The organism is Leptolyngbya sp. UWPOB_LEPTO1 (assembly GCF_017302695.1).
Taxonomy (GTDB): domain Bacteria; phylum Cyanobacteriota; class Cyanobacteriia; order Leptolyngbyales; family Leptolyngbyaceae; genus Leptolyngbya; species Leptolyngbya boryana.
In genome coordinates this window covers 114093-171642 of the sequence record NZ_JAFLCJ010000015.1, presented here as the reverse complement: position 1 = coordinate 171642, position 57550 = coordinate 114093, and the positions used below count along the sequence as shown (strand labels likewise).

Here is a 57550-nt window from a genome sequence, read left to right as displayed (position 1 = left end):
AGATGCAACTTTGTTCATGGATTGGGTTGTTTCTAACTGAATATCTGCAGGAGCTAAGGTTAGAAGCGCGATTGTATGCCCTTTTGCATTGATGAATTCAATTTCAAAAGCTTGCCCGTCGCTATAACAATGCACAACAGCTCCACGATCGCCAGCTCTTAGACCATTTTCTTGAATATCGCGAGTCAGAATCACTGTGTCTAATTCTTGAATCATTTCAGCCTCTTGTATGTTCAAAGTGGATGTGCAGTTACAAAGCGTGGGGTTTCTTGTCCCATATCAATGATCCAAACGGTTCTTAGCGAAATCAAGTATCCATTGGGGGCTTCTATTTCTCCTTCGATGATGTATTTTGTGCCGTGTGGAGAAGTAACAACTTCCTTGACAGATTGCAATCGCGCAATCTCCAGAAGTCTTTGCTCTAGGATATCTACATTTTCTTCATTAAAGCCAGCACCACGAAGTAATTTTGCTTTTGAGCCTCCAACGGAGTGAGTTTCTGAGAGCAAGTATCCAAGCAACTTTTGGGGTTGAATAAATGCGGTTTCTCGGTTCGGTAAGTTCATACGGTGCGATCGCGAATCCTGTCATATCATCTCAAATTTTCTAGGTGCGATTGCTTTCTCCTATTATCCGCGATCGCACATTTTCCGCAGATTCGCGATCGTAGGATTTTACTCTAGACCTAGCGGCTGTTTTAGAGCGAGCTGCGATGAACTATTTACTGGTGAACTGTGATCTCATTACGACTCAGTTCCAGATAAGAGTGTTGTTCAAACAACTCAACAATTCGTGATAGATTTTGCGTAAATACTGTCTCAAGATCTGAGTTTTTGATATTGCCAGTTGTGACTAACAGCAATTTGTATGGTTGTTGAATGGTTAGAAAAGAATTGAGAAAGTCTGCGTCTTTTGTAATGACAATTCTTTGTTCTGCGATCGAGAGCGTATTGATGTCAGCATCGGAAGTTGCATTCTGTTGTGGAAGATCGCGCGTATGTAGCGTGTCGTATCCTGCTTCTGATAATAGTCGTGCAAGACGAGTGGGCAATTGAGCATCGACTAGAAATTTTATGAAGCAATTTTGTGAATACTTTTAATTTGGCTGAGACGAGCGGCAAATAAAAGCGCTGCGAGGATATCTTCGCGTTCTAAATCTTCATAGTCTGCCAAGATTTCTTCGATCGTCATGCCTGCACTCAGAAGTTCTAAAAGGAAATCCACCGGGTAACGTAAGCCACGAATGCAAGGTTTACCGTGACAAATGTTGATATCGTGGGTGATTCGTTGAAGTAGATTCGTTTCCATAATAAATGTGCGATCGCTTTCTCCTATTATCCGCGATTGCACATTTTCCGCAGATTCGCGATCGCATGTAACTTAGATGATGTCGTTGTCTGAATCTTCTTCTGCGGGGTTAATGGCATCAAGAACTTGTCTAACGATTTTAGGATGCAGAATTTTACCTGAATGGAAAGGTACAACTACTCGAATGCCATTCTTGAAATAGATTCGATGACTACCGTTTGTTCTGATGAGGGTAAAGTCAGCATCTAATAAAAGTTTTTCTGCTTCTTGAGCAGTTAGACGTGGCGCTTTAGGCAACTTGCACCTCTAATGTCATGGTCAAGATTTCCTGCTTTTGAAGAATGCTTTTCTCCTCATCTGAAAGAGTTTCAAGATATAGCTCGATCGCTTCTTTAATATTGGCTTGAACTTCTTCTAAGGTGTCTCCCTGAGTTTGACAGCCTTTGAGCGCTGGACAGTAAGCATAATAACCGTCTTCGTCTTTTTCAATTACGACATCAATTTTGTACGACATGATATCTGTCCTCGATCGCTTTCTCCTATTATCCGCGATCGCACATTTTCCGCAGATTCGCGATCGCAGGATTTTACTCTAGACCTAACTGCTGTTTTAGAGCGATCGGAACATTCCTTGCCGTCTCTAACCCTCTTACTCCTTCCCAATTTGTTTCTTCATTCCAAGTGATGTTGTAGAGGTTGGCGCTAGAGAGGTTGGCGCTAGAGAGATTGGCACTAGAGAGGTTGGCACTAGAGAGATTAACTCTGGAGAGGTTGGCTCTGGAGAGGTTGGCGCTGCCGAGGTAGGCACTGGAGAGGTTGGCACCGTAGAGGTAAGCACTGGAAAGGTTGGCTCTGTAGAGGTTGGCACTGTCAAGGTTAGCGCTGTCGAGGTTAGCATTATCAAGGTTGGCGCTGTCAAGGTTAGCACTATCAAGGTTGGTGCTGGAGAGATTGGTGCTGGAGAGGTAAGCGCTGAAGAGGGCAGCTCTGGAAAGATTGGCTCTGGAGAGGTTGGCTCTGTAGAGATTGGCGCTGTCAAGGTTAGCGCTGGAGAGGTAGGTGTTATAGAGATTAGCACTGTAGAGATTGGCATTGTAGAAGTAGGCACTGTAGAGGTTAGCACCGTCAAGGTTGACATAGCTTAGAAAAGCACCAACGATCGGACTAAATCCTACTAGTTCTACACAATCGCTGTAACTAATGATTTTTAGAAGACGAGATGTGTAGCGTTCTCCTTCCGCAAGCTGCCCGCTTGGATAAAACACAATCTTCTCTTTGAGTTCCTCCCTTTCCTGAGCAGCGCGATGTAATTCCAACAGCAAAATCATTACATTCAAGCCTGCATAAACATCTACTTGTCGAATTCCGAGCGGCTTTTCTTGCTCTGGCAGATGTTCTCGCAACAAGCGCATTTTCTTCTGCGGTAAGTTTTCATCCGGAAGCGCATCAATAAACGTTCCCTCACACCAAAGCTCATAAAACTCATTCAACCGCTCAAATAGTTCTACAGGCTTAAACTGATCGCTTCGGCTCAGCATCGCCATCAAATAGTTCACAATTTCAACAGTTAGCACAGGCGAACCGAGTAGATCGTAAATCTCTTGATTGAGTTGTTCCGTCCGCACGTAAAACTCATTGCGTCTCCCTCGCGATTCTGTCCAACTTTCAATGGCATCTTTCAGCCGCTCTGCACACAGAAACTCACCAAAGCTCTTATGTGTAAACTCAACCGAACCACCCTTATCTCCCGATGCAGGCTGAATATAAAATGCCGTTAAAAGACTATTGAGCGCTTTTGCTTCATCTGTTTGTGTTTCTTGCCTTGCCTTCTGAATCAATTTCGCGATCGGGTTATTCGTATCTCTCACACAACGCATTTCCAGCATCCGAATCGGCGCAAACTCGTTCCCCGCCTGCACCACACACAGCGCTGCCTCCGTCAAAAACCGCCGCAACTCATCAGACTCCAACCCCGTCAGCCTAAAATTCTCATTCTCACGCTGCTTATCAATCACCCAATTCACTGCCGCATCATAAATCCGCACCTTCGCCTCAATTTTCTTCTCTGTTCTTAGCATCTCTGCATCTAACCGCTTTTCTCGATGCAACCTAGCTAGTAAATACAGCAGTAACGGCTCTCGTGCTAGCTCATTGTTTACTTCCGTCGGACAGTCTGCTAAAAACTTACTAAAAGCATGAACTTCATCCGTGCCGAAATGCTGCGCCCACTGACTCAGCCAGCGCTCTCGAATTGCATCCTCCATTGGTAGAATAGCAACTCTTACTAGCTTCTTAGACTGAGTAATCACACGATCGATTCCCTGCAAAGAAAGCGGTCGTCCCGTAATCACAAATCGATGATGCGAACCGCGCTGAAAATCTTCAACCTGCGTCAAAAACTCCTTCAGCCCGCCACTTGAGCGCCCCTCCAAAAGCAACTCATCAAACCCATCTAGCAAAAACAAAAACCGCGTATTTCGATCCGTCAACCAACTCGAATCACTCGTGACAAAATCCAAATTCTGCAAATAGTTCTCCAACGTCTGCGTCAGATTATTCGCCAAACTTCTCAAATACCTCAGCCGAATCACAATCGGGCTAAACGGCAAAGTCCGTCGCACTCGATCGCTAAACATCCGACAAAAAACACTCTTTCCCCGACCCGCTTCCCCTTGGATAAAAATGACTTGCCCCGTCGCATCCAATAACTGTTGTTCCACCCAAGTTTCTAAATCGATCGGTGGCTGCTTGAGCGAATTTCCATCTTGATCCAGCAATTGCACTTTCAGCCGAACATACAAATCCTGATAGGTCAGACTCTCCTCATCAAAAACCTTCTCGCTTGGCTTCGGCGCAATCTCCCTTGCCAAATAATCATCCAAACTCTGCAACCGCTCCCAAACCGTCTGCCCATTCATCCGATAGAAATCAGCCAGAGGTTTAAGCTGATCCGCTGCCTTCGCAAGCTCCTGAATCAAAATCCGAGGAACCGCCCAACTCACACGATCGCAGAACAGAATCGCCTTATTCGTCGCCATCCCCGCATCTTCGAGCCGCACCTGCAACACCTGACTCAACTGATGCGCCAAATCCGAATCTGGAAAGCTAGTAATTGCTTTTTTAGCTTCTCGATCGCTAATCTCAACCTCAGCAAATTTCAAAACCTGCTCCGGTTTAGAAAACTGCTTTTCACCAATTTGAGCTAATAGCTTCTGATCCTCTGCAAGCTGACCCTTCACACTTTCCAAGTACGCCGCCTGAACTAATGCAACAATGCACTCTTCCAACGTCGGATCTTTCTTCGTCGCCTCACAAACCAAATTCAGCAATGTTACCGCGATCGAGGCAAACGGAACCACTTCTTTCACCATCAATCCCAACGGCGAATTCAGCACATCCAGCAACGAAGCCATCTGACCCACATAAGGCTGAACCGTCTTCAACAACTCCCCATCCAACGGCTTTTCCTTAATCGTCTTTGCCAAATCAAAGAAAGCTTTAATTGAATCTGTTGCCTGTTTAGTTAGTTCAACTGTTTGCTTACTTCCAAGTTTTGCCAGAAATGATCCAATCTTGGTTGCCATTGCCATTTGCTCGATCGTCATCGAACTTAAGGTAGCGCGAAAAAAAGCGATCGCCCAATCTCTTAAACATTTGCATGACAACGATTTGGCAATGATTTGGATACTAGCTTGCAAGTACTGAAAAAGATTCGAGATCCAGTGACCTCAAACGTCGAACTTTCATCGCTTTCGCTTCTTCTTTTTCGCCTTCGGATCTTCAACTGGAACAGGTTCTAAACGATCTAACTCCGGCAACTTCAGCGCAATCCCCGCAAAAAACCAGTAATACACCGCCACTGGATCAACATCTAACGGATAGTAATACGTGTTGTAACTAATCACCAACACAAACGTCCAAAGAACCGCTCCATATCCCCGAATATTCTTATCTTTGACCGATCGAAACGCTCGAAAACAAGCGATCGTCAAACTCGTCACCAACACCACAAACAACACGGTTCCAATCGGTCCAATCTCATACATCACCTTGGGATAGTACGTCTCAATCAACTGCGTATCCCCCATTGCCCGCGCCGAATTCGTTGCGCGTCCCAGCCCCTTCCCAAGGAGACTCGCCCCCCGCACTACCGTTTCAAATTGCTCTCGAATAAACGCATCAGGCGGTGATGCATTCCAGCGACCCACTGCACTATCCAGCCGTTCCTGTACCACCGCTGGATTCGATGCCATCGCCACCATAATCGCTCCCGCCAGTCCAATTCCGATCGGCACAAATCGCTTCAAATTTGCAATCTGCCCCGTCGTAAACAACTGAATCACAATCATCACAGGCACAAGCATCAGCGCAATTCGCTGCCCACAAATCACCGCCATAATGATCGTCATCAGCATTCCAATCCCACCGATGATCTTCCAGATCAAGTTGCGATCGAAAAACGTCACCGCAAACGTCGTAAACGCACTCGAAATCAAATACCATCCCCACTGCCACGGAGCTACAAACGTCCCCGGCAATCGAATCACCCCTTGCTCTGGCGTATACAGTAGCGCCCCTCCCACAAAACACCGTGCATCCAGCGACGCCTTAAACAATTCCGCCCCTGTCCCTTCAGTCCCCTTGCACCGTCCTGTCTTCAGCATCATGTACTGCACAAATGCCAACCCACAGCAAATGATCACGACCACCACTGTGATTCGCATAAAGTTATAGACATCCTGCTTCTTCTTCATCAAGTAATAAGCGCAGGGAATCAGTGGCACATAGCCTAGTAAAACTTTTAAGCCCAAGATGCCCATGAAAAAAGGTCGTTCAAGCGGCTTCTGAGTCGTCATTGCCACCTCAGCCGCAGACAACTGCTGCGAACCATTTACGAACAGAAGCACCAACATACAATAAACGAGCAGCAGCATCAGAGGCGTTTTCATCAACTTCGGGATCATCATCGACAAATCCCGCTGCTTACAGTACTGATAAATACTGATCAAAGCAGGAATATACATCCCATCTTTTGCCAACTGCATCAGCGGATTATTCCCCACCGTGGCATACGTAATCGTTCCGCCAAACGGCATGTAAATCATAAAGGCATGAAGCGCTTGCCAGGGAAATTTGAACGATAGCATCAGCGTCAGCACGCCTGCAAAACCGCCGCCTGCGCCTTTAATGCCTCCAACCGCAAATAATGCTAATCCCACCACGATCGAGATCATCGTGGACATAGAAATAAAATTAACAGCCGCTTTACGGGCTAACATCACCCGACGTTTTTCTGCCAAACGCTCTTTCAGGGACAATCCTGGCTCTGCTTCTGAGACCTTGCTTTTGCGCTTCTTAGCCATATCCGTGTCAAAATAAGCACCTGGATCATAGCCGAGAAAGTCAGAACGGGAAGACTACTTGTAGCCCCTAACCCATGAGAATTATGCTCAATCGCAATTTTCTCCTCTATTGCCGAAAAAGCTTAACGTTAGAAATTTTGCTCGGTTGCACGATCGCATTCGGAATTTTCCTCCGTATTCTCAATCTCGGTACGCGCGAATTCTGGTACGACGAAGTTCTCTCGCTGCTGCTTTCGACCGGACAACGATCTGCATATTCTCTTCCCGCTGATGGCACGATCGCACTTGCTCAACTCACCTCCCTGCTTGATCTGCCCCAAGAATCTTTTGCTAAAACGATACAGGGCTTACTGCGCGGACTCTATGCAGGCGAACCCCATCCGCCCCTGTTCTTCTTTGCACACCATTTCTGGCTGCGCCTGTTTGGCAATCGCGAAATTGCGATGCGCAGCTTGCCGATGCTGTGGAGTTTCGGCGCGATCTCTGCTGCTTATGGTTTGGGGCGCAAACTGCTAGATCATCGCAGCGGACTTTTATTTGCCGCATTGATTGCAACGAATCCCTTTTATCTCTTTCACTCGCTCAATGTCCGAATGTACACACCGCTTGTATTTTGGGCAATTTTGAGCGTTTGGGCATTGCTCGAAATCATGTCTCAGCCTCGCTGGACATGGCAAATTATATTCGTGATGTCGATCGTTGGCGGTCTGCTCACGTTCTATTTATTTGCATATTGGATTGTTGTCGTTTCGGTGCTGATTTTGGTGCTCGATCGGCGGCATTGGTTCCAGCATGGCATTCGGCTGATCATTGCAGGGCTGCTGACCTTGCCTTGGGCAATTTGGGGCACGTTGAAGCAATTGCGAAATGCCGACCTTGGGCGGTTTGGCAACCCAGAAGGCAACCCTGCCCTTTTACACCTTCAGGATCTCTTTCAAACGATCGGGATTCATCTGATTGTGGGAGACTGGACAACGAGTTTACCACCTGGAATCACCATCCTTGCTGGATTGTTGGCAACCTGCGGATTGGTTCTATCGATCATCTGCCTTAAGAGATCTGGTCAAAAAATAAGTTTGACAGTAGGGTTAGGAATGGTGATCCTACCTTTGTTGCTTGCACTCTGCGTCGATATTGTGACGCGAAAGTATACATTGGGATTTGGAGAAGGGCGCGCGCTGATCTTTGTCTTGCCCGGGTGTTTGTTGCTCATGACGATCGCAATTCGCCAAGTTAAAGCGTACCAAAGCATCATCGCTCTGACTCTGTTGCTGTTCTATCTCACGATCGATGTGGGTGATTTGACTTTAAGAACCCGTTCGGTGTTTCATCAAGTATCAGAGCTGATCCAACTCGATGCGGCTCCAACGCTGATCGCAATGGACACACAAGCGTGGGGACATGTGAATCGCTTAGCGTATTACATCCCGCCCCAGAGTCGAGTCGATCTGCTGGCTCAACCTGCGGCGAAATTAGGTACAGCTTTGAAGACGGTTTTAACCAATGCTCCATATCGACGGGTGCTCTGGCTAGAAAGCGCTGCACCCATTTGGTCGCCCGCTGCTACCGAGCAAGACCGCCAAAAAATTCAGCAAACATTAGCGGAACGTTTTACGATCGCCAAGACTCAATCTCTATCGGGAACTATGAGCTTAGACGAATTTCAAATCAAGCTGTATCAAGTGAGTCCGTAGTTTCGTCCTTGTTGTCCTACCTAACCGCAAATTCATGATTGTGCCTCCCTCTCTCGTCCCGCCACCTGCGGGTGAATTAAAAATCCCACACGCAAACCCGGCGATCGAGCGACAATCTCAGTCGATCTACTTTTCGCTGATCGTTCCCACCTACAACGAAGCGCGAAATGTAGAACAAATCGTTCGCGTCCTGACGGGATTGTTGGATCATGCATTGCCAAATGATTACGAGCTGATTATCGTCGATGATGACAGTCCCGATCGCACGTGGGAAATTGCTCAGCAGATGACGGTGGATTTCCCAAATCTGCGAGTGATGCGGCGGCAGGCGGAGCGCGGCTTATCGACTGCCGTGATTCGCGGTTGGCAAGCCGCACGAGGCGAAGTTTTAGGCGTAATCGATGGTGATTTGCAGCACCCGCCTGAAGTATTGTTGAAACTTCTGCAAGCGATTAAGAATGGCGCGGATCTGGCAGTTGCGAGTCGGCATATTGAAGGGGGCGGAACCAGCGATTGGGGCTTGATTCGGCGTGTACTATCGCGAGGCGCACAACTGCTCGGATTGGTGATCTTGCCAAGCGTGGTTGGACGCGTGTCTGATCCGATGAGCGGCTATTTTATGGTGCGACGTAGTGCGATCGCGGACTGTCTGCTGAGTCCACTCGGCTACAAAATTCTCTTAGAAGTAATTGGTCGGGGTCAGGTTGACCGAGTTACCGAGGTCGGCTATGTCTTCCAAGAGCGACAAGAAGGCGAGAGTAAAGTCACTTGGCGGCAGTATGTTGAATATCTCATGCACTTAGGCAAACTGCGATCGCGCGGCAGAATTAGCCGATTGCGGGAAAAATTCCAGTTGGGACGCTTTTTACGCTTTGGACTCGTCGGCTTCAGTGGCGTCTTTGTCGATATGGCAGCCTTTTATTTCCTGCGCACCTCGCTCGGCTTGAATTTGGCGCGCAGTACGATGCTCTCCGCAGAATTGGCGGTGATCAATAATTTTCTCTGGAATGACCTTTGGACATTTGGCGATATCGCGCGCGGTCAACCCGGCAAGCGGCAACGATTTAAGCGTTTTCTCAAGTTCAATACGATCTGTTTGATGGGGATCATTCTCCAAGCCTTAATCGTCAGTCTCTTTCATGATGTGTTTCACGTCAGCGAATTCATCGCCAAACCGATCGCGATTGTGCTGGTTACTTTCTGGAATTTCTGGATCAATCTGAAATTAAGCTGGCGGGTCACTGACGTGCGACGAAAATAGACCTCAGATGTCGAGCTTTGTGGATTTCAAGGAACTATAAAACAGGACTGAAGCCGCACCTCTCAGGCTCAGCACCCCTCAAACTCGTTCCTTGAAATCACAGGTAACCCATGAGCTTCCAGATCGATCGCGGGCTATTTCTCTCAGACTTTTCCGACTCTCACGCCATTTTAGGTGTCTCGATCGAAGCCGATGTCAAAGAGATCCGAAAAAACTATCTAAAAATCGCCCGCCGCTTACACCCCGATAGCTGCATTTCTGAAAGTGAGGGAGATAGACAACTTGCTGAACAACTCTTATCCAAGCTGGTAAATCCAGCCTGGGAAAAACTCTCCCAAGAAAAAGCCCGGACTGATCATTTGATTGTTTTGAAAATGAAAGGGCAGGGAGCCGCCCGCAATTTTCACACCATTGGGGTGCTTAACAGTCTAGCTCAGCAGCTTTTGAGCGCAAGCAATCCCGATCACTTTTACCGCACAGCGCTGCAAGATTTATCCAATCGGCAGTATGAGCAGCTCGATCAGGCTTGCGAACTGATTGCCCAAATCAGCGAACTGAATCTTGCCTATCTGATTCGTCGAGAAGCCGCCAGCGATTCTGTTGGAGTTCCGAAAAACAAGACTTTCATCCCCGCAACTAACAACGCTCAAGCCAAGCCTCAAGAGGTTCAAGCCAAAGCTGAATCGTTGAGTGATCAGTATTATCGTCGCGCAGAAGGATTTGCGGCAAAGGGAAATTTTGCCCAAGCAACGATAGAATTGCGAGATGCCTTAAAAATTGACCCAAACAGTAGCCGCTGTCACAGTTTAATGGGCATGGTTTATTTGCGGCAAAACCAACCGACGATGGCGAAGATTCATTTTACGAAAGCGCTGTCGATCGATCCGCAAGACGAGCGCGCCTTGATTGGCAAGCAGAGACTCGATCCCCCTGCGATCCCTTCGTCTTCAGAGAAGCCGAGTGCAAAATCGAATGCGACGAAGCAACCCTCATCTAAATCTGGCAGCGGTCTGTTTGGCGGTCTTTTCGGTAAGAAAAAGTAACGCTAAATTTCTCTCAAAATGGTTTACCAGCCTCCTGCAGGGGCACGCGACCTCCTGCCTCTCGATGTCGCCCAAAAACGTTGGATTGAAGATCGGCTTCAGCAAGTGTTTCATGCTTGGGGCTATCACCGGATTATTACCTCGACGCTCGAACGCTTAGACACGCTGATGGCAGGGGGCGCGATCGAGCGTTCTACGGTCATTCAACTGCATCAACTCGAAGAAGATCCGCTCGGATTACGTCCAGAACTGACGGCTTCGATCGCACGAACCGTGGCGACTCGATTAGCGAATAGTACATTTCCGCAGCGACTGTACTACAACGCCAACGTCTTCCGGCGCGCCCAAGAAGGCAGCCATACTCGCCAACAAGAGTTTTATCAGGCGGGGGTCGAATTACTCGGCGGAGACGGGGTGTGCTCAGATGCAGAAATTCTGTTGCTCGTCATGGATTGTCTGCACGCGGTGGAGTTGCCCGGACAGTTGATTTTAGGTGAAGCGGGATTAACGCGATCGCTCTTATCGGGATTTCCAGAAGCGATCCGCTCGAAAGTTCGACACGCAATTGCCACGCTCGATCGCTTAAGTTTAGAAGCTTTACCCCTCTCAGACGAATTAAAAGCACGTGCCTTACTGCTTCTAGATTTGCGCGGCAAGCCGAGTGATGTATTACAGCGCGTCAGCGCCTTGGATTTAGACGACTCAGAACGAGCGATCGTCAATAATCTCAAATCGTTAGTTGAACTCCTGCAAGCGAGTTTGACCGTGCCGATCGTGTTAGATCTCAGCTTGATCCAGACCTTCGACTATTACACCGGAATCGTGTTTGAAGTCGTAACCCAATCCGGGCAAGTCGTTTTAGGACAAGGCGGAAGATACGACCAACTTTTGGGGCAATTTCACTCGCAAGGACAATCAATCCCAGGGATCGGATTTTCACTCCACTTGGAAAATCTGCATCAAATCCTATTGGCAACCGGACAACTTCCTAAACAAACGCGATCGAGCGATTGGCTAGTCGTGTCAGACTCGCCTCAACTGGCATTTGCACAGGCGCAGAAATTGCGCGAATCGGGAGCCGTGGTCGAGGTGAATTTGACGGCTGGAACCCGTGAGCAGATTCAAACCTATGCCCGACAGCGACGAATTGCCCGAATTGCCTGGGTTCAAGAAGATGGGCAAATCCTTGTTGAAGATCCATTTGACACAGAACGCACCTCGTGAGGATAATGGGAGTTTGTTGAAAACTTTAGACTCCTGAAAACCCTTGGCTAACGTAGTTGTTATTGGCGCCCAGTGGGGCGATGAAGGTAAAGGCAAAATCACCGATTTATTAAGTAAATCGGCAGATGTCGTTGTGCGCTATCAAGGTGGTGTCAATGCAGGGCATACGGTCGTTGTCAAGGATCAGACCTTTAAGCTTCATTTGATTCCGTCTGGAATTTTGTACCCGGATACGGAGTGTATTATCGGCTGTGGAACGGTTATCGATCCCAAGGTGCTGATTCAAGAGTTGGATCAGCTTGAGGCGCTCGGCATTACGACTCAGAACTTACTGATTTCTGAGACGGCACATGTGACGATGCCTTATCACCGTTTGATCGATAAAGCCGCCGAAGAACAGCGCGGAAATCACAAAATTGGCACAACCGGACGCGGCATTGGACCGACCTATGCCGATAAATCTGAGCGCGTCGGCGTTCGGATCGTCGATTTGATGAATCCAGAAGGATTCCGTGAGCAGTTGGCTTGGACGATCGCCCAAAAGAACACCATTCTCGAAAAGCTCTATGATCTGCCCCCGCTGAGTGCAGACGAAGTGTTTGAAGAGTATATGGGCTATGCCGATCGCTTGCGTCCGCATGTTGTGGATAGCTCGCTAAAGATTTACGATGCGATTCGCCGCAAACGCAATGTCTTGTTTGAAGGCGCACAAGGCACGCTGCTCGATTTGGATCATGGAACCTATCCTTATGTCACGTCCTCGAATCCGGTATCCGGCGGGGCTTGTGTGGGGACAGGGATTGGGCCGACGGTGATCGATCGCGTCATTGGTGTCGCGAAAGCGTATACCACTCGGGTGGGCGAAGGTCCGTTCCCAACCGAGTTGCATGAAGAAATGGGCGCATTGTTGTGCGATCGTGGTGCTGAGTTTGGTACGACGACGGGGCGACAAAGACGCTGTGGCTGGTTTGATGCAGTGATTGGACGGTATGCCGTCCGCATCAATGGTCTGGACTGTCTAGCGATCACGAAGCTAGACGTTTTAGACGAAATGGATGAAATCAAAGTGTGTGTTGCCTACGAAATCGATGGGCAACGCTGCGAAGATTTTCCCAGTAATTCGCGCTTGTTTGCTCAATGCAAGCCGATTTACGAAACGATGCCAGGATGGAAACGATCGACCGAAGCATGTCGATCGCTCGATGATTTGCCGAAAGAAGCGCTGGATTATCTCAAGTTCCTGGCAGAATTAATGGATGTGCCGATCGCGATTGTTTCGTTAGGTGCAAAACGCGATCAAACGATCATTGTTGAAGATCCCATTCATGGACCGAAACGGGCGTTGTTGTATACCAACGGAACGCCCCAACCCGCAAACGTTTAGTAGATTTTAGGTTTGAATTATGCCGTTCTCGATCGAAGCTCAAAAACGTCCTGAAGGAACTAAGCCGAATGCGCTGCGTCGCGATGGCAAAATTCCTGCTACTTTGTATGGCCACAATGGTGCTGAGTCGATTCACTTAGTCGTCGATGCTAAGGCTGCGGGCTTCCTAGTTCGGGATGCTGCGCCGAATAAATCTGTTGTAGAAGTGAATATTCCAGAATTGTCCTGGAATGGCAAGACCGTGATGCGTGAAGTTCAAACCCATCCTTGGAAGGGTTCGTTGTATCACATCAGCTTTTTTGCTCAAAAGTAAGCCTTAGCTTACGGAGATTTGAAAAGCCAGGGATTTCTCCCTGGCTTTTTTAGTCAGATGTAACCAGAGTCAGTTCTCGCTTATATGCAGGCTGTAGTCCGAGCACAATGTCTTCGCGATCGATGCCTCCATCTGATAAAGCTTGCACCAAGTCTGTGTCAGTTGTATTCTGCTGAATCCACACTTTGCCATCTTTGATATCAAGATGGATCACAACGTGATAAATGCGTTGCGAGCCTTTCCAGCCTACCCGCATCCATTGATAATGATCTCGCTGTGTGTCGATCAATAGCTGGCTTTCCACTTCCGCTTTTGTTGGAAGTTCAGCAATATAGCGCGTCAGCAGGTCTTGAATAGACTGCCGATAGTGTTCTAGTTTCTCCATTCGAGAATCTCCTCCAGAACTGGCTCATAAATCAACAGATTCAACGGATAGCGCTCCAACACAATCTGAGCAAATCGAGTCTGAAAGAAGGTTTGATACGTATCTGCTGGAACAGCTAGATACAAGATTCGATCAGGCTCGTTTTCTTCTAGCATAATCTGATAGTCCAAACACTGTCCGAGTGCAGTATGAAACTCGCTAATCGCTGAATCTCCTGCAAAGCTTTTAATTTCTACTGCGATCTTTTCTCCATCCCGTTCTGCCCCAATCAGACGTTCTGCCGCCAAATCGATTTTGACTAAAATTTCCTCAATTTCTAGAATCAGCGGATCATCTGTGATTGACCAGCCTTGTTTCTGTAAGGCTCGTTTGACTGCAAAGTGAAACAGATCTCGATTAGACATCGATCGCATGAAAAAATGGACACTGAAATCATCATATCTAGATGCTTTGAAGATTCTGGGATTTATGACTGCTTGCTGACCGATCTAATGTATATAAAGCTAGGGAGAGATCCCTGGCTTTTTTCATGCCTCTTGAATTCCCGTCCTTCTGTGTAGATGTAATTTATGACGACTACGACTCTTCCTCCGATCGTTGAAGCGCTGCTCAATCCCGAAATTTATGATCATCCGGTTCAAGGCGAGATCGAGTTAATTCAGACTCACGTTTCCTATGTTTTTCTCACCGGAGACTATGTTTATAAGCTGAAAAAACCTGTGAATTTCGGTTTTTTGGACTATTCCACTTTGGAAAAACGCAAACATTTCTGTGAGGAAGAGTTGCGGCTGAACAAACGCGGTGCAGCAGAATTATATTTGGGCATTGTGCCGATTACGCAAGATGGTGACAAGTTTGTGCTGGATGGTTCAGGCGAAGTCGTGGATCATGTGGTGAAAATGCAGCAATTTCCTCAAGAGACATTGCTGAGTGCCATGTACGATCGTGGAGAACTCACCGAGCAGCATTTACTCGATTTAGCAAAGGTTTTAGCAGCATTCCACAAATCTGCACCGACGAATGATTACATTCTCAGCTTTGGGGAAGTGTCTCAGATTCGCCAAGCGATCGACGAAAACTACGATCAAACGGTTGGCTATATTGGAGTGGCTCAGACTCAAGAACAGTTTGATCAGACGAAAGCTTACACCGACAAGCTATTTGCTGAGAGTGCAGCCCTTTTCAAAAGCCGAGTCGAACATAAATTTATCCGAGAATGTCATGGCGATGTTCATTTGAGAAACATCTGCTTCTGGAACAATAAGATTCTTTTGTTCGATTGCATTGAGTTTAATGAGCCGTTCCGATTCGTCGATACGATGTTCGACGTTGCTTACATCATCATGGATTTTGATGCTCGGAATCGTCGGGATCTAAGCAATCTGTTTTTGAATGCTTATCTGGAACAATCGGGCGACTGGGAAGGCTTACAAGTTTTGCCACTTTACAATAGCCGTCAGTCTTATGTTCGAGCGAAAGTTACTTCATTCTTGCTGAGTGATCCGAGTGTTCCAGAATCCGTGAAGGCAGAATCGAAAGAAACTGCTAGCCGTTACTATCGTTTGTCTTGGGAGTATACGCAACCGAGACAAGGCAAGATTGTTCTGATGTCGGGACTCTCTGGATCTGGGAAAAGTACGATCGCATCTAAACTAGCCCGTGAAACTGGAGCCATTCAAATTCGCTCTGATGCAGTTCGTAAGCATTTAGGTGGCGTGGCGTTGGATGAGAAAGGCGATGCTTCACTTTACAGTCCTGAGATGACTCAGAAGACTTACGATCGCTTACTAGAACTCGGCACAACTTTAGCATCGCAAGGCTATACCGTGATTTTGGATGCGAAGTACGATCGTCAAGCTTTACGCACTCCCGTGATTGAGAAAGCACAAGCACAGGGAATTGAGATTGAGATTCTCTACTGTGATGTTCCGGCGGAAGTTTTACGCGATCGCGTTGCGCAGCGACAGGGGGACATTTCCGATGCTGATCTCGATGTTCTAGCAAACCAAACGTTTGAAACGTTTAGCGAGACGGAAAAGCCATTGGTTAAAACCCTCAGCTAGTACAAGTTAGAGGCAGACTTCCTTACCTCTGCCTCTCTATCCAGAATTTACAAGTGTTTGAACCGTCGAGCCGCGCGATCGCGATCATAAGTTGTCCTAAAAAGTCTGCATAATGAGGACATAAAGCGATCGACATCGTGCATTCGCCTGTATCCTCATAAAGAAACTTAGGAATCAACGATCGTGGCTGAGAAAGGAGAACCAGTATCTAAAGGCTTTGCCGTTGGGCTTCAGATTTGGCTGTTATTTCTAATTAGCCTCTATGCTCTGGGCTATCCAGCGCTGTTTAGTATTGCACTCGGCGCGATCGGGGGAACGGCAAGCGGATTTATTGTCGATTGGTGGCTGTCGAAAGATGAGAACATCGAACCGACTCGAAGACGAGTGCATGACGAGGGAGTGGAAAGTGTTGCGCGATCGCGGCAGCGTCGCCGAGGCACAACTGCTCTACAACATCGCAAACGCCGCAAAGAACAAGAGCCAGTCACGTTAAAGACGCTGACTAGAACGTTTTTTCAGCGCGAGCAACCCAATAATCAAACTAATAACGGTGAAGAATAGCGGTAGATCGGGCTTGAATTTGAACGCGAAGAGCTACTAGTTCACCACGTTAATTTTGGGGAGTGGGGGAATAGGGGAATGGGGAGAACCTAGATCTAGATTGCTCTCTATCTCCCCATCGCCCACTCCCCAAAATTAATTTATGAATGCGCTCATTTCAGATTTCTGCGCTAGAAAGAAATAGAGCCTTTCATCGAAAGTGTTATGCCTGAAGAACCCTCAAAACAAGCTCCTATTCCAGAATGGCTTGCGGGAATTCTCGTCAAAGTGCTGAAACCGGGTGGGATTGGCGTGGGCGGAGGGTATGGGCTGTGGCTCTTGCTGATCGAACATAAAGTGAGTGAAGCGATCGCTTCAACTTTGATTGGATTTTGTCTCTCTTATGCTGGGAAGTTGCTAGAGCCGATTCATAAAGGCAATCAACAGCGGTTAGAAAAAGCTGGAGAAGTCGTTAACAAAAAGCTAGATCAATTCGGAGAACAAGCGATCGCAAAATTGACTTCAGCCGAAGATCGATATTTTGAGGCGCAGGCAGCAGAATGCGAAACTTGTAGCACCGAAGGAATGGCGAAGATTAGCGGCATTTTTACACCGATGCTAGAGCAAGTCTTTGTGCCGTTAGAATTCGATGGACGGGTGGCATCTCCAGGATTTTCTCGATCGCTTGAAGATTTGGAACTGTTGCAATCTGCGGGTGTGAGTATTTGGGATTTGCTGGCGCGGGCAAAGCGGGATGCGATTTATAGCGAAATTGCGATCTTGGCTTGGGGTGGCTATGGCAAAACGACGTTACTACGGCACATTGCCTTTAGCTTAGGCAGAAATAAGCAGCCTAAAGAGGTCACTCGCTATATTCCAGTTTTGTTACTGCTGCGGAAGTATCGAGAGATTTTGAGTCAGGAGACTCCGCCGAGTTTGCCTGAGTTGATCATGCAGCATCACATTCCTAGCTTGCCGATCGCGGATCTGAAAATGCCGAGCAATTGGGCAAAGGAGATGCTAGAGCAGGGCAAAATGCTGGTGATGTTGGATGGATTTGATGAAGTTCCGAAGGCAAAACGTCCGCTGGTAGCACGTTGGTTGAATGCTCAGCGCAAAAAATATCGCAAATCGCTGTTTATTCTCACAGCGCGACCGAAAGCTTACAACGAGCAAACGAGTAGCGATCGCATCGATTTTAATTCGCTGCTGTATGTCCGAAACTTTAATGAACAGCAGCGCAAAGCTTTTGTGGAGAAATGGTACTGGTGTCAGGAATATTATCACCACGGTAAAGAAGATATTCCAGCCGTGAGAAAAGCGGCTCAAGATGCGGCGGATGATTTACTCAAACAAATTAACCAGCGGCAGGATTTAGCAGATCTGTCACAAAATCCGCTGCTGCTGAATATGATCGCCATGTTTCATCGACGCTATCCCAGTAGCAAGCTGCCAAAACGTCGCGTCGAACTGTATCAAGAAATCTGCGTGCTGCAATTGCGCGATCGTCCTGGTGCAAGAGATATTGAAACTTGGCTCACAGGGGACAATGATGAATATGCGACAGCGCAAGTCATCTTGCAAATGCTGGCACTGGAAATGATGCAGCAAAAAGAAGAACGAGTCGAGCAAGCGGTTTTGCTGAAGCGGCTGGAGGGATATCTAAAAGCTCAAGAGGAATCGATCGCGCCTGCGGACTTTTTGAGACAGATTGAGCAGATTAGTGAACTGTTGGTGCAGCGAGAACCGGAAGAGTTTGAGTTTCCGCATCTCAGTTTTCAAGAGTTTTTGGCAGCAAAGGAAGTGGTGCGCCGAGGTGAGGAGAGTTTGCTGTATGAACGGTTTGGCGAAGACTGGTGGAAGCCTGTGATTTTGCTGTATGCGGCACAGGTGAAGAAACCGAGTACTCTGATTCGCACAGCGTTGTCTCAAGGCTTTAAAGATCTTGCCTATGCTTGCTTTCAGGAGACGAGCAAGCGAATTGATGCCGACCTTCAGCCAGATTTGGCAGAACTGAATGCACTGCGGGAAGCGGCAACTGAGGTGAAGACCTCGCGCTATCAAAGGCTTGAGGAACTATTGAGCACTCAGCAATGGAAAGCGGCGGATAAAGAAACCTATCGGCTGATGATTACAACAGTGGGCAAGGAAGAAGGGCAATGGTTTAGCTCCGCTGATCTCGAAAACTTTCCTTGTGAAGATTTGCGGATACTAGACCAACTGTGGATAAAATACAGCAGTAACAAATGGGGCCTCAGCGTACAGAAACGAATCTGGCAGGAATGCGGTAGCCCGATGTCTTACAGTGATGACTGGGAACAATTTTGTGATCGCGTCGGTTGGCGCAATGATGGAAACTGGTTGAGTTCCGACGACCTCACATATGACCTAAACAGATCTCCACAAGGAAAGTTTCCTTGTTTTGATGGTTGGAGAGGGTTGGTTTTGGGGTTGTGTCTCTTCTCACGAGCAGAGACTTGTGAACTTTAACACGAGTTAGTCCTAGAAATTTTTGAAGGTTTGTCAACGACTGGCTATTCCATGATTTTCCACTTTTTCAGAAATAAGCTACCTGGAACCATATTTTACTTTTTGCACGGAAAAGACGTTGTTTGGAATTTCCCTCACTCAAACCTCAAACTGGCAATCTTGAGGTCATAGCAGTTTGCAACAAGTCGGGATTAGATTGCTCGATCGATTCCTAGTTCGCGATCCAAATTGTGTTGTATCTATTCCTGATTGATAAATTCCTGCACGGTCTCTACTGAAATTCCAGTATCTTCAGCGATCTCCTCAACAGTCCAGCCTTTCTGAAGAAGTTTTGGAACCATCCGAGTTAGATACTCCTTCTGCGCTTCTTCGCGTCCTTCTTGAAGCGCTTCTTGATATGCCCGTGTTTGCTTTAAATCGCCAAGCCCCAACATTTCACCGACCTCGCTAAAAGATAGTTTTGGAAATTTGTAAACGAAGACCGTCTCCACTAATTCTATAAAATTTCGCTGGACGGTCAAATCTGTGAGTTCTTGCCGAGTTCGGTCAATCAGAGATCGACCTTTTGCCGGAGCCTCTTTCGGTTTCGTTCCCAGCAGCTTTAACAAAGACAACCCGAGACTACGATCGCTTACATCCGACGGCAATTCATCCAAGTAAATGCGCTGCAACCTTGGATTATTGTCATACTCCGAATAGTGATGCGGCAAAGCTTGATCAAAACGTCGCTCTGTGAAAATCACCACTGCCTGCCAAGCATTTACAGGCTCGTAATCGTTGAGATAGAGATGAATTTGACTGAAGAAGCGATAGTAGAAGTTCCGCTTCTCTTTGTATGCTTGCGCTTCTACGAAATAGATGGGAAATTGGCGCAATCGAGTCGGAGGCATAAAGATGCCATCGAGCCGGAATGCTGTTTGCTTCACTTCTTGAGAGGTGAAGGCATAAGTCACAGTCCGTGGATCATCCTCGCCAATTAACTCGAAAAAGGCACTGGGAAAGAGTTGGAAAATTTTGTAAAAGATGGAATCGGTTTTCAAGGATTACACACTTTTGAGGAATTGAGCAGTGAGAGCGATTTTTATCTGAGGTCAGGCAAATCTATTCTGGATATTTTCTTGCCATGAAGCAATAGAACAAAAGATAAAAGCCTAAAACTGTTTCAGGATAAAGGATTCCGCTCTCAGATGTGAGAGCAGGAATTGACGCTGGATACAACTTGAAATTGGAAAAGCAAGCTTGATTCAATCCGGTGGATCGAAAATCACTTCATACACAGCTTGTCGATTTAATCGTTTCAATGCCTGCATCTGCGCTTGAGCATGATTGCGATTTCGGCAGCGACAGACAACGATGCGCTGCATTTTCGGCAATAAGCGAATGATGCACCAGGGAAAAAGAGAATCGCGATACGTCATCGTCCACCTCCACGCCAAAATGCAGAAGTGTCAACGCATGACAAAACTATTGGTATCATGTCTGTACCTCATTCGTAGGTGCGATCGCTTCAAGTTTTCCAGGCTAAGAGCGATCGCTTTGAATTATGTTGTTTCCCAGGTGTATCGAGATTTCGATTCTGGGTTATGACCATTAAAAATCGAAATCTCGATACTGTCAAGCTAGGGTAAAACGTGTTTAGGTTGCGAATTAAGGAGCTAGCTACCGAGCGAGGATGGACATTGAAAGAAGTTGCAGAACGTTCGGAACTTCCGTATAGCACAGTTGCAACCTATGCAAATTCTCCCGGCATGGTCATGGTGAATCTGCTTTCTGTTCGGAAAATCGCACGAGTGTTTGATGTCTCGATCGAAGAACTCGTCGAAGTTTTAGAAGAATAGCGTCTCTGCTTTTTATCGATCTCCCCTTCATCGAAATCATAGAAGAAGTCAATCACGCCTGAGCCAACCCTTTGCCCAGACGATACGATAGCAATAGAAAAAAAATTAAGTCATTTTATGTCTGACTCAGCCCGCTACCTCGTCAATGAACAAGGCGATCGCGTTGGTGTCATCCTCGACCTCGACCACTATCAACGCTTGGTCAATTCCCCCACAGCCGACCCAGACTATCTGATTGGCATCAGTCCCACAGAACTCCACGCCCTTGCCAATTGCAAACTCGCTCCAGCCGATCAAGTTCGACTCGACGATTTACTCGCAAAACAAACAAACGATCAACTCTCCGAGACAGAAATCGCCCAACTCGATCAACTTTTAGCCGAAGCCGACGCTCTCACGCTCCTAAAAACCCGTGCGCGGTATACATTACAGCAAAACAAAGACCTCGCACAGGCATCATGAGCGGCTACATTCCTGTTGATCTACAAAGAAGAGTCCGAGAGCGCTTCGCTAACTGCTGTGCTTACTGCCACACCGCAGAAGCACTCACCGCTATGACCTTTGAATTCGAGCACATTGTGCCACGTGCAGCAGGCGGCGAAACAAAATATGAAAATCTCTGCTTTGCCTGCCCATTTTGCAACCGTCATAAATCAAATCACCAAACCGCGATCGACCCAGTCACTCATGAAACTGTGCCCCTCTTCCATCCCCATCAGCAAATTTGGGTAGAACACTTTTCATGGCAGGAAGAAGGAGTAGAACTGCTCGGATTAACTCCTGTTGGTCGAACTACGATCGCAGCCTTACAGATGAATCGTCCACAACTCGTCCGCACAAGACGACTCTGGATCAAACTCGGAGAACATCCACCCAAAATAGACTAGATGGAGCCACAGCAACCTAGTCAGCTTGCCGCAATGAATGCTGGAACCAATAATCAACAACCCGCCGGATTCGGTTCGCGCTCTGGTTGGTTCAAACGATAGCCTCTACTGTGAACCGTTTCGATCAATTCTTCGGATGCTCCCGCCGCTTTGAGTTTTTGGCGCAGCCCGCGAATGTGAACCTTAACCGTCGGTTCTTCGGGAGACGACTCAGAAGACCACGCATGGTCAATCATCACACTGCGACTTAAAACTCGACGACCATTGCGTAACAGCAATTCTAAAATCGCATATTCTTTCGGAGTCAAATGAATCGGAGTATCTCGATAACTGACCTCACAGGTACTCGGATTCAGACTGAGATCACCCCAAGTCAGAACCGGAGTCGTACTCACGCTACCTCGACGCAGCAAAGCCCGAATTCGCGCAAAGAGTTTTTGTAAATCAACAGGCTTCACTAAATAATCATCCGCGCCGACATCCAGCCCATTGATCTCATCGTTGAGTGTGTCGCAGGCAGTCAGCATGAGAATCGGTAAATCATAGCGATGCGATCGTAATCTTTGACAAAGGCTAAATCCATCTAACTCTGGCAGCATCACATCTAGCACGATCAAATCGTACTCGACCACTCTGGCTTGATGCCAACCCGACTCTCCATCAGTTGCAATATCCACCACGTAAAGCTGATCGCTGAGCGCTTCCGCCAACGTTTCTGCAAGCCGCACATCATCTTCAACCAGGAGAATCCTCATACCGTGAGGGTGACTTCATAGAGATTTATACTCATTCATACCAATTTTACGAGAAGTGAACTTCAAAAAAGATCAGGAAATCTCAAGATTTGTTACCCACGCTGATTCTTTCCGTTTTCTTTACCGTTTCATCACCCATTTCCTTACGGCTCGTATGAGATCCTTCAGCTTGAAGGGTCGCGCTAGAGTGCGATCGCTAGAAAAATCCCGTTTGGAAAACGCTTATGTCCATGTCTCTCTTAACCTATCCCCCCGTTTCTCAAAATCATCGAGTCGAAGGATTTGAGATCCCAGGTGATGAACAGCCTCGGATCTACACAACCGATAATCTCCTGTCTAGAACTGACTTTGATACATTGATCACAGCAGCTTATCGTCAGATTTTTAATGAGCAACAAATGCTCACTTACTATCGCCAACAGTTTTTAGAATCACAGTTGCGATCGGGACAAATTACCGTCAAAGGATTCATCGCGGGCTTGCTGCTGTCGGATTCCTTCCGGCGACTCAACTATGAGAGCAATAACAATTATCGATTTGTTGAGCTTTGCATTCAGCGCGTTTTGGGACGAAATGTGTATGGCGATCGCGAAAAGATTGCTTGGTCGATCGTGCTTGCCACCAAAGGATTGCAGGGATTTGTCGAGCAGTTGCTCAACAGTGAAGAATACTTGACCACTTTTGGCGAAAATACTGTGCCGTATCAACGTCGCCGCATTTTGCCTCAACGATCGCAAGGCGAAGTGACGTTTGCTCACACCGCACGCTATGGCGAGGATTACCGAGATAAACTGTCTCAACCGACCCTGAGAGGCAACCGCAGAGATTCTGCTCGCTTGGATTACCTGCGTTGGGCTTGGCAAAAGAATCCACCCGCAAGCTTAGAAAAAGCCTGGATCGGTTTATTCTATGGAGGCGCGGCGTTTATTGTGTTGCTGTTTTTGGTAACGTTGTTTGGTTTCTAAAACACGGTGAATCACTTTGTCCTCGGTAGTTTAGCACTCTTCTTTCTTATCGCTCTTTCTCGGTATGTTACGCAGGCAAGAATCCTGCGGCAGCAGACCGATCGAGAGCGATTAGTCAATCAGATTGCTCAGCATATCCGTGAATCTCTGAATCTCGATGAGGTGCTAAGTCGAACAGTTGAGGAAGTTCAACGCTTTTTGAACGTCGATCGAGTCCTCATCTATCGGCTTTGGGACGATGGAACGGGTTGTACGATTCACGAAACCGTCTTACCGCCTTATCCCAAGATTCTAGGACAAGGGTTTCCAGAAGAGGTGTTTCCCCAAGAGTACCATCAGGCTTACTCTTGGGGGAAAATTCGGGCGATTACGAATGTTGAGCAAGCAGATGTAGAACCTTGTTTAGCAGAATTTGTGCGGCAGTTTGGGGTGCAGGCAAAGTTAGTTGTCCCCATTCTGCAAAAGCATCGTGAGCCTCTCGAACAACCCTATCTTTGGGGACTGTTGATTGCTCATCACTGTCGGAGTCCTCGCCAATGGAAAAATTGGGAAGTGGAATTGATGAAGCAACTTGCGACTCAAGTTGCGATCGCGATTCAACAATCCGAACTCTATAACCAACTTCAGCAGCTAAATTCTGATTTAGAGCAGCGAGTTCAACAACGCACCGCAGAACTAGCAGCAGCGAATGTTTCTTTAAGAGCAGAAATCATCGAGCGACAACGCACCGAACTCGCTTTACGTCATACGAACGATACCTTACAAGCTTTAGTTACTGCTTCGCCCCGTGCCATTTTGATGCTCGATCGAGTCGGGCATGTGCAGATTTGGAATCCAGCCGCCGAGCAGATGTTTGGCTGGACTGAAGCAGAAGTACTCGGTCATCCGAGTCCCATTCGTCTCGATGATCCGTTAGAAGGAGAGACGAGCTTACAAAAGAGTGTACTAGCAGGTAAAACGCATCCGCGAGTCGAACTCTGTCGGCATTGCAAAGATGGAACCGCGATCGACATTATTTTCTCGGCTGCACCGCTGCAAGATAGTCATGGCCAGATCAACGGGATGGTTGCTGTGATTGCTGATATTACTGAGCAAAAGCAACGAGCAGAACAATTACGACTCTTACAATCAGTCGTTGTGCATACGAACGATGCAGTGATCATTACTGAAGCTCAACCGATCGATGAGCCTGGTCCTCGCATTCTCTATGTGAACGAGGCTTTTACGCGCATTACAGGCTACGAGGCAGCAGAAGTTTTAGGAAAAACGCCTCGAATTCTGCAAGGAGCAAAGACCGATCGTGCTGAACTGCAAAAAATTCGCAATGCGCTCGATCGATGGGAATCTGTCACCGTAGAAGTGATTAACTATCGGAAAGATGGCTCAGAATTTTGGAATGAATTTAGCTTAGTCCCTGTTGCCGATGCTCAGGGTTGGTATACCCATTGGATTGCAGTCCAACGCGATACCACTGCTCGAAAACGGGCAGATGAGATTCGATTAGCACTAGAGCGCGAGAAAGAACTGAATCTCTTAAAAACTCGCTTTTTCTCAATGGCATCTCACGAGTTTCGCACTCCACTAAGTACTGCTTTAGCTGCTGCTCAAGTGTTAGAAACTTCTCAGGTTGAATGGAACCAGACTGAAAAACGATTGCGCAATCTGCACCGCATTCAAGATTCAGTCAAAAATATGGTGCAATTGCTAGATGACATTCTGACAATCAACCGCGCTGAAGCTGGAAACCTAGTTTTTCATCCCAAACCACTGTGCTTAGACCAGTATTGTCATCAGTTTGTTGAGGAAATGCAACTGAGTGCAGGGAATCAGCATCATCTCACTTTTACTTGTCAAGGAAAGCCTTGTTCGATCGAGCTAGATGAGAAGTTAATGCATTCTGTCTTGTCCAATCTGTTATCGAATGCGATCAAGTACTCTCCAAAAGGCGGAACTGTCAAGCTAGCATTAGAATTTCAATCGGATGCAGTACTTCTCAGCGTTGAAGATGAAGGCATTGGCATTGCTCCAGAAGATCAGCGGCGACTCGTTGAACCCTTTTATCGCGGTAAGAATGTAGGCTCGATTCCGGGCACTGGTCTAGGTTTAGTTGTTGTTCAAAAATGCGTGGACTTACATCAAGGAACAATGCAGATTACGAGTACACCTGGAAAAGGAACGACTTGCTTACTGAAGCTTCCCTTGAAGCGCTAACGAGAAACACCCAATCAGTCTGAGTAGGAAGGTGAAATGAATTGGAAGATAGTCGCTCTTGTTTGCGTCCCGCCCTAAACTGGAAGTCCGGGCTAACTGTGCGAAGTAGGTTGAAACCCACTGAAGAAGCCGTTTTCATCGGCTGTTAGTCCCAGAGCGGACTTCGCACAGTTAGCCCCGAATTCATTCCGGGGCGAGTGAGCAACGAAGCGCGAGAACTTGCTGAACTGATTTTGATCTACTTAATCGTTCACCCAAGCCAAGCTGATAGAGAGATAGGGAGCAATCTGAGCATAGGTTCTCCCCACTCCCCACTCTGCAAAATTCATGCAGTTTGACGACTTCACCACTCTAGCCACATTGCCCGCGCTGTCTCAGCAAGTGATCACACAGCACCAATGCAACCATCGCCTCCACCATCGGAACCGCACGCGGCAGCACACAAGGATCATGTCTTCCCTTCGCTGCTAACGTCACAGCTTCACCCGTATTCGTCACGGTTTTCTGTTCTTTGCGAATCGTTGCCGTCGGCTTAAATGCAACTCGAATGACGATATTTTCACCATTGGAGATGCCACCTTGCACGCCGCCCGATCGATTGGTCACTGTCCGCAGTCGTCCCGACTCATCGGTATAAAATTCGTCATTATGTTCGCTTCCGGTCATTCTCGTTCCCGCAAAGCCTGAACCGATCTCAAAGCCTTTCGTCGCTGGAAGTGACATCACGGCTTTTGCCAAATCCGCCTCTAGCTTGTCAAACACAGGCTCCCCTAATCCCATCGGAACTTGCCGCGCCACACATTCGACGACTCCACCGATCGAGTCTCCTTGCCCGCCCGTTTTCTGAATCAAATCGATCATTGCTTCTGCACAATCGGGATCAGGACAGCGAACAATATTGCTTTCAACTTGGTCTAAGGTGACGGTATTCGGATCAATAGCTGCTTCAAGGTCTTTAATTTGTTTGACATAAGCTACGATTTCAACGCCGGATTGCTGCAAGATTTTTTTCGCGATCGCACCTGCTGCAACTCGTCCGATCGTTTCTCTTGCAGAAGATCTTCCCCCGCCTGCAACGGCTCGAATCCCATATTTTGCATCGTAGGTTGCATCGGCATGTGACGGGCGATACTTGACTGCCATTTCGGTATAGTCTTGCGATCGCTGATCTTTATTCCGCACCATAATCGCGATCGGCGTTCCCAACGTTTTGCCATCGACGATGCCGGATAGAATCTCACAGTGATCCGCTTCATTTCGAGGCGTTGTAATCTTGCTCTGACCGGGACGACGGCGATCAAGCTCGACTTGGATCTCCTCCGCAGAAATCTCAATCAGGGGCGGACAGCCATCAATCACAACCCCGACTCCACCCCCATGCGATTCGCCAAACGTACTAATCCGAAATAAATGCCCAAACGTGCTGCCCATGTGATCTCTATTGATTGCGTAGGATGTCGATCGTAGCGGAAAAAAGTACTCTAAGGAACACTTCAGAATCCTTGGGATTCTAAAAATTGGAGCTATCTATAATGATTTCCACAATGTCGAAAATCCTACAATCCTGTCTCACCCTTGGAGCCGTGCTGCTGCTGAGCAAATCTGCGATCGCAGCAGAGCGAGTTATTTTCAGATACAAAATTTTGCAAGAATCCGTTTCTGTGCCAGAACTCGCCACCTTCGCAGAGACGGGACAAGCTTCACCCGATTTACAAACTTATTTCCGTCTCTCGGGTCAAAAGCCAGAAACGGTGCGTCAGACCCTCACTCGCCCGATTAAGGTGAATCCAATTGTGCTCGATCGAGTTCTGAATAGCCCAGTTGGCAATACGGTACTCGACCAATTAGGTAAAGCGATTCAAACTCCAAAAGGTGGAGCAGAACGGCAAGCACTTCGGGGTGCTTTGGCAGTTTCAGCCAGTGATGGAAGATTAACCGTTTTGGAAATTTTGCAGAATTATCCGACGCAGGAAGTCGTTGTCGATGGCGATCGCATTGAAGAGGCGTATCGTCAATTGAATCAATTTGTCGATCGTGTACGCAATCCGCTCGATCGATTGCTGCGCTAAATAAAATAGCCGAACTAACCTTAGCTCGGCTTTCAATGAACACCATTGAAAATTAATAAGCTAACGTTTCAAGCGTTTCACGCAAATACTGATGAACTAGCGCATCTAGATCTTGACTTTGGGACGTCCGATCCAGTTGCCAGCTTTGAAACCCTGAACTTTCAGAGATCGCAAGCTTCAAGCTTTCCCACATTTGGGAATCGCTCAATTCGGCTGCATCAGCGGGATAGGAGGAGTTAGCCATAAAATACCTTTGTGTGAGAGAGCAAGACTGATTAGCATAACTATTCCAGAATAACGTACTCACCAAAAACGTCTGTGCTGTTGAAGACATTTTCGGGATCAAGTCGATTTCGGAACGTCCAGCGGCGGCACGATTTGATTCACCGGAATTCCAAATACGAGAAATCGTTTGGCAACTTGATCGACTGGAATCGGTTCAAGCTGCATGACATCTGCATCACTCGATGCCATGACGAGAAAAACACTGAAGGGAACCTGCACAAACAAATTGCTGGCAAGAAAGCCGATCGCGGCAACAATTAAGCCCAATCCATGAGACGAAATCGGGGTGATCGCTTCTGCAATGGGCGCGATCGCATAAATCCATCTCAGAATCAGCACCAACACTAAAGCGACTAAGCCAATCCCGATCGGACTTCGCCGCACCAGAAACAGCGCTAATAGTTTTCGTTGCAATTCACTCAACCGCTCCGGCCGCAATGCCACGAAGAGCAGACTAAAAATACAGAAGGGTTTTTGAGACTGCATCCATGCGATCGGCGCAATTCCCGCGATCGCAACGAGTCCAATTTCTAACCAAGGCGGCAAAATCGGATCACCGGCGGCAAATCCCAAGAGGCAAATCAGCAACGATAGCGGCAGTGCCGCAATTCCTGCAAGATGAATCCACAAATACGGATCAGACCAGAACGATTGCATAAGCCAATGTCGGAGGCAATAACTGAATTAGTATATCGTTCCGAGGAAACTGCAAAAAACAAAGGATAGAAATCGAAAAGCTAGACTTCGCTTTTGTTTCCTATCCTTTATTTTTCGACTGAACTACGAGCTTATGAAATGGTCACGACAGCCTGATCGGTACGTTGTTGCTTGAGTGCTTGAAGCTGTTTGAGGAGGGAATCAGCCTCAGCTTGCAAATCTTGCAGCTTTTCTTGTTGGTCGGCTCCATAGAGAAGTTTTAGTTTCTCTAGGGAAGGATTCGATGCACCTGTCTGAGGTTCACAGACTGCTGTGTTACTAAACTGTCCGTTTGAAGCGTTAGATTTCATATCGTTAGTGATTTGTACTTACTCACACCACCAGAATATCTTAACCTGAACTTTACAGAAGTTTGTATTCTGGTATTCATTTCTATGACGATATCAGATTTTTCCAGTTCCGGCGAAATTGTCAAGAGGTTCAATAGATTTGAAGATGATATACCGCTGTATTGTACGCTACGGATGACGATCGTTTTTCTCAATTTCGGACATTTACATAGACTAAAGAGTTGTAAAAGGTAGTGAGAATTACCCCTGGGATCAGAGATAGTGTTCATAATTAGGCATTGAAAATTGAAGCCACCAAACTGTGATATTCACAACTCGCCTTCATTTCTCTCGCGAATATCTAATATGTTCGGTACGCCCTGCGGATCACCATCTCGCTATTCGGATCAGACAAGCTCAGCGATCGACGATCTCCCGTCTGTCTCAGCGTCAGGAATGGGTTTAAAAATAAGGAACCGCCTAAACCGAAGTTCAGGCGGAGTGTGGTGTGAGGAGTGAACGGAAACATGCGTCTCCGCTACCCTCATTGTAGACGACAGAATCTGTTTTACCAGGCAATCTTGCAACTCCTGGTAAAACTCTTAAAGAATTGATCAAAAGATTATCGAAGCGTTCGCAATCCTTAAATAAAACTCAGGAATCATGCTGCTTTTCGACTGCTTTTATTTGCCCATGCCTAACTGTTGAGCTTTCTGATAGACCTTGCCTTCAGTTAACAACGAAGGCGCAATCACCACCTCAACTTGCTGCATTTCCTTGATATCTTTCGCGCCTAACGTACCCATACTGGTTTGCAGTGCGCCCAGTAAATTGTGCGTCCCATCATCTAATTGAGCAGGTCCACGCAGAATTTGTTCCAAGGTTCCCGTCGTTCCGACTCGAATCCGAGTTCCTCTCGGCAAGACTGGACTCGGTGTTGCCATACCCCAGTGGAATCCTCGACCTGGCGCTTCTTGAGCACGCGCAAACGGCGAGCCAATCATCACTGCATCCGCACCGCACGCAATACATTTACAGATATCACCGCCAGTAATTAAACCTCCGTCCGCAATCACAGGCACATACTTACCCGTTTCACGCTGGAAATCATCGCGGGCAGCCGCACAGTCTGCAACCGCAGTTGCTTGCGGCACACCGACTCCCAACACGCCTCTCGACGTACAGGCTGCACCCGGTCCAATGCCAACCAGAACGGCTGCGGCTCCAGCTTTCATCAAATTCAGGGTCACTTCATAGGTCACACAGTTTCCGAGAATGACCGGGATCGGCATTTCTTCACAGAATTTCGCCAGATCTAAAGGTGCGATCGATTCAGGAGACAAATGCGCAGTCGAAACCACCGTTGCCTGAATGAAGAACAAATCTGCACCTGCTTTCGCTGCGATCATGCCAAATTGACTTGCGCCTGCTGGAGTCGCGCTGACTGCTGCAATGCCACCTTGCGACTTAATTTCTTGAATGCGCTTTTCGATCAGTTCGGGCTTGATCGGTTGAGAGTAGAGTTCTTGCATTAAAGGCACAAACTCAGTCGGTCCTACTGATGCAATGCGATCGAGAATTGGGTTCGGGTCTTCGTAACGCGTTTGAACCCCTTCTAAATTGATGACACCTAACGCTCCAAGCTGAGAGAGTTTGACTGCCATGCCCACATCGACAACGCCATCCATTGCAGAGGCGATGATGGGAATCTCGCGCTCAATGCCGCCGATCGTCCAACGCGTATCGGCTAGTTTCGGATCTAGTGTCCGGTTCCCCGGAGAAAGGGCAATTTCATCGAACCCGTAAGCTCTGCGAGCCGTTTTACCTCTACCGATTTGAATATCCACGCCAATGTTCCCCAAGAACTAATTGGATAAGAGTATCAAATTTCAATCCGAATTGTGTGAGAAAAGCCAACGGAAAAATGATCAGGTAGCTGACAATACTGTTTCTTCTTTCCATTAATGTTGTGGCGCTTTCTTGATCAATTCGATTTTCTCGTTCCAAGTCTCTGAAGCGACACGGTTGGAAACGCTCGTATTTGAGGTGAGAGACGGTAAGATTGGCTCTAGTACTTCCCGCATATCCTTTTGCCTTTTTGATCCATGTTTGACACTGCTCAGTTAATTCAAAATGCTCAGTACCTCGGAATTGCCACGATCGCGTTCGGCGTTTTAGCGATCGTCGCTTTTCTCTTCAAATGGGGAATTCGATTCCGCTTAGTCGGAGTCACCGGATTTATGGCAGTGCTCACCGGAGGCATCTTTGCACTCAGCTTGGGATTGTATACTCGTCCGCAAATTCCAGACTCGATCCATTATTCACGCGTATTTGATGCAGGAGCGGCGCAAGTCGTGATCACTGTACCGCCAACCGTGACCGAATCTCAAATTGAAGCGACGTTGAAACAAGCTGCGATCGACATTTTCTCTCCGGGTCGCTTATCTCAAGGTTCTGATCAAATGACGATTCGCTTGCGGACCGTTTTGCATCCAGAACCGGGAGTTTCGCAACCTTTATATTTAGGTGAAGTTCGGCGATCCCTTGCCATCCGCGAAGATGAAAACGCTACGATCAAGTTGTATCGTGAAAGCTTGGCACAACTGCCCAAGCCAGCCGCTTAACGTTTGTTTCTCATCTCTGAACATGCCTAAATTGAATCCGATTGTTTCGTTGTCGATCGCACCTGCTCAAGTTGTTCGCGGGTTTAATGCGATCGAACAAGTTGGGGATCTGATTGCGCGCCTCGGTTCTCGTCCTTTGCTGATTGGAGGAGATCGATCGCTGGATGTCGTCAAATCTCGGTTCAAGTCTGTTTTCAAATCTCACTCGCTCAGTGCTGAGAAAGCTTCTTATGGCAAGGATTGTAGTGAGAAGACTTTGGCGAATTTGAAGGCAGCCGTTGCGGGTCATCAGGCTGATTTGATTATTGGAGTGGGCGGTGGAAAAGCACTGGATACTGCGAAATTAGTCGCGTATCAGTGCAATTTACCGATCGTGACGATTCCCACGTCTGCTGCAACTTGTGCGGCTTGGACTGCTCTCTCCAATGTTTATTCCGACCAACATGCGTTTCTCTATGATGTTGCGCTAGCGCGTTGTCCGGATCTGCTGGTGCTCGATTACGATTTGGTCGCGACTGCACCGCAGAGAACGTTGGTTGCAGGTATTGGAGATGCGATCGCGAAATGGTATGAAGCTTCGGTTAGTAGCGGTCATTCTGACAAGACGTTGCTGATTGCCGCAGTTCAACAAGCGCGAGTGTTGAGAGACATCTTGTTCCAGAAGTCTCAAGCTGCATTGCTGAATCCTTTGGGATCAGATTGGCAGGAAGTAGTAGATGCGTCGGTATTAATGGCAGGTGTGATTGGCGGAATCGGTGGGGCACAATGCCGAACCGTTGCGGCTCATGCGGTTCATAACGGACTGACTCATTTACTAGAAAGCCATCATGCACTGCATGGCGAGAAAGTTGCTTTTGGCATTTTGGTACAGCTTCGACTCGAAGAGATGCTGCAAGGGAATGTACTAGCAGCAACTTCTCGACAGCAATTGTTGAAGTTTTACGATGAGATTGGTTTGCCGAAGACTTTGGCAGATTTAGGATTAGCTGAAGTAACGATCGCTCAACTTCACCAAGCAGCGGAAGTAGCTTGTTCAGAGAACTCTGACATTCATCGATTACCGTTTAGTGTCGCTCCGAGTCAATTGATGGCGGCAATGGTTTCGACCACGGCTCCTGATTCGACGATGCGAACTGAGATTGAAGAGATTCAGCGATCGTGCGACAGAGGCGAGATTGTGCAGTAAGAACGATCTCACGTTGAAATGAGGTTGATTAAGTTGCTATCAAGTACAGTCGAATCAACCTCTGTATGGAAAAGAAAACTTCTGCCGCACCCCGCATAAGTTCAATGTAGAGCATATTGAGAGTAACTAACGACCAAGCTCACCGGACGCAAGAAATCTTTGTAACTCAGCCGACCAGCTTGTGGTGTTCCGGTGCAGCGACTGGTTATGCCTCTGGCTGCTCAGATGGTACCTGCGACTGAATAAAGCTGTGTCCACGATCAAACCGTGGAATCATTCTACAGTTGAGCTGTCTAAGTTCATCAATGATGTCAGGACTATCAAAGTCTTTGGAGTTTCGATTTAAGAAGCAAGCCTGTTCTGGTAAATCTTGTCGTAAATGAGTAATAACTGATGCGTATACAAGAGCATCTTGCGGTGTTAAGTCGTAAGCAGTTTCATAAGAGGCTGCTTCGCTCAATATATTGGCATTGAGCGCAACAATTTCTCCAACTTTAAGGAGTCGATCTCGACATTGAACAAAACGATGCCTTTCTTCCTCGTTACTCTGAATCATCAAGCTAGCAATATCCTGAATGCTCTTGATACGACTTGCATAAGGGGCTGTACGTAAAAGCTGCCGCAACTCAGCATCTAACGAGTGTTGCAGTTCTCGACGACTTCGTGCTTGGCGGCTCAGTTTTTCATGAGGTTCAGCAAGACTATAAGCTGGAACGATGAGCTTTGCTTTTCCTGCTTCACACAGTTGCAAAATCTGCTCACAACTTGAACACTGCTCTTGCTCAAAGGTTAGTTCTAAAACAAAGTTTGTCTCAACATAAATATTCACGCAGCCGCCTCATGCTCAAGCTTTCCTCCCACTAAGGCAGCATAAAGCCCTGACTCAATTAACCACTGTTGAGAAGCATCAATGTTCTCAGGCAATTGATTTGAATGAATTATTTCTCCAAGCCAAGAGGCAACTATGAGTTCTAGACTAGCTCCACTGATTTGATCTGCAACTACTCCTGCCCTCTCAAAGTAGGGTTGAAGAATTGGGAATGCATCAATAGTGTAGGTAGGTTCGCTCTGATCCTGATAAGCTTGACTATTAGACCATAGGTAAAATTTATCTGGGAAAACCATCAAAAAATACGGAGCTTTTGGAAAAGTTCCGTGTGCAAGGATATTTCGACGTAGCTTTGCTGCCCACTCCGGCGATACATTGGTTTTGCGCTTGACCTCAACGACAAGGGTCAGTTGACCGCTACGATTATCAACTGACAAGTCCCAATGTGAATCAGGTCTCATAACCATAATTTAGATTCGCCCGCGAAACCGTTACCCACTATTTAAGGCTTACATTAATTGTAATGCAACTTCTAGCCAATAGATTTTTAGGAGATTTTTAGGTGCGTCCTCACCGGGATCTAAGAGGCATAACTATTATTTGGACTGAAAGTTTCCGCCTAAGATCCCAATTTGAGGCACTTAGCCTGAATTCTTCTGCCTAAGTCCGGATTGAGCCACTTAGCCCGACACGATTTCCGCATAATACCCCTCGACAGAGATCTTAGGCGGAAACTTTCCGTATTTCTTCCAAAAGAGAACCTGTGGCTGTCTGCCTAAGATCCTGAGTAACAGAATTATGGAGTTAGGATTTGCCCTGATGGAGCCACGCCCCAGAAAACTGCTCGAACAAGTCTCTGACCTGTTGCGGGTGAAGCATTATTCCTATCGCACTGAACAAACTTATATTCAATGGATTCGGCGCTGTATCCTGTTCCACAACAAGACCCATCCCAAAGATATGGGAAGTCCAGATTTTGTAGGATTTTTGTATGTGGTGTAAGGAGCGATCGAGTACACTCTTTGCGATCGCTCCTCGAATAGCTTCATTCGCACTAGAGCAAAGATTCGACGATAATGACGATAATAAATAGAGTATCGAGTTTGGTCGCTGCCCATGACTCAGCAATTGATCAATACGGATGAAATCGTCACCGAGCTAGACATTAGCCATTTGACGTTGCCTTCGGCACACGAGTACGTGTCCGAGGATGATACGCCCGTGGACAACCTGCAATCTGAGAAACAACAACGGTTATTGGTGGAACCGCTTTACAGTTCCAGACCAATTCCGGCACCGTTTCTCGCCGCAGCAAATGTCGGACTGTTCTACATTCTCAAAGGCGATCCGATCGTGCCAGACATGATGCTGAGTCTCGGAGTGCAATGCGCGGACGATTTTTCGCAAAGGGAAAATCGCGCTTATTTTGTTTGGGAATTCGGCAAACTCCCAGAAGTTTGTATTGAAATTGTCTCGAATAAAGAGGGCGACGAACTGACGTTGAGTTCTAAGTCGAAGCAGAAGGGAAAAACGACTGCCAAAAAAGACTTGTATGCCCAAATTCGCATTCCTTACTATGTCGTGTTTGATCCCTTGCGCCAGATTCAGACCAAACCGGATATGAATCAAGCCCTTTTGCGGGTATGGTCAAATTCGGCAGGGCGTTATATAGAGTTAACTCCTACCCAGGGAATCAACGATGTCGGGCAGGTAGTATGGCTCGAAGAAGTGGGATTAGGACTGACGCTCTGGTCAGGACAATTTGAAGAAGATATTACGCGAGTTTGGTTGCGCTGGTGCGATCGCACCGGGCAAGTCATTCCCACAGGAGCGGAACGAGCGGAGACAGAACGATTACGCGCAGAGACGGAACGGCAGCGAGCAGAACGACTCGCAGAAAAATTGCGATCGCTAGGAGTTGATCCAGATCAAATCTAAGTAAGCCTCGTAAATCCGCATATGTTGGAGGGGTTGAATCTGCGGTAGAATAGCCAACTCAGCCATACAAAATGTCGTCCTGACTCCGTTTCAATCCCATGAATTTGCCCTGGATTTCTCCTGCCGATCGCTTAACCAAGCTTCCTCAGTATGTGTTTGCACGTCTCGATGAGCTAAAAGCCAATGCCAGAGCGCAAGGCGTTGATTTAATCGATTTAGGGATGGGAAATCCAGACGGGGCGACTCCAGCCCCGATCGTCGAATCTGCGATCGCAGCCATTCAAGACCGCAAACATCACGGTTATCCTCCCTTTGAAGGCACTGCAAATTTTCGTAAAGCGATTACCAATTGGTATCAACGCCGATATGGAGTCATGCTTGATTCAGAGGGAGAAGCGTTGCCCTTGTTAGGCTCAAAAGAAGGCTTGACTCATTTAGCACTCGCCTATCTTGATCCGGGAGATGTTGTCCTCGTTCCTAGTCCTTCTTATCCGCCCCATTTTCGCGGGCCCTTGATTGCGGGTGCGACACTCTATCCGTTGATGCTAAAAGCAGAGCAGGATTGGTTGATTGATCTGGGCGCGATTCCGGATGAAGTCGCTCAGAAAGCGAAAATTCTGTATTTTAACTATCCAAGTAATCCAACCACGGCAACAGCTCCGCGCGAATTTTTTGAAGAAATTGTCGCCTTTGCCAAGAAGCATGAGATTTTGCTCGTTCACGATCAAGCGTATGCAGAGTTAGCGTTTGATGGGTATCAGCCCACGAGCTTGCTCGAAATTCCAGGCGCGAAAGAGATTGGAGTCGAGTTCCACACGCTGTCTAAAACCTACAATATGGCAGGTTGGCGAGTTGGGTTTGTCGTCGGGAATCGTCAGGTGATTCAAGGCTTGCGGACTTTGAAGACGAATCTGGACTATGGAATTTTCTCAGCGATTCAGACTGCGGCAGAAACCGCGTTGAATTTGCCCGATCGCTATTTGGTCGAAGTTCAAGAACGCTATCGCACCCGCCGAGATTTTCTGATTGCAGGCTTAGCTGAATTAGGCTGGTCTGTTCCGAAACCGAGTGCAACGATGTATCTCTGGATTCCTTGCCCACCCGGTATGGGATCAACCGATTTTGCGCTGTCCGTGCTGCAAAAAACTGGAGTCGTTGTTACTCCGGGGAATGCATTTGGCGCAGGCGGAGAAGGCTATGTGCGGGTGAGTTTGATTGCAGAATGCGATCGCTTAGGAGAAGCCCTGAACCGATTAAAACAAGCCAATATCCGATTCGCTTAAGAGAAATCAAATTTTCCCAGTAGAACCGCGATCTGACGGTATCATATTCGACGAATTGATACAGGCACAAGGACATTCTCATGGGTCATCACCTACTCACGATCGAGCAATTTGCAGACGAAGGAATTCGGTTTCCAGGATATATCGTGAGTAGTACTGCACCGATTAATGTCGAAGACAAAGAAGAAATTACAGTTGCAAGAGATCCCAACGAAGTCTTAAAAGAAATTGCAGATTATCTCAAACAGCATGAAGGCAATGCTGAGATTTTAATCGCCATTCACGGTTATAACTCTAGCCCATCTGGTTCAAGATGGTGGTACGAAGAAACGCGAAAATACATTGGCAGAAATTTTGACGCGCAAGTTTCTCCGGGGTTTGTTGTGATTGGATATCGCTGGCCTTCTGAGCAGGTTTTGCCAAATACAGGCAGTTGGATTAAGAATGTTCAAAAATTGACGAAATTTCTTCGTATCGCTTTTAGGGCGCTGCCGAAACCTTTAGCGTTGGCTGGAATTTTTGGGATGTCGATCTGGGCAATTGGCGCAGTTTTGAACACGGCGATCGCAATTTTTAAAGTCATCAACGATTTAACCATTCTGATTGCTTCCTCCGTTGTCCTCACAATTTCACTGTTGATCCTTGTCGTTATTCTGACTGTTTTTGTACTGCGCGTCTCTGGTTATTTTCGAGACACGTATCGCGCAGCAAATTATGGAGTTGCTGATTTAGTTGAATTTATTCGTCAGTTAGATAAGCAGATTGTTTCTCAATCTCCGACGGACAATCTGAGGCAAAACTATGAGTTTTGGGAACAGGAAGAAAATAACGATCGCCGAATTCGGTTGCATTTTATCGGTCACAGCATGGGCGCGTATGTTGTGACGAATACGGTGAAAGTATTGTCAGATGTTTTCGATCGTAGATCGATCGGAAATTTAGAAGTCACAGACAAAGAGAAGTGCCCTTCTTCTAATATTGGCAATGTTTTTCGCTTAGGACGATTAGTCTTGGTCGCGCCTGACATCTCATCAGAATCGATTATCTCAGGACGAGGCAATCCTTTACGATCGTCGCTGCGCCGCTTTGATGAAGCCTATCTCTTTAGCAATGAAGGCGATATGGTTCTGAAGATTGCTTCAACCGCAGCCAATTATTTTAGCTTTCCGGCAAATACGCGCGATGGTGGCTATCGATTGGGCAATGTTTTAGTCAAATCTCCAAATGCCACCGTCGAAAAAATGGGAATTGTCAATTTAGATGATCAAGGAATTCTGATTCCGTTCAAGAGTGAAGAGTTTCTCAATTGTCTTTATTTGCACGAAGGTGTTCCACTTTCAGCCCGTCAAAAAGAAGTTGGAGTAGAAAACGAGCGGTTTATTGCTGAGCTTTTCACATACTTTGATTGCACCGACTACAAAGAAAATGGCAAAGGAATCGTGAGCAAGGCGTTAGGAAAATCGTTTTTAAGCTTTTGGGATTATGTGACTCTCATTTTCTCAGGAATTGATGGACATGGTGGCTTTTTGTACAATTCTGATGCGCATTTTTGTCGTCAAATTATCTATGGGTTGAGCAGTCTTGGATTTGAGAAATTTCTCGCCACGATCGATCCCAATCAAGGAGATCGCCGATATCTACTCAAGCTCTTTTCTCAACACTGCCAAGCAAAAGGCATACAGGTTTTACTAGCAAATGAGCGATACGATGTCAGTATTTTGAAATTTGGGGAAAAGAGTCGTCAGGGATATTAAAGAAATCCGAGGTTGAGGAATATTTTGAGCAGCAATAAAACCTGTGCCTAGAATATCGGTCTGTTTAATGATCGCAAGCATTGAAGGCAGTACAAGATCATTTAAATCTTGAGATCTCAAGATTTAACACAAAACTATTTACAAACACATCGATGCAACCTTTCATGCAGAATTGGCTATTCAGCCCACGATCGGCAACCGAATACAAAACTCAGTACCTTTCCCTGGCTCTGACTGAACGGTTAAACTGCCGCTGTGTTTATCGACCACAATTTGACGGGCGATCGCTAATCCCAACCCCGTCCCTTTGCCCACCCCTTTGGTGGTAAATAAATGGTCAAAAATTTTCGCCTTCACCTCTTCTGGCATCCCTTTCCCATTGTCACAAATTTGAATCTGAACCTGATCGGCATCGACGCTTGTACGAATCGTAATTTTTTGAGGATGGGCTGCGAGTTCAGCAAAAGACCGAGTTTGAGCCATTTCGTCAAACATATCGATCGCATTCGCCAAGATATTCATAAACACTTGGTTGAGTTGTCCAGGAAAGCAGTCTAGTAAAGGCAGATTGCCATAATCTTGAATGACTTCAATCGCAGGACGATGCTCGTTCGCTTTGAGGCGATATTTCAAAATTAAGATAGTACTGTCCAGTCCATCATGTAGGTTAGCACTGACCTTGTGTTCCGTATCAGCACGAGAGAAAGTTCGCAGGCTGGTGCTGATACCTCTGATACGCTCAGTTGCGCCTTGCATGGAATCAAGCAATTTAGGCAGGTCTTCGCTGAGGAATTCGAGGTCAATGTCTTCGGCATGATCTTGAATGGGTGAGACTGGATTCGGATAATGTTGCTGATAGAGTGCAAGATGTCCCAGCAGATCTTCCACATAGTCTTTTCCATTGTTGATACTGCCATTGAGGAAGCCGATCGGGTTATTAATTTCGTGGGCAACCCCAGCGACTAAGTTTCCGAGGGATGCCATTTTTTCACTTTGCACCACTTGCAATTGCGCCCCTTGCAGGTCAAGCACTGCCTGTTCTAGCGCTTGAGTTTTTTCCAGGATCGACTTCTCTGCCTGCTTTCTCTCAGAAATATCTCGAACGATCGCAACATAGTACTCCTGTCCAGCAAATTCCAAATAATTGACCGAAATCTCTACGGGATAGATCCGTCCACTTTTGGATTGATGACTAGACTCAAACGTCAGGCTCGTTTTTTCCCTAACCTCTTGCCGATGGGCTGCCCAAAATTCAGCGGAAACATTAGGGTCAATGTCAGTCACGGAAAGTGCCATCAGTTCTTCGGGAGAATACTCCAATGTCTCACAAGCAGTCTGATTAACATAAAAGAAACGGGAATCGGGATGCATCCAAAAAATGCCGTTCGCAGCACAGTCTACTGAGAATTGCGTCAGAGATAACTTGTGGTTGAGTTGAGCCAATTGTTCGGCTTTCTCTCGCTCCGCAGCATAGAGGCGAGCATTTTCGAGGGAGATGGAAGCTTGAGTACAGAGGAAGTTGAGGATGAAGACGCGATCGCTCGTAAATACGCCACTGGTGGAGCGATTTTCTAGATACAAAATCGCTCGCAAGTTGCCCTGGTTGAGAATCGGTAAACACAGGACACTCTTAGGTTGATGGTGATGCAGGTAATCGCTAATCACGGGCAAGTCGGTCTTGAGGTCGTCGATCACAACCGTCGTTAGGCTGTGTTTCACATAGTGAATCAACTGGACGGGAACGGTGGGATTATCCTCCAGAGGCACAGATTGCAGCATGACCTGCTCTAGGTTCGCCATCACCCGCACCTGCCATTGGTTGTTTTCACAGAGCAGCAAGGCACATTGATCTGCCCCAGAGTTTTGCAGCAGGGTGAGAGCCAGGGTTTGCAGCAGTTCATCCAGAGCGATCGTGCTAGCGAAAGTCTGAGACATTTGCAGCAGGGTCGAAAAATCGAGCGTTTGGTTAATGCTACTGCTAGAGGAACTCTTACTTGAGGTGGAATGGAGCGAATAGGTTGGTGCCGAGATCGTGGCTAGCGTTTCTAATATTGTGAGGGGTTGGTTGGTGGCTTGCAAGATGGGTTGTAGCAGTTGGGGATAGCATTGTTCTAAATCAGCAGCTTTGGCTTTGGCTCCCCATCGGGCATAGCAATAGTAGGCTTCTTGCAGGTATCCAGCCGCAATTTTTTCTTTATCCCAAGTCAGATAGAACTTTGCTGCTAGCTCATTCGCTAAGGCTTCTTCTTGAACATAACCATTGGCTTTCGCTCCGGCAATTGCTGATTCATAGGCGAGAATTGCAGCGGGCCAATCTTCTCGCAACTTATACGTTTCGGCACAGATTAAGTCATAGCGATGCTGACAATTCATCGGCGCATGACTCGCCCAACCCTGGAGTTTGGCTTGAGCCGTTTCGATCGCTTGCCAATACTCTGCATATTCTGTCTGGGATAAATTGGCACCCGGTGTCGCCAGGATCGCTAAGTTCGTCAGTGCCTCATACCAACAAAGAATGGGCACTGTGGGCATCCCAACTCCCCCAGCAGCATGGGAATAAGCCTGTCCTACTCGTAATTTTGCTTGTTCAAAGTCACCGAATAAATAGCTCACGATCGTTTGACAGTTTCTCAAATGCCATAAGCCTGTTTGATCCTGTTCAGCTTCTAAGGCTTGAGCAACAGCTTGCTCGTCTTGAATGCCTGTGAGTTCGATCGGATCTGTTGTCTCACCGAGGAGATTCGCGATCGTTTGGCGAATGATTCGCAGATACCGTAGCGCTGTTTTCTGTTCAATGCCTTCTAGAACTGCATCATAGGTCGCCGACTCAGAATGCAAGTCGGTTAGTTCTCGACCCGCTAGAAAGGCATGGAAACAATACATAAATCCGCCATAGCCCGCATAGGTCAAATCACCCGTTTCGATGCCGATGGTATGGGCAGTCTTCAAACCTTCTAGGGTACTGCTGAGCGATCGTTTCCAGTGATTAACAAAGTGATTGATGATGACTTGGGTTTTTGGTAAATGTTCTTGGCTATTAAAGCGTTCTGATAGCTGTTGAACCACTTGACCAAATTGGTATCCTAGCTCAATATCTCCTAACACACCACAGAGGAGCAAACCATAAACCGAATAACCAAACGTCGAAGCAGCTGCATTTCCTTTAGTCGCTGATAATTGAACTTGTTTAAAGACAACTAAAGGATAGAGGGCGGGTTGAGCAACATAAATTGGGTTGCTCAAATGCATCAAGATCCGCAGGATTATATTGGAATCTGGACAAGTCATAGCTGGCAACTGCACAATTTCGTCAGCACTACGACCAGCTAATACCTGCTGTGTTTCTCCTAAGTAGGCAGCAAAATCTTGTTCAGTGGGTTGGCTGGGAAATTCAATCCCAAAATATTTCAGAAACTCTAGCCCGATATTGATTGCCTTAGCAAAATCGCCCTGATTACTATAAGCCTCAATTTTGATTTCGCAGACTTCGGTTGTATCCAGAAAAGTTTGAGCCTGCTGGCAAATCAGATCTGCAAGGGATTCCATTTGAGATAAATCACCTAATAGATAGGCAACTTCAGCCATCGTGATATAACCGCTTAACGTCAATTCATATTGCGTTTGCCAGCTATCTGGCTTCAGGAGTTCTTGTAAATGGTGCAGGTATTGCTTCGCCGCATCATAAGCGGTTGCAGCGATCGCTTTTTGAGCGGCTTTGAGATTGAGTTGAGCCAGTTCTTCTCGCTCAGCCTCATCCGTGATTAAGGCTTTACCTGCATTCAACTGACTGACAATATTAAACAAGTGATCAGCCTGTTGTTCGATCGCGATATTCTGCAAAAGACTCCGCCCAATTTGCAGATGATAGGTTTCTCGTTGCTCGGCTGGAATTAAAGAATAAGCAGCTTGCTGAACGCGATCGTGCAAGAAGCGATAGGTCGGATTAATCGAACTTTGGGTAGCAATTTGTTCGCCAGATTGGAAGAACTTATAAACCTGGCTAGTAGGCAGAATTAAGCCCTCTTGTAAAGCTTTCCACAGCACAGTGGCGGCTTCTGCCACTGGCTGCTGCAAAACCATTGCTAGGGTTGTCAAATCAAACTGATTACCAATGCAAGCAGCCAGCTTCAAAACTTGTTGAGTCTCATTCGACAACTTACGCAATTGGGTCGCCATGAATTCTACAACATCATCAGTTAACGACAATGCTGTAACTTGTGCAATATCACATTCCCAATAACGAACCTCTCGATTAAAGCGAATGTAGCCTTCTTCATATAACGCTTTAAGAAATTGTGCTGTGAAGAAAGGATTCCCCTTGGTTTTGCGATCGACAAGTTCTGCCAAGGGTGTTGCTAGTTCGATCGAGCAATTCAACGTATCCGCAATCAAGCGATTTGTGGTACCGAAATCTAAGGGCTTTAAGGTAATCGTTTGGATGATCTCGGTTGATTTTTGAATTTCCTCGACCATCAGCATTAAGGGGTGAGTCGGCGACACTTCGTTATCCCGATAAGCCCCAAGCATCAGCAAATAGCCATTATCCTTCATCAGCAGCTTGAGCAATTGCAGCGAAGCCACATCCGCCCATTGCAAGTCATCCAAGAACATCACCAACGGATGATCTACCGTTGTGAAGACTTCAATAAACTTCTGAAACAGCAGATTAAAGCGATTTTGTGCCGCACTCCCCGTCAATGCTGGTGCCGCAGGCTGTTGACCAATAATCTGCTCCAGTTCCGGCATCACATCAATCAGCACTTGTCCATTCTCGCCCACCACGGCCAGAATCTTTGCCTTCCAAGCTGCCAATTCCGCATCGGACTCTGAGAGCAATTGCCGCATCAAATCACGGAGGGCTTGGGCAAAGGCAGAGAGTGGAATGTTGCGGTTAAACTGGTCAAATTTGCCTTTAATGAAGTAGCCCCGCTGCCGCACAATCGGTTTATGGACTTCATTGACGACAGACGTTTTACCAATCCCCGAAAAACCTGCCACCAGCATCAGTTCGGAACGACCTGCGGCGACGCGATCGAAGGACTCTAGCAAGGTTTGCACTTCCGATTCTCGACCGTAGAGTTTTTCGGGAATCAAGAAGCGATCGCTGATATCACGCTGTCCCAATTCAAATTCAGCAATCCCACCGCTGGTTTTCCATTGGTTCAAACACTCTTCTAAATCGTGTTTCAACCCCGATGCACTTTGGTAACGGTCTTCGGCATTTTTCGCCATCAGTTTACTGACGATCGCTGCCACCATCCCCGGCACCGCAGGATTCACCTGATTCACGGGTAAAGGCATTTTGGCAATATGGCAATGCATTAACTCCAATGGGTCTTCCGACTCAAACGGGAGTTTGCCACTCAACAGTTGATAGAGTGTGACTCCTAGAGCATAAAAATCCGTGCGATAGTCGATTCCCCGATTCATCCGCCCCGTTTGCTCAGGAGCCAGATAAGCGAGAGTTCCTTCTAGCTGATTGGCACTTTGGATTTCCTGAGTTTCCTTAGGCAACAAAGAGGCGATACTAAAGTCGATCAGCTTGACCTGTTTCGACTCTGGTTGAATCAGAATATTGGCGGGTTTGATGTCTTTATGCACTACCCGATACTGACCCAGATCATGCAGAATCTCGGACAGTTGGAGGGCGATCGCCAAGACTGTGGTCAGATCTAACGATTGCTGCTGGATGTATGTGCTTAAAGCCGTGCCGCCCCAATCTTCCATAACCAAGACATAGCTTCTCCCCAAGGATTCCAGACTCAAGGAGCGGACAATCCCCGGAATCGGCAAATTTTTGGCGATCGTATATTGATTGCGAAACTGCACCAATTCGCCAAAAGTAGGATAGTCCCGCAGCAGCACCTTAATCACTACGGGTTGCTGAGTTGCCGTTTGTACCGCTCGGTAGACTGCTGTACGAGAACCAAAGTAGAGTTGCTCAGTCAGTCTGTAACCAGGAACTTCCGGAAATGATTGGGGGGAGGTTGGTGTTGAGAGTCTCATAGTTTTGGTTGCGCGATCTGACCTGCATCGAGGAATTCCCTTCACCTAGAATTCCCAAAAAAGTGGGCGACGGTACTATACAGAGTTACAGTTCCACAGATCACTTAAGCAGACTAACGACAAAGTTGTGCGACAGCAAATAACCTCGAACACAGCACGACACCTCTGTTCTATCCACACCGACGCAGTGTTAGATGCCGGACAACTCAAGCAGATGATTTGGCATCGACTTCCTTCACCTGAAAACAGAAGTTGCAGCAGAGATGGTTGCAGTTTAGCGAAATTGTGCGCTCAGTTTGGCTGTATGTTGTTGTCGGGATTGCAATCGATGCTGGGATTTACGTCTATGTCCCAACCATTTTAGTGATCCAATGAGCAGGAGCTAGCAACCCCTTCGCTTTTCCAATTGCTGTAATTTTAGGTGTGCCACTCTATGCAAACATTGCGAGTGTCATGCCCATTACTGAAGCCCTGGTCAACAAAGGAATGCCGCTTGGTACTGTATTAGCATTCACAATGGCAGTAACGGCTCTATCGCTACCTGAGATGTTTATCTTGAGGCAAGGACTTCTCCCCCAACTTTTAGCCGTATTCATTAGCCTCATGGCTTTTGGAATTATCAGTGTCAGCTACCTGATTAATGCACTCTTTGCCTAACCACCTCTTGGCGCTCAATCAGCACGAAGAGGATAGTCTCAACCAAGGCATCAAAGGGCATCTAACGATTTGCTTGAGCGGCTGTAAATCACTTTTGCAAGATATCAAAATCTTTCGACAGTCCGCTCCAAGCGAATCGTTGCCTGTTTCTTCGCGTTCAGCAAATCAGCTTGTCACACTGCGACGCAAGGCACAGCTAAATATGGATAATCTGTATAGCCTTGCGCGCCGGGTGAATAGAACGTGCTCGGATCCGGAGCATTCAGTGGAGCATTTTGAGCAAAGCGAGTTGGGAGATCAGGATTGGCTAAAAACGAGGTTCCAAAGGCGATCGCATCTAATTGACCATTGGCGATCGCAGATTCCGCCTCTTCTGCCGTATAGCCTGTATTGCCAACTAAGACACCCTTGTAGGCTTCACGAATCGGGGGCAGTACGTCACCTTGTTGCTCACCTAGAAAATCACCCCGCATCACATGCAGATAGGCAAGGTTGTAATCATTGAGACGAGCCGCTAACCAAGTAAACGTGCCGATCGGATCACTATCTTTCATGCTGTTGTAGCTATTGAGCGGCGAGAGTCTTAACCCAACGAGATCGCTACCCCAAACGTCGATCGTCGCCTCTAGCACTTCGAGCATCAAGCGAGCACGATTCTCGACCGACCCTCCATAAGCACCACTCCGTTGATTACTACCATCGCGCAGGAATTCATCCAGTAAGTAACCGTTTGCACCGTGAACTTCGACACCATCGAATCCAGCAGTTCTCGCATTTCCAGCCGCAGATCGGAAGCCTGCAATAATCGTCGGAATTTCGTCATCCTCTAGCGCCCGAGGAGTGACATAAGGAACTTTACCCTGCGGCGCATGAAATTCATCGTTTGTAATCGGAATTGCACTGGGAGCAACCGGAATTGCACCGTTATTTAACAACGGGTGACAAGCTCGACCCCCATGCCAGATCTGAAGAACAATCCGACCTCCTTTGGCATGAACGGCATCGGTGACTTGTTTCCATCCTGCGACCTGAGCATCATTGTGAATTCCTGGGTCAGCGCCAAATGCAGAACACCCTGGCATCACCGCAGTTGCTTCTGCAATGATCAATCCAGCACTGGCACGTTGACTGTAATATTCTGCCATCAATGGAGTGGGAACATGATCTTGATCTGCACGACAGCGGGTTAGAGGAGCCATAAGGATTCGGTTTGGCAGCTCTAAAGCACCGACTTGCAGAGCGGAAAAGAGGTGAGATAGTGACATGAAACAACAACCAAAGTTGAGGACGCGATTACTCTAGGCCATTGCATCGGTGAGACAAAACTAGCTAATGCCTGATTGCGATCGCGCAAAGAATATGACTTGGAGATGATACGAAACAGAATCGCTTCCGTCTGATTGCCATCCCACCCCAGAATGAAGATTTGGGGCTAAGGTTGGTAACACCGGATGCAGCTCACTTTTGCTCAAAACAGTATGCTGTAGGGTTATGGTGCATGTAGTCTATCTCTCAACTGCAGATTGGTCAAAAGGGTCTGTAGGTGTACCTTGATGAAATACCATTTGCCACCCTGATGAATCTAACCGCCAAATTGACGATCGATTCGTGTGACGGAACAGTTCTCCTGATGAATTCACATGCGCCTCTCGATAGGTCAGTAACGCGATCGAGTCTGAGAGCTTGTTCACGGCAAAGTCTTGCGCGTGAATCTGCGGTGGCTCCGGATCATTTGGCAATGATATGAGTTCATCGTCGCGCGTATATGTTGCTCCTGAGCGACCGAACTCTTTGAAATCAGGAGCAAGCAACTGCACCAGTCGCTCTCGATTTCTACGGCACTCAGGTTGATGAAGTTCGCACTCTAGTTCGCGCAGTGTAGCTAGCAGTGATAGATTCTCCATATGTAATAGGGTTCATGGTTGTATGTCAATAACCTTCCGGCACCGCTCATCTAGTGCGTAGCTTAGGAACGAAACTCAAATCACGCCTCGCGATCAAAATTGCGTCTACACTTGCGAAACCCACCTGCATCGATTAAATCGCTCCCTTTCTCGCAGGTCAGGAAGGGGAATCCGCAGCGGCAAGCGAGCCACAAGAAAGAGATTGTGCCATTTCTACACGAGATGTATCTAGATACATAATGCTAAGTCCATGACAAATTGGCAAAGGAGTAATAGATGATGAGTCTCACATTTGCGTAAGATATTCTTAACTCAACGGATAAGCATTTATTCCTATTATGATCGAACAATTCCCGTGGCTGACCGTGATCGTCCTACTGCCGTTGGTAGCCGCGTTGCTCATTCCTTTGATCCCTAATAAAAACGGCAAGACTGTCCGCTGGTATGCCTTGGGAGTTGGCATGGCTGATTTTGTCCTGATGTCCTATGCCTTTTGGCAGCATTACGACGCGAGCCAAGCGACATTTCAACTGGCAGAAAAGGTGGTTTGGTTACCGCAGTTGGGCTTGAGTTGGGCGCTGTCGGTGGATGGTATTTCGGCTCCGCTCGTGCTGTTAGCGGGCTTTGTGACGACGCTGTCGATGTTTTCCGCCTGGCAGGTGGATCGGCGATCGCGCCTGTTCTACGCCCTGATGTTGGTTCTATATGCTGCCCAAGTGGGGGTGTTCGTGGCCCAAGATCTGATGCTGTTCTTCATCATGTGGGAAGTGGAACTGGTTCCGGTCTATTTGCTGGTGTGCATTTGGGGCGGACAAAATCGGGGCTATGCAGCGACGAAGTTCTTGATGTATACGGCGCTGGCTTCGATTTTCATTTTGGTAGCAGCCCTGGGGATGGGATTCTATGGTGATACGCTCACCTTTGATATTGCTGAACTCGGGTTAAGGGAGTTTCCCTTAGGGCTGGAATTGTTTTTGTATGCTGGACTGCTGGTGGCGTTTGGGGTCAAATTGGCGATTTTCCCCTTTCATACTTGGCTGGCGGACACCCACGGCGAAGCTTCTTCTCCAGTCTCGATGATTTTGGCAGGAGTATTACTGAAAATGGGGGGGTATGGGCTGATCCGGTTGAACATGGAACTGTTGCCGCATGCCCATGTGTATTTTGCTCCAGTGTTGGTGATTTTAGGAGTGGTTAATATCGTCTATGGGGCGCTAAACTCCTTTGCACAGACCAATATGAAACGGCGGTTAGCCTATTCTTCAATTTCTCATATGGGGTTTGTGCTGCTGGGGATTGCTTCCTATAGTGATTTGGGTGTAAGTGGGGCGATGCTGCAAATGCTCTCCCACGGGTTGATTGCGTCAGTGTTATTTTTCTTGGCAGGCGTGACCTACGATCGCACTCGCACGATGATGATGAATCAGTTGGGTGGGTTGGGGGAAGCGATGCCCGCGGTGTTTGCTCTGTTCACGATTGGGACAATGGCATCTTTGGCTTTGCCTGGGATGAGTGGGTTTGCCGGAGAACTGGAGGTCTTTGTCGGCTTGGCTACAACGGACATCTATAGTTCGACGTTTCGCTGGGTGACTGTTTTCCTGGCAGCAGTGGGGTTGATTCTAACGCCGATCTATCTGCTGTCGATGGTGCGGCAGGTGTTTCATGGAGCCAGTGCTGATCAAATGTGTGACTTGGTGCCTGCTTGTGATCTGAATGATCTAGATTTGAAGGCTCAGGGCAACCAAGAGGCGAACTGTTTTGGGACAGACTGTGTGTTGCCAGAGCAGGCAGAGTTTAAGGATGCGAATCTCCGGGAGATTTTTATTGCGGTTTGTTTTCTGGGGTTGATTATTACGATCGGGTGTTATCCCAAGGTGGCGACCCAGATGTATGACGTGAAAACGGTGGCGGTTAATGCCCAGGTGCGGACAGCCTATCATGAGGTCTTTCCAGATGCGTTGCAGCCCTTGGCGCAGGGGCAAGGGAGTCCTACGATCGCAGAAGCTCAATCTGCAAATGTCTGGAGTGTTGTCAAATAAGGATCTTTGCATCCTACCCAAGCTGCGCGATCGTTATTTTGTCCGCATTCGGATGTGGTTATGCGATCGCGTTTCGCGGGTGCCGAAGGCATTGCTGATGTATTTTCCAATGCTCCAATAGAGCTTGTTCAACTCCTGGGTTCGCGATCGTATGGACTTTCCGTTGAGCAGCCTGAATCAGGGTAAGAACTTCAGTAAGTTGAACGGCGACAAATAGACTAGAAACGAAGTGAGAAGACTCTGTTCGCCGTTCCAACGATTGGTTAGACTGTGCCACAGCGGAGAGAATTTCAACTACGTCATGGCTTCAATCTTCACGATGCCGCCCTCAACTGCTTCAGTTTGGAGCTTAGATCCATACAGTAGACTCATGCCTACAAGTGGTTCTGCTTCTGATGCTGCCACATCCACAACTTGATACTGTCCATGCCAAATGACAGAAGCACGATACATATCAAAAAGCACTTCACTACCATCGCCTAACGTTGCGAAATCACGAAATATCCAGGGCAATTCCAGTGATTCAATCAGAGATAATGGAAGCGACAAGAATCCAGTAAACCCTGTATCAATCACCGCCTGAATCATTTGCTGACGGGCTTTGGTATGACCTACGACTACTGGAATGATCGCTTCACAACTTTGATTCACGAAGCCTTGCATCATACCGACTTCTTCAGGCTCCGCGAACCAAACCGATAAACGGTACGATGTCCAATCCGAATCACCCAAGGTTGGGCATCGGGTACACGTTCATAAAGACGATCGGTAGCTTCGATCGTATTATCAGCGACTTCAAAGGCTCCAGTTTCAATGTCGATCGCTACAATTCTGCCGTAATTGCCTTCTTCGACTTGCGATCGTACCTGAGTCTCGTAAATCTCATTGCCAAGACGAGCATATTCTTCTTTAGGATAGCGGGGTTGTCGAACTGTCATCGTCTTGACCTCGTTTCAACTTCGTCCCTGCATTTTAACTTAACCCCCGCTCCTAAAGCAGCAGAACTGTTTTATCTATCTCCCTAGAGTCAAAAGGTAAACACCTCTCCTACTGTTGATGATTTGTTGAGAGAGGTTGTAGCATTCCTCAATGTGGTTATGAGATAGCGTTTCGCAGGCGCTAAAGGCATTGCTGATGTATTTTCCAATGCTCCAATAGAGCTTGATCAACTTCTGATTCGTAGTCGCGAGGACTTTTCGTTGAGCAACTTGAATCAGAGTAAGAACTTCAGTAAATTGCGACTTCAAAGGATTTGTCATACATTCGACTCAGAATCGTTATGCTAAAGTTCACTCTCAAGAATCAACTCATCTTGCTCCAAGCGAATTGTTAGACTCTTTCTCACTGTCATGTAAAAAAATCTCTTGTTCACCCCATTAGAGTTCTGTTTATCTTATGGATCGTTTGAAGGCACTTAGCGAAAATATAGAAAACAAGGCAATAAGTGCAACAAAAATTTGCTGGATTGCAATAGAAAGGGGCGCAAATGCCAGTAGACCAACTAGAACTAGAGCTAAGATTGAAAAGTAAAATCCAATTAATTGTGCTTGTCTATTTTTATTGTAAGAAGGTTGTTCTTGTATATTCATGTTGTAATGTTGTTGCCTTACACCTACTGGACTAAATTCTCCATTAGGAATGGTACTATTACTTGGAAAGTTGTATTGAACGTTATATATCTGGCGCGGTTCTTCTTGAAGATGTACAATAATGTCATTCAAGATTTGAAAAAGAATTTCTTGATTGGGTTCTGATTTAACAGCTTCACTAAGCTCTATCACTGCCTCAGCAACCTCAGGATCCTTCTCTACAGCAATTTCAATCTGAGTTAGGGCTTCCCGGTAACTTAGTTCTCCCTTCGATTCTTGTTCAACAACTTCCGGGTATTTCTGCTTCATGATCTCGAAAAGCTTTTTGCTGGATTCCAGATATTTCGCGCCAACTTGCTCACCAAGCTTTTTAGTAGCTTCAGTGAAGATTAAACTAGCGATTGCGGAGGCTGTTAGAGTTACTGGATCCATAGTGGATTTCCCTTAGAATAATGTAAATATAAAAAGTGATTAGAGTTTGGGAGGGAAAATTGACGATAGTCTTTCATAAATTTTGTCAGAAAACTCTAAAAACTCATCATAAAGCTCATCAAATGGAATCCTAAGTAAGGTCGCCAATCCGAGAAGAAGAACAAAGGTACCTACTAGTAGGGAGGTTGAGTACATTATACCTAGACCAATGGCAATAGTGCCTGATGAAGCAATCGTGATGGTTCTTTCCTTCTTGTCCTGGGTTAAACGCTCGTACTCCTGTTGCCTTTGGGCCTCCTCCATTTGCTTTTCCTGCCACTTCTGCCTAAGCGCAATATCTTTCAATTCTAAAAGCTCTCTAATTTTCTCCGCCGACCGCTCCTGAGCAATCAATACATCCAAGCTTGACAAAGGGGAGGGCGACAATGGGACTATAGCACCAGCTTCTTCCTGAACAATTGGTAACTTTTCCTTGAGGTTTTCAATTGGGCGATCATCTGGATCTTGATACTGCATAGGCTTTGGAATAAGAATCAATAAAGTCAGAAGCTTACGTAAATATAGTACTAACTACATACTCCAGAGACAGTTAAAACACAGATGCTTAAAGGTTTAAGTATCTAATTGAATTAGAAAGTAGATAAATTTTAAGCACTACTCCTAGCAATCATCTGGCGGTCCAACAATTGATTAGGCTGACTCCTTTCGTCTAATCTACCCGAACTTCGACGTTAGCCCGAAAATGATCGGCATAACATTCCTCTGGACCGAATTTAGGCTGCTAAGAGCCGGGATACCTTAACTTAGGAAGTAATACCGACTGTTTCTGTTTAATCCGGCTTTAAACATTAGATCAACTAATGTTCCGCATGATACCTCTCGACAGCAAATTAGACGACTAATTTAAGTATTTCTTATTGAAGAAAGTCAGTTCTCATCCGCCTAAGAGCCAACTTTATCCAATTAGATCGAACAGTAACGACACAGAAAACAGCAAAAAGGACGATCGACAAAACTTCGATCGCCCTTCGCTAAATTGGTCATACCTACGCCATGCTATTTTCGATCGCCCAACGTGCTAACTCAGTACGATTATGCAATCCGGTCTTACCGAGCATATTACTGACGTGACTCTCGATCGTTCTCTGGCTCACATTCAACTCTTCGGCAATCTCACGGTTCGCCATCCCGCGCGCCACAAACTGAACCACCCTTAACTCAGTCGGCGTTAATTCCACATCAAACGGAACTTGAATCTTCGGCGCATTTTCGCCGCCCTTCGCATCCTTATGTTGAATCAACCGCGACGCTTGCTTGAGAGAAGACTCCACCTGCGCCACAAGTTCTTCTGGCTCAAATGGCTTCACCATATACACATCTGCGCCAATATTCAGACCCTTCACCCGATCCTGGCTTTGACCCTTCGCGGACAAGAACAATACTGGAATCCAGCTTGTTTTGGGATCTTGACGAATATTGCTCACGAGTTGATAGCCGTCCATTTCCGGCATCATCACATCGCAAATGATCATATCTGGCACATCTTGTTCCAGGACTTCCAGCGCTTCCCGCCCATTTTCTGCGGTGACGACTTCATATCCCCGGAACTCCAGATAATCTTTAACCAACAGAATTAGGTTAGGGTCATCATCAATCAGCAGTAATCGTCTGTGATTCCCTGAACTGGTTTCCTTCATGCTGTGCTACTCGCTCTGCCTGAATCTAAATCAACGTTTACACAAATCAACTTCATGACTAAGCTTTTCCACGGAATCTGAGAATTCAGCTTCGCGCATCAGGCTCAAATGTACTTGTAATGTACTCGTGGTGTACTTACGTTCCTGGACTACCCATTCATGAGTTAAACTCACAAACTGGAAGAATCCAGATTCTTATCTATAGGTCACGTGCCATTATATCCGACTCGTCAAGAAGTTAAACTTTTTTCAGTTCGAGTTTCAAGATCCTCGAACACCGAGAATTTACCTATCCTCATCTATTAGCTTCAAACGCATTTTTGTAATGTTTAAACAAAGACAAAAGTTACGAGGGAGTCGTAGGTTTTGAGGATCGCAAAGCTTAAATTTGCTTGGGGTTCATTGATTTCAGTCGATTATAGAATGATTTGCATTTTAGTTAGAAACAATACGATCGACTTCTTTTTCTAAATCGTTTTTCACGCTCGGAAGCGGATGCGTCAAAAATGCAAACTCCTCGACAATTTGATTGCCAATCAGATGTTCTTGAATAATCCGTTCGATGACTTCAGGAGTGGCGGAATGATACCAAACCCCATCGGGATACACAACAAGAATGGGCCCGCGATCGCAGACTCTCAGACAGTTGGCTTTCGTGCGAAAGATACAGCCCGCATCCTGAGTAGGCTTGTCGAGCTTGAGTTCTTGGAGTCTTTTCTTGAGATAATTCCATGATTCAATGCTCGCAGCTTTGTCACAGCACAGCGGTTTTGTCTGGTCGGCACAAATAAAGACATGACGCTCAATGCGATCGAGTCCCAACGTCTGCACACAAGTTGAAAATGTCATACACAAGGCGATCTAGGGAGTTGTTTTCATTCTAGAGGGTGGAACGGGCAAAACGGCTTTTCACAATTTCCAACGGTCTCCAGGACGAAAACCAGTACAGGGTGTGAATCACTTCTAAACTAGAGTCGTCTCGGGTAAAGCTGACGAGCGCAAGATTATTCACACCGACAATTTCCCGTCCGTCTTGAATCCATTTCCACGTCCAGAATTTGAACAGATTGAAATGGAATAAGCCCGCTCTGACCGGAAAGCGATCGAGACTCAAGTCCGTATGTTCGGCTGCCCGTCTCGGAATCCATTCCAGTTCACACTTCCAATCGGGCGAATCGATCGGTTTGGAGCGCTCGATCATATGCGGGGGATGATCCCATCCGAACCATTTTCGCTTAGGTTCTGGAAGCAGCCAGTGTTTTAACCGCGTGTGAATGATGCGCGTAATCAGTTCCTCATTTTTCATCGCACTGCTGGTCAGTTGCATCAGCACACCCGGCGCAGAATCCGTCCTTTGATAAGACAGGCGGATCGTTGAACTGTAATGAATATCACCAGAGAGCACCACGATCGAGTCTCTCAGCTTAAACAAATGGGTGAGCAATTGAGCCAGGGCATCGGTATTGACGTTCCAGGCATCTCCGACATCGGTTGAAAACACTTTCTTTTTCCGCAGTTGCCAATGATGAATCCAATCGATCACTTGCAACCCGAAGAGATTAGTTGGCGCAACGAGAAAGGTCGTCAGGTGCTTGGAGTCTTGGAGCAGCGAGAGTTGCTGAACTAAGGCTGCCGGAGCAATCAACCGGGGCGGCGCGATTTTCTGAGAGACTTGCTCGTGATCTAAGGGATAGCCTCGCCAAGTTCGAGTATCGAGAACCAGGATTTCATGACATTGACTGCGAATGACGAAATGCCAGGTGAGCGCATCCGGATGTCGATCGAGAATGTTGACATCTCCGTCTTGAATGAATTTCGGCAATCCAGTTTTCGGATCTTGAGGCGGCATCCCGACGAGTTTGGAAATTTCTTGCAGCGCAACGCGATCGCTGCCTTGAGAAGCCGACCAAGTTTGCGCCGCATCGAGAAGCCTTGCACCAGATTGCTCCACTTCAAACCGTTCTGGCGTATTTCCCCAGCCTTGAAAGACTGCATAGGCGAGGAGCGCATTCTGCACCACTCTGCGACCCAGAGATCGACCCAGAACTCTCAAACACCAGGCTTGATTTAAATTCCAGTCGTCTGTGACATCATGATCGTCAAAAATCATGTAAGTCGGAATGTTTGCGAGGGCGCGGCGAACTTGCCAGAGCGTATGCACAAATCGCTCTAGATGAGGTTCTGTAGGCTTGAGGATTGCCCAACCAATCTGTGACCAACTGAGTAAATATGTTGCATAGTATTCGCCCAAGCTGAACAGGTGATTTTCGACTTTTTGACGTTTATCTCCGAGTCCACCTGTAAATCCTGCTTGACGAGTCGCAATCTCTCCGCGTTCTTGAGGCTTCAGTTCTGAGGCAGTCATGAACGTGGATTTGAGCGGCAATTTTTCTTGCCATCCTAATAGACTGTCACCGAGTAACGTTGCCGTTTCTAAAAGTCGCGCAGAAACATCGTCTCCATAGATCTGATCGCCCGTTAAAAATAACTGATGAGGACGATCGCGAATTTCTGCCGCAGTGGTTTCCAGCAAGCTGTCTAAGATGGGCAGTGCATCAATTCCATGTCCGTGTGGTTTTCGGCAAGAGCCATGCAAAATCTTGAGATCTTCAATCTGAGTCGGCGGAAGTAAGAACGTTGGTTTTCCGTGATCGAAATAGCTGAGATTGACATCAGGAAAGCGATCGCTGGTTAGTCCTTCTTGCAGTGAACATTCGCCTTGCTCAAATTTGAAGCATAAGTCATAGGCATAAAGTTGGTCAGGCTGAAGCGTAGTCTGGGTTGTTACAGCCACAACATGCAAAGATTCGCCGAGGGCAACTGTGGCGCGCTTGCCCGTGAAGAGGCAGTCGTCGATTGCTTGAGTATGATAAATCCTAAGTTCAACCGTACAAGCTTTTTGTAACGCAACCCAAACCGTCACAACTTCTGGAGCAGTGTGACGTAAGATTGGGCCTGCTAAAACTAGGGGCAATTCAGGATAAGTCATGTCTAAATTCTTGAGTTATCACTCCCAACGTTTGACGCGATCAACGGCTTTCTGCCAAGTTTTGAACTCAGCTTGAATGCGGTCTGATCCACTCGGCTCGAACACTCTATCAATGATCCGCCTATCGACGAGTTGATCATAACTTTCCCAAATTCCGGCACTGAGTCCTGCTGCAAAAGCCGCCCCTTGAACGGTTGTATCTCGAATCGCGGGTCGCTCGATCGCAATTCCTAAAACGTCAGCTTGGAATTGCATCAAGAAATCATTTTCACAAGCGCCCCCATCAACGGCGAGTTTCTGAATCGGAGTTGGACTGTATTTTTCAATTTCATCAATGACTTCTTTGACTTGAAACGCGATCGCTTCTAAAACTGATCTCACCAAATGTTCACGATTTGCCCCTCTTGTGATGCCCAGAAATGCCCCACGCGCGCTCATATCCCAATGAGGTGTTCCAAGTCCACTAAGTGCGGGGACAAAGTAAACGCCCCCATTATCAGGAACACTTGCCGCGATCGCTGCTGTCTCCTGTGCCATTGAAATCATTTTCAACTCATCTCGGAGCCATTGAACACAGGCTCCGCTGGTAAACATGCTGCCTTCGATCGCATATCCAACTTGATCGGAGTGTGTCCAAGCGATCGTTGAGATGAGTTGCTGATCAGTTCTCACGATTTCGGAACCTGTGTGAGCAACCAGAAAGGTTCCTGTCCCATAGGTGCATTTCATTAATCCAGGTCGATTGCAGCCTTGCCCAAACAATGCCGCTTGTTGGTCACCTAAGATCGCAGTAATGGGAATTCCAGCATAGTCTCCAAAATGACTCAGGCTCGGCTGAATCGAGGGCAGAATGTGCAGCGGAATTCCAAAGATATCGAGTAATGTCTGATCCCATTGACCCGTTTTTAAGTTCATCAGTAAAGTGCGACTGGCATTGCTGTGATCCGTTGCATGAACTTTGCCACCTGTGAGATTCCATAAAATCCAACTATCGATCGTGCCTGCTAAAACATTGTTTAGATCAACGCCTTTAACTTGATCGAGTAACCATCGAAGCTTTGTCGCAGAGAAGTATGCGTCGAGCACTAATCCAGTGCGATCGTAAATTTCTCCTTCTAAACCGCGATCTCGCAATTCATTACAAAACGGTGCGGTTCGTCGATCTTGCCAAACAATGGCACGGTGAAGAGGCTTGCCTGTAGTTTTGTCCCAGAGTAAACAGGTTTCACGTTGAACCGTTAAGCCGATCGCTTTGACTTGATCATTGCCGACGGATTTAATCAGCGATCGTGTCGCATTCCAAATCTCTTTAGCATCATGTTCGACCCATCCTGGCTGCGGATAGTATTGGGTTAATTCTTGATAAGCCTGTCCTGCAATGTTGCCTGCTTGATCAAAGAGAAACGCTCGATTTCCAGTTGTGCCTAAATCGAGTGCCAGAATGTACGACATACCTGAGTACTATGGATTACAAAATGCACAATACATTGGATCTGCAACTTGTGACTCAGTTGGCAACAGTTGTTCAAATCCGCAGGTCTGACATCGATAAATTTCCG

General features: G+C 47.0%; 56 protein-coding genes and 1 pseudogene (2 of these 57 only partly in view). 24 read left to right on the top strand and 33 right to left on the bottom strand.

Annotated elements, in window-relative coordinates:
• The 8 genes from J0L70_RS21715 to hpsL form a co-directional block, all read right to left on the bottom strand.
• Positions 1-216 carry the 5' portion of a DUF4926 domain-containing protein gene (locus J0L70_RS21715; protein WP_190649551.1) on the bottom strand. The gene continues 3 nt to the left of window position 1, outside the view, so only the first 216 of its 219 coding nucleotides appear in the window; it begins with the start codon at positions 214-216; its stop codon lies off the left edge, out of view.
• Between the two features lie 17 nt (positions 217-233).
• Positions 234-566: a DUF6883 domain-containing protein gene (locus J0L70_RS21710; protein ID WP_287455828.1), complete on the bottom strand. Its 333-nt coding sequence runs from the start codon at positions 564-566 to the stop codon at positions 234-236.
• Between the two features lie 155 nt (positions 567-721).
• Positions 722-1075 carry a DUF5615 family PIN-like protein gene (locus J0L70_RS21705; RefSeq protein WP_190649547.1) on the bottom strand — a complete coding sequence of 118 codons (354 nt, stop codon included), beginning with the start codon at positions 1073-1075 and terminating at the stop codon, positions 722-724.
• Positions 1072-1308 carry a DUF433 domain-containing protein gene (locus tag J0L70_RS21700; protein ID WP_017291001.1) on the bottom strand — a complete coding sequence of 79 codons (237 nt, stop codon included), beginning with the start codon at positions 1306-1308 and terminating at the stop codon, positions 1072-1074. Before J0L70_RS21700 ends, J0L70_RS21705 begins: the two co-directional genes overlap by 4 nt.
• A 72-nt stretch (positions 1309-1380) precedes the next feature.
• Positions 1381-1605 carry a type II toxin-antitoxin system HicA family toxin gene (locus J0L70_RS21695; protein WP_017291000.1) on the bottom strand — a complete coding sequence of 75 codons (225 nt, stop codon included), beginning with the start codon at positions 1603-1605 and terminating at the stop codon, positions 1381-1383.
• Complete coding sequence (locus J0L70_RS21690) at positions 1598-1822, bottom strand: type II toxin-antitoxin system HicB family antitoxin (RefSeq protein ID WP_268179746.1); 225 nt, start codon at positions 1820-1822, stop codon at positions 1598-1600. Before J0L70_RS21690 ends, J0L70_RS21695 begins: the two co-directional genes overlap by 8 nt.
• A 73-nt stretch (positions 1823-1895) precedes the next feature.
• Positions 1896-4892: a pentapeptide repeat-containing protein gene (locus tag J0L70_RS21685; protein WP_287455827.1), complete on the bottom strand. Its 2997-nt coding sequence runs from the start codon at positions 4890-4892 to the stop codon at positions 1896-1898.
• Positions 4893-5051: 159 nt separating this feature from the next.
• Positions 5052-6671, bottom strand: coding sequence for a hormogonium polysaccharide biosynthesis protein HpsL (hpsL, locus tag J0L70_RS21680; RefSeq protein ID WP_287455826.1), 1620 nt, complete (start codon positions 6669-6671; stop codon positions 5052-5054).
• Positions 6672-6754: 83 nt separating this feature from the next.
• Here hpsL and J0L70_RS21675 point away from each other — a divergent pair, with 83 nt between their 5' ends.
• From J0L70_RS21675 to rplY, 6 genes are all read left to right on the top strand, one after another.
• Complete coding sequence (locus J0L70_RS21675) at positions 6755-8365, top strand: glycosyltransferase family 39 protein (protein ID WP_287455825.1); 1611 nt, start codon at positions 6755-6757, stop codon at positions 8363-8365.
• A 34-nt stretch (positions 8366-8399) separates the two neighbouring features.
• A complete protein-coding gene (locus tag J0L70_RS21670; RefSeq protein WP_017290995.1) occupies positions 8400-9626 on the top strand; it encodes a glycosyltransferase in 1227 nt (408 codons plus the stop codon).
• A gap of 110 nt (positions 9627-9736) precedes the next feature.
• Positions 9737-10669, top strand: coding sequence for a J domain-containing protein (locus J0L70_RS21665; protein ID WP_190649537.1), 933 nt, complete (start codon positions 9737-9739; stop codon positions 10667-10669).
• 18 nt (positions 10670-10687) lie between these two features.
• On the top strand, positions 10688-11893 hold the full coding sequence (locus J0L70_RS21660) for an ATP phosphoribosyltransferase regulatory subunit (protein WP_017290993.1): 1206 nt from the start codon (positions 10688-10690) through the stop codon (positions 11891-11893).
• 43 nt (positions 11894-11936) lie between these two features.
• Positions 11937-13277, top strand: coding sequence for an adenylosuccinate synthase (locus tag J0L70_RS21655; protein WP_017290992.1), 1341 nt, complete (start codon positions 11937-11939; stop codon positions 13275-13277).
• A 19-nt stretch (positions 13278-13296) separates the two neighbouring features.
• Positions 13297-13590, top strand: coding sequence for a 50S ribosomal protein L25 (rplY, locus tag J0L70_RS21650; protein ID WP_190649533.1), 294 nt, complete (start codon positions 13297-13299; stop codon positions 13588-13590).
• Positions 13591-13639: 49 nt separating this feature from the next.
• On the opposite strand, the gene J0L70_RS21645 is transcribed toward rplY, so the two are convergent.
• Together J0L70_RS21645 and J0L70_RS21640 are read right to left on the bottom strand one after the other, a co-directional pair.
• A complete protein-coding gene (locus J0L70_RS21645) occupies positions 13640-13975 on the bottom strand; it encodes a XisI protein (RefSeq protein ID WP_190649532.1) in 336 nt (111 codons plus the stop codon).
• Positions 13963-14379: a XisH family protein gene (locus J0L70_RS21640; protein ID WP_190649530.1), complete on the bottom strand. Its 417-nt coding sequence runs from the start codon at positions 14377-14379 to the stop codon at positions 13963-13965. The genes J0L70_RS21645 and J0L70_RS21640 overlap by 13 nt, the downstream gene beginning before the upstream one ends.
• A gap of 165 nt (positions 14380-14544) precedes the next feature.
• Here J0L70_RS21640 and J0L70_RS21635 point away from each other — a divergent pair, with 165 nt between their 5' ends.
• The 3 genes from J0L70_RS21635 to J0L70_RS21625 all read left to right on the top strand — a co-directional run bounded on the left by J0L70_RS21635 (position 14545) and on the right by J0L70_RS21625 (position 19068).
• Positions 14545-16038 carry a bifunctional aminoglycoside phosphotransferase/ATP-binding protein gene (locus tag J0L70_RS21635; RefSeq protein ID WP_287455824.1) on the top strand — a complete coding sequence of 498 codons (1494 nt, stop codon included), beginning with the start codon at positions 14545-14547 and terminating at the stop codon, positions 16036-16038.
• A gap of 183 nt (positions 16039-16221) precedes the next feature.
• Positions 16222-16599: a hypothetical protein gene (locus tag J0L70_RS21630; protein ID WP_287455823.1), complete on the top strand. Its 378-nt coding sequence runs from the start codon at positions 16222-16224 to the stop codon at positions 16597-16599.
• A gap of 204 nt (positions 16600-16803) precedes the next feature.
• Entirely contained in the window at positions 16804-19068 is a 2265-nt protein-coding gene (locus J0L70_RS21625) for a GUN4 domain-containing protein (RefSeq protein WP_287455822.1), read from the top strand.
• 239 nt (positions 19069-19307) lie between these two features.
• Here J0L70_RS21625 and J0L70_RS21620 read toward each other — a convergent pair whose 3' ends face one another.
• Together J0L70_RS21620 and J0L70_RS21615 are read right to left on the bottom strand one after the other, a co-directional pair.
• The gene (locus J0L70_RS21620; RefSeq protein ID WP_190649522.1) at positions 19308-20108 is read right to left on the bottom strand and encodes an Rpn family recombination-promoting nuclease/putative transposase; all 801 of its coding nucleotides are present in this window, start codon (positions 20106-20108) and stop codon (positions 19308-19310) included.
• 204 nt (positions 20109-20312) lie between these two features.
• The gene (locus J0L70_RS21615) at positions 20313-20486 is read right to left on the bottom strand and encodes a hypothetical protein (RefSeq protein WP_017290985.1); all 174 of its coding nucleotides are present in this window, start codon (positions 20484-20486) and stop codon (positions 20313-20315) included.
• Between the two features lie 213 nt (positions 20487-20699).
• Between J0L70_RS21615 and J0L70_RS21610 the strand changes: the two genes are divergently transcribed.
• From J0L70_RS21610 to J0L70_RS21600, 3 genes are all read left to right on the top strand, one after another.
• A complete protein-coding gene (locus J0L70_RS21610; protein WP_036044949.1) occupies positions 20700-20906 on the top strand; it encodes a helix-turn-helix domain-containing protein in 207 nt (68 codons plus the stop codon).
• Positions 20907-21023: 117 nt separating this feature from the next.
• Positions 21024-21368, top strand: coding sequence for a hypothetical protein (locus J0L70_RS21605; RefSeq protein ID WP_287455821.1), 345 nt, complete (start codon positions 21024-21026; stop codon positions 21366-21368).
• Entirely contained in the window at positions 21365-21793 is a 429-nt protein-coding gene (locus tag J0L70_RS21600; RefSeq protein WP_287455820.1) for an HNH endonuclease, read from the top strand. Before J0L70_RS21605 ends, J0L70_RS21600 begins: the two co-directional genes overlap by 4 nt.
• Before the next feature lie 53 nt (positions 21794-21846).
• Here J0L70_RS21600 and J0L70_RS21595 read toward each other — a convergent pair whose 3' ends face one another.
• Positions 21847-22548 carry a response regulator transcription factor gene (locus J0L70_RS21595; protein WP_017290981.1) on the bottom strand — a complete coding sequence of 234 codons (702 nt, stop codon included), beginning with the start codon at positions 22546-22548 and terminating at the stop codon, positions 21847-21849.
• A gap of 224 nt (positions 22549-22772) precedes the next feature.
• Here J0L70_RS21595 and J0L70_RS21590 point away from each other — a divergent pair, with 224 nt between their 5' ends.
• Both J0L70_RS21590 and J0L70_RS21585 read left to right on the top strand, forming a co-directional pair.
• Positions 22773-23513, top strand: a complete 741-nt coding sequence (locus tag J0L70_RS21590) for a phycobilisome rod-core linker polypeptide (protein ID WP_287455819.1) — start codon at positions 22773-22775, stop codon at positions 23511-23513.
• Positions 23514-23519: 6 nt separating this feature from the next.
• Positions 23520-25724, top strand: a complete 2205-nt coding sequence (locus J0L70_RS21585) for a sensor histidine kinase (protein ID WP_287455818.1) — start codon at positions 23520-23522, stop codon at positions 25722-25724.
• Positions 25725-26075: 351 nt separating this feature from the next.
• Here J0L70_RS21585 and aroC read toward each other — a convergent pair whose 3' ends face one another.
• On the bottom strand, positions 26076-27155 hold the full coding sequence (gene aroC, locus J0L70_RS21580) for a chorismate synthase (protein WP_017290978.1): 1080 nt from the start codon (positions 27153-27155) through the stop codon (positions 26076-26078).
• A 113-nt stretch (positions 27156-27268) separates the two neighbouring features.
• On the opposite strand from aroC, the gene J0L70_RS21575 reads away from it, so the two are divergent.
• Positions 27269-27793: an alpha/beta hydrolase gene (locus J0L70_RS21575; RefSeq protein ID WP_017290977.1), complete on the top strand. Its 525-nt coding sequence runs from the start codon at positions 27269-27271 to the stop codon at positions 27791-27793.
• A gap of 52 nt (positions 27794-27845) precedes the next feature.
• Here the strand turns inward: J0L70_RS21575 and J0L70_RS21570 are convergent, their stop codons facing one another.
• The 5 genes from J0L70_RS21570 to J0L70_RS21550 form a co-directional block, all read right to left on the bottom strand.
• Positions 27846-28037 (bottom strand): hypothetical protein, encoded by a 192-nt coding sequence (locus tag J0L70_RS21570; RefSeq protein WP_017290976.1) that lies wholly within the window; start codon positions 28035-28037, stop codon positions 27846-27848.
• Positions 28038-28135: 98 nt separating this feature from the next.
• Positions 28136-28735 carry a low-complexity tail membrane protein gene (locus J0L70_RS21565; RefSeq protein WP_287455817.1) on the bottom strand — a complete coding sequence of 200 codons (600 nt, stop codon included), beginning with the start codon at positions 28733-28735 and terminating at the stop codon, positions 28136-28138.
• Between the two features lie 131 nt (positions 28736-28866).
• On the bottom strand, positions 28867-29085 hold the full coding sequence (locus J0L70_RS21560) for a hypothetical protein (RefSeq protein ID WP_017290974.1): 219 nt from the start codon (positions 29083-29085) through the stop codon (positions 28867-28869).
• A 340-nt stretch (positions 29086-29425) separates the two neighbouring features.
• Positions 29426-29593: a hypothetical protein gene (locus tag J0L70_RS21555; protein ID WP_190649508.1), complete on the bottom strand. Its 168-nt coding sequence runs from the start codon at positions 29591-29593 to the stop codon at positions 29426-29428.
• A gap of 154 nt (positions 29594-29747) precedes the next feature.
• Positions 29748-30911, bottom strand: coding sequence for a GuaB3 family IMP dehydrogenase-related protein (locus tag J0L70_RS21550; protein WP_017290973.1), 1164 nt, complete (start codon positions 30909-30911; stop codon positions 29748-29750).
• Between the two features lie 258 nt (positions 30912-31169).
• On the opposite strand from J0L70_RS21550, the gene J0L70_RS21545 reads away from it, so the two are divergent.
• Positions 31170-31688, top strand: coding sequence for a Ycf51 family protein (locus tag J0L70_RS21545; protein ID WP_017290971.1), 519 nt, complete (start codon positions 31170-31172; stop codon positions 31686-31688).
• A gap of 22 nt (positions 31689-31710) precedes the next feature.
• Positions 31711-32874 carry an iron-containing alcohol dehydrogenase family protein gene (locus J0L70_RS21540; RefSeq protein WP_287455816.1) on the top strand — a complete coding sequence of 388 codons (1164 nt, stop codon included), beginning with the start codon at positions 31711-31713 and terminating at the stop codon, positions 32872-32874.
• A 205-nt stretch (positions 32875-33079) separates the two neighbouring features.
• Here the strand turns inward: J0L70_RS21540 and J0L70_RS21535 are convergent, their stop codons facing one another.
• Entirely contained in the window at positions 33080-33703 is a 624-nt protein-coding gene (locus J0L70_RS21535) for a PIN domain-containing protein (protein WP_287455815.1), read from the bottom strand.
• Complete coding sequence (locus tag J0L70_RS21530; protein WP_287455814.1) at positions 33700-34164, bottom strand: hypothetical protein; 465 nt, start codon at positions 34162-34164, stop codon at positions 33700-33702. The genes J0L70_RS21535 and J0L70_RS21530 overlap by 4 nt, the downstream gene beginning before the upstream one ends.
• A gap of 337 nt (positions 34165-34501) precedes the next feature.
• On the opposite strand from J0L70_RS21530, the gene J0L70_RS21525 reads away from it, so the two are divergent.
• The 4 genes from J0L70_RS21525 (at position 34502) to J0L70_RS21510 (ending at position 38678) form a co-directional block, all read left to right on the top strand.
• Positions 34502-34705 (top strand): phage integrase N-terminal SAM-like domain-containing protein, encoded by a 204-nt coding sequence (locus tag J0L70_RS21525; RefSeq protein ID WP_268179789.1) that lies wholly within the window; start codon positions 34502-34504, stop codon positions 34703-34705.
• Between the two features lie 114 nt (positions 34706-34819).
• Positions 34820-35641: a Uma2 family endonuclease gene (locus J0L70_RS21520; RefSeq protein ID WP_287455813.1), complete on the top strand. Its 822-nt coding sequence runs from the start codon at positions 34820-34822 to the stop codon at positions 35639-35641.
• A gap of 98 nt (positions 35642-35739) precedes the next feature.
• Positions 35740-36924, top strand: a complete 1185-nt coding sequence (locus J0L70_RS21515; protein ID WP_287455812.1) for an aspartate aminotransferase — start codon at positions 35740-35742, stop codon at positions 36922-36924.
• 80 nt (positions 36925-37004) lie between these two features.
• Positions 37005-38678 (top strand): alpha/beta hydrolase, encoded by a 1674-nt coding sequence (locus J0L70_RS21510; protein ID WP_287455811.1) that lies wholly within the window; start codon positions 37005-37007, stop codon positions 38676-38678.
• Positions 38679-38858: 180 nt separating this feature from the next.
• Here the strand turns inward: J0L70_RS21510 and J0L70_RS21505 are convergent, their stop codons facing one another.
• On the bottom strand, positions 38859-44684 hold the full coding sequence (locus J0L70_RS21505; RefSeq protein ID WP_287455810.1) for a trifunctional serine/threonine-protein kinase/ATP-binding protein/sensor histidine kinase: 5826 nt from the start codon (positions 44682-44684) through the stop codon (positions 38859-38861).
• Positions 44685-45080: 396 nt separating this feature from the next.
• On the opposite strand from J0L70_RS21505, the pseudogene J0L70_RS21500 reads away from it, so the two are divergent.
• Positions 45081-45341, top strand: a pseudogene (locus J0L70_RS21500) (permease); the annotation flags it as partial.
• Positions 45342-45514: 173 nt separating this feature from the next.
• Here J0L70_RS21500 and J0L70_RS21495 read toward each other — a convergent pair.
• Together J0L70_RS21495 and J0L70_RS21490 are read right to left on the bottom strand one after the other, a co-directional pair.
• The gene (locus tag J0L70_RS21495) at positions 45515-46606 is read right to left on the bottom strand and encodes an alkene reductase (protein WP_287455809.1); all 1092 of its coding nucleotides are present in this window, start codon (positions 46604-46606) and stop codon (positions 45515-45517) included.
• A 240-nt stretch (positions 46607-46846) separates the two neighbouring features.
• Positions 46847-47245, bottom strand: coding sequence for a nuclear transport factor 2 family protein (locus J0L70_RS21490; RefSeq protein ID WP_287455808.1), 399 nt, complete (start codon positions 47243-47245; stop codon positions 46847-46849).
• Between the two features lie 338 nt (positions 47246-47583).
• On the opposite strand from J0L70_RS21490, the gene J0L70_RS21485 reads away from it, so the two are divergent.
• Both J0L70_RS21485 and J0L70_RS21480 read left to right on the top strand, forming a co-directional pair.
• The gene (locus J0L70_RS21485) at positions 47584-49284 is read left to right on the top strand and encodes an NAD(P)H-quinone oxidoreductase subunit 4 (protein ID WP_287455807.1); all 1701 of its coding nucleotides are present in this window, start codon (positions 47584-47586) and stop codon (positions 49282-49284) included.
• A gap of 6 nt (positions 49285-49290) precedes the next feature.
• Positions 49291-49470, top strand: coding sequence for a hypothetical protein (locus J0L70_RS21480; protein ID WP_287455806.1), 180 nt, complete (start codon positions 49291-49293; stop codon positions 49468-49470).
• A 108-nt stretch (positions 49471-49578) separates the two neighbouring features.
• Here the strand turns inward: J0L70_RS21480 and J0L70_RS21475 are convergent, their stop codons facing one another.
• The 9 genes from J0L70_RS21475 to J0L70_RS21435 all read right to left on the bottom strand — a co-directional run.
• Positions 49579-49950, bottom strand: coding sequence for a clan AA aspartic protease (locus J0L70_RS21475; protein WP_287455805.1), 372 nt, complete (start codon positions 49948-49950; stop codon positions 49579-49581).
• A complete protein-coding gene (locus tag J0L70_RS21470; protein ID WP_017290961.1) occupies positions 49947-50222 on the bottom strand; it encodes a hypothetical protein in 276 nt (91 codons plus the stop codon). The genes J0L70_RS21475 and J0L70_RS21470 overlap by 4 nt, the downstream gene beginning before the upstream one ends.
• Before the next feature lie 450 nt (positions 50223-50672).
• Positions 50673-51305, bottom strand: a complete 633-nt coding sequence (locus J0L70_RS21465) for a hypothetical protein (protein ID WP_287455804.1) — start codon at positions 51303-51305, stop codon at positions 50673-50675.
• Between the two features lie 39 nt (positions 51306-51344).
• The gene (locus J0L70_RS21460) at positions 51345-51821 is read right to left on the bottom strand and encodes a hypothetical protein (protein WP_287455803.1); all 477 of its coding nucleotides are present in this window, start codon (positions 51819-51821) and stop codon (positions 51345-51347) included.
• 530 nt (positions 51822-52351) lie between these two features.
• Positions 52352-53002, bottom strand: a complete 651-nt coding sequence (locus J0L70_RS21455) for a response regulator transcription factor (RefSeq protein WP_017290958.1) — start codon at positions 53000-53002, stop codon at positions 52352-52354.
• A 435-nt stretch (positions 53003-53437) separates the two neighbouring features.
• On the bottom strand, positions 53438-53851 hold the full coding sequence (locus J0L70_RS21450) for a (2Fe-2S) ferredoxin domain-containing protein (protein WP_017290957.1): 414 nt from the start codon (positions 53849-53851) through the stop codon (positions 53438-53440).
• Positions 53852-53882: 31 nt separating this feature from the next.
• Entirely contained in the window at positions 53883-55991 is a 2109-nt protein-coding gene (locus J0L70_RS21445; RefSeq protein ID WP_287455802.1) for a metallophosphoesterase family protein, read from the bottom strand.
• 18 nt (positions 55992-56009) lie between these two features.
• A complete protein-coding gene (gene glpK / locus J0L70_RS21440) occupies positions 56010-57443 on the bottom strand; it encodes a glycerol kinase GlpK (RefSeq protein WP_287455801.1) in 1434 nt (477 codons plus the stop codon).
• A gap of 9 nt (positions 57444-57452) precedes the next feature.
• Positions 57453-57550: the final stretch of a DUF6671 family protein gene (locus J0L70_RS21435; RefSeq protein ID WP_287455800.1), read on the bottom strand. 718 nt of this gene lie beyond the right edge of the window; the window shows 98 of its 816 coding nt (coding positions 719-816); the start codon falls outside the window, past its right edge; the stop codon is at positions 57453-57455.

What these genes read in the sequence shown, in the direction of transcription:
- J0L70_RS21555 (WP_190649508.1), bottom strand. Translation starts at nt 29,593, where the DNA reads ATGTTTCCGTTCACTCCTCACACCACACTCCGCCTGAACTTCGGTTTA.
- J0L70_RS21700 (WP_017291001.1), bottom strand. Translation starts at nt 1,308, where the DNA reads ATGGAAACGAATCTACTTCAACGAATCACCCACGATATCAACATTTGT.
- J0L70_RS21495 (WP_287455809.1), bottom strand. Translation starts at nt 46,606, where the DNA reads ATGTCACTATCTCACCTCTTTTCCGCTCTGCAAGTCGGTGCTTTAGAG.
- J0L70_RS21565 (WP_287455817.1), bottom strand. Translation starts at nt 28,735, where the DNA reads ATGCAATCGTTCTGGTCTGATCCGTATTTGTGGATTCATCTTGCAGGA.
- J0L70_RS21595 (WP_017290981.1), bottom strand. Translation starts at nt 22,548, where the DNA reads ATGAGGATTCTCCTGGTTGAAGATGATGTGCGGCTTGCAGAAACGTTG.
- J0L70_RS21485 (WP_287455807.1), top strand. Translation starts at nt 47,584, where the DNA reads ATGATCGAACAATTCCCGTGGCTGACCGTGATCGTCCTACTGCCGTTG.
- J0L70_RS21510 (WP_287455811.1), top strand. Translation starts at nt 37,005, where the DNA reads ATGGGTCATCACCTACTCACGATCGAGCAATTTGCAGACGAAGGAATT.
- J0L70_RS21530 (WP_287455814.1), bottom strand. Translation starts at nt 34,164, where the DNA reads ATGAGACCTGATTCACATTGGGACTTGTCAGTTGATAATCGTAGCGGT.
- J0L70_RS21525 (WP_268179789.1), top strand. Translation starts at nt 34,502, where the DNA reads ATGGAGTTAGGATTTGCCCTGATGGAGCCACGCCCCAGAAAACTGCTC.
- J0L70_RS21615 (WP_017290985.1), bottom strand. Translation starts at nt 20,486, where the DNA reads ATGACGTATCGCGATTCTCTTTTTCCCTGGTGCATCATTCGCTTATTG.
- J0L70_RS21665 (WP_190649537.1), top strand. Translation starts at nt 9,737, where the DNA reads ATGAGCTTCCAGATCGATCGCGGGCTATTTCTCTCAGACTTTTCCGAC.
- J0L70_RS21515 (WP_287455812.1), top strand. Translation starts at nt 35,740, where the DNA reads ATGAATTTGCCCTGGATTTCTCCTGCCGATCGCTTAACCAAGCTTCCT.
- rplY (WP_190649533.1), top strand. Translation starts at nt 13,297, where the DNA reads ATGCCGTTCTCGATCGAAGCTCAAAAACGTCCTGAAGGAACTAAGCCG.
- J0L70_RS21470 (WP_017290961.1), bottom strand. Translation starts at nt 50,222, where the DNA reads ATGACAGTTCGACAACCCCGCTATCCTAAAGAAGAATATGCTCGTCTT.
- J0L70_RS21520 (WP_287455813.1), top strand. Translation starts at nt 34,820, where the DNA reads ATGACTCAGCAATTGATCAATACGGATGAAATCGTCACCGAGCTAGAC.
- J0L70_RS21490 (WP_287455808.1), bottom strand. Translation starts at nt 47,245, where the DNA reads ATGGAGAATCTATCACTGCTAGCTACACTGCGCGAACTAGAGTGCGAA.
- J0L70_RS21605 (WP_287455821.1), top strand. Translation starts at nt 21,024, where the DNA reads ATGTCTGACTCAGCCCGCTACCTCGTCAATGAACAAGGCGATCGCGTT.
- J0L70_RS21625 (WP_287455822.1), top strand. Translation starts at nt 16,804, where the DNA reads ATGCCTGAAGAACCCTCAAAACAAGCTCCTATTCCAGAATGGCTTGCG.
- J0L70_RS21710 (WP_287455828.1), bottom strand. Translation starts at nt 566, where the DNA reads ATGAACTTACCGAACCGAGAAACCGCATTTATTCAACCCCAAAAGTTG.
- J0L70_RS21445 (WP_287455802.1), bottom strand. Translation starts at nt 55,991, where the DNA reads ATGACTTATCCTGAATTGCCCCTAGTTTTAGCAGGCCCAATCTTACGT.
- J0L70_RS21545 (WP_017290971.1), top strand. Translation starts at nt 31,170, where the DNA reads ATGTTTGACACTGCTCAGTTAATTCAAAATGCTCAGTACCTCGGAATT.
- aroC (WP_017290978.1), bottom strand. Translation starts at nt 27,155, where the DNA reads ATGGGCAGCACGTTTGGGCATTTATTTCGGATTAGTACGTTTGGCGAA.
- J0L70_RS21670 (WP_017290995.1), top strand. Translation starts at nt 8,400, where the DNA reads ATGATTGTGCCTCCCTCTCTCGTCCCGCCACCTGCGGGTGAATTAAAA.
- J0L70_RS21645 (WP_190649532.1), bottom strand. Translation starts at nt 13,975, where the DNA reads ATGGAGAAACTAGAACACTATCGGCAGTCTATTCAAGACCTGCTGACG.
- J0L70_RS21570 (WP_017290976.1), bottom strand. Translation starts at nt 28,037, where the DNA reads ATGGCTAACTCCTCCTATCCCGCTGATGCAGCCGAATTGAGCGATTCC.
- J0L70_RS21590 (WP_287455819.1), top strand. Translation starts at nt 22,773, where the DNA reads ATGTCCATGTCTCTCTTAACCTATCCCCCCGTTTCTCAAAATCATCGA.
- J0L70_RS21465 (WP_287455804.1), bottom strand. Translation starts at nt 51,305, where the DNA reads ATGGATCCAGTAACTCTAACAGCCTCCGCAATCGCTAGTTTAATCTTC.
- J0L70_RS21460 (WP_287455803.1), bottom strand. Translation starts at nt 51,821, where the DNA reads ATGCAGTATCAAGATCCAGATGATCGCCCAATTGAAAACCTCAAGGAA.
- J0L70_RS21540 (WP_287455816.1), top strand. Translation starts at nt 31,711, where the DNA reads ATGCCTAAATTGAATCCGATTGTTTCGTTGTCGATCGCACCTGCTCAA.
- J0L70_RS21635 (WP_287455824.1), top strand. Translation starts at nt 14,545, where the DNA reads ATGACGACTACGACTCTTCCTCCGATCGTTGAAGCGCTGCTCAATCCC.
- J0L70_RS21660 (WP_017290993.1), top strand. Translation starts at nt 10,688, where the DNA reads ATGGTTTACCAGCCTCCTGCAGGGGCACGCGACCTCCTGCCTCTCGAT.
- J0L70_RS21575 (WP_017290977.1), top strand. Translation starts at nt 27,269, where the DNA reads ATGTCGAAAATCCTACAATCCTGTCTCACCCTTGGAGCCGTGCTGCTG.
- J0L70_RS21560 (WP_017290974.1), bottom strand. Translation starts at nt 29,085, where the DNA reads ATGAAATCTAACGCTTCAAACGGACAGTTTAGTAACACAGCAGTCTGT.
- hpsL (WP_287455826.1), bottom strand. Translation starts at nt 6,671, where the DNA reads ATGGCTAAGAAGCGCAAAAGCAAGGTCTCAGAAGCAGAGCCAGGATTG.
- glpK (WP_287455801.1), bottom strand. Translation starts at nt 57,443, where the DNA reads ATGTCGTACATTCTGGCACTCGATTTAGGCACAACTGGAAATCGAGCG.
- J0L70_RS21685 (WP_287455827.1), bottom strand. Translation starts at nt 4,892, where the DNA reads ATGGCAACCAAGATTGGATCATTTCTGGCAAAACTTGGAAGTAAGCAA.
- J0L70_RS21505 (WP_287455810.1), bottom strand. Translation starts at nt 44,684, where the DNA reads ATGAGACTCTCAACACCAACCTCCCCCCAATCATTTCCGGAAGTTCCT.
- J0L70_RS21455 (WP_017290958.1), bottom strand. Translation starts at nt 53,002, where the DNA reads ATGAAGGAAACCAGTTCAGGGAATCACAGACGATTACTGCTGATTGAT.
- J0L70_RS21600 (WP_287455820.1), top strand. Translation starts at nt 21,365, where the DNA reads ATGAGCGGCTACATTCCTGTTGATCTACAAAGAAGAGTCCGAGAGCGC.
- J0L70_RS21675 (WP_287455825.1), top strand. Translation starts at nt 6,755, where the DNA reads ATGCTCAATCGCAATTTTCTCCTCTATTGCCGAAAAAGCTTAACGTTA.
- J0L70_RS21690 (WP_268179746.1), bottom strand. Translation starts at nt 1,822, where the DNA reads ATGTCGTACAAAATTGATGTCGTAATTGAAAAAGACGAAGACGGTTAT.
- J0L70_RS21640 (WP_190649530.1), bottom strand. Translation starts at nt 14,379, where the DNA reads ATGTCTAATCGAGATCTGTTTCACTTTGCAGTCAAACGAGCCTTACAG.
- J0L70_RS21450 (WP_017290957.1), bottom strand. Translation starts at nt 53,851, where the DNA reads ATGACATTTTCAACTTGTGTGCAGACGTTGGGACTCGATCGCATTGAG.
- J0L70_RS21475 (WP_287455805.1), bottom strand. Translation starts at nt 49,950, where the DNA reads ATGATGCAAGGCTTCGTGAATCAAAGTTGTGAAGCGATCATTCCAGTA.